Below are 54801 nucleotides of genomic sequence, written 5' to 3'. Positions count from 1 at the left end.
GGGCCGTCAGAGGGACAACTGGACCCTGACGGCCCTTTCCACTCCGGCCATATCCTGGACCGACAGTCGTCCCAAGCGACGCCCCAGGCGTCTCTTCGAGATGGTGGCGATCTGGTCCGCCATAGCCTTGCTGGACTGGGCGCCGACCGAGACGAGGGCTTCGGCCACGTAGACCCTCGACACATTGGTGGTGAGCGGGACCACCTGGACGCGGTTCAGCAGACGGTTGGCGACGTCGTTGCTGATCACCACCGCCGGGCGAATCTTCCTCACCTCGCCCCCGACCGAAGGGTCGAAGTCGACCCACCAGACCTCGCCCCGACGGGGGAAGTCCTCAGGCATCGACGTCCGCGATCAGGCCTTCCGTCCACGCCTCGGCTTCCGCCTCGCGAACCCCGTCGGCAGCCATGGCCGCATAATCCTCTTCCAGAGCCGGATCACTCACCAGAGGGCGCACCAGATCATTGACGAAGCGGCTGATCCGCCCGGCCCCCACGCGGGCGTGCAGGCCCTCGTAGACGTCCTCATCGACGGTGATGGTGAGCTTCTTCATAGGCTGGATGATACGTGCAAACACACGTATTGTCACCGTCATGACCCAGCGCCCGGCCGTGCTCATCGTGCAGCGCCATCTGGCGCCGCTGACCGCCTTCCTCGAAGGAACCTACGACGTCTATCGCCTGTGGGAGGGTCCGCCGGTCGAGGCGGCGCAAGACATCGGGGCGCTGGTGGTCGCGGGCGAGTTCCCGCTGGATCCGCGGCTGGTCGAAAGCCTGCCCAACCTGAAGCTCGTGGCCTGCTTCACCTCGGGCTACGACGGCATCGACGTGGCGTGGTGCCGGGCGCGGGGGCTGCCGGTCACCCATGCGCCGGGGGTCAACCACGAGGACGTCGCCGATCACGCCATCGGGCTGATCCTCGCGGCACGGCGCGGCATCGCGGCCGGCGATCGTTCGCTGCGGGCCGGCGGCTGGACGGCGGAGTCGAAGACGATCACTCATTCGCTGAAGGGGCAGAAGGTCGGCATCGTCGGCCTCGGCGCCATCGGCGAGGCCGTGGCCCGGCGGGCGGAGGCCCTGCGCATGCCGGTCCGCTGGTGGGGGCCGCGGGAGAAGGACGCGCCCTGGCCGCGGGCCGCATCGCTGCTGGAGCTGGCCCGCGAGAGCGACGTGCTGGTCGTGGCCTGCCGCGCCGACGAGAGCAACCGCGGCCTGATCTCCCGGGAGGTGATCGAGGCGCTCGGGCCCCATGGGCTGCTGGTCAATGTGGCGCGCGGCCAGCTGGTCGACGAGGACGCCCTGATCGCCGCGCTGCGCGAGGGGCGGCTGGGCCAGGCGGCGCTGGACGTGTTCGAGGCGGAACCGACCGACGCCGCCCGCTGGGCCGACGTACCGAACACGGTGCTGACGCCGCACACCGGCGGGGCGACCGCCGAGGCCGTGCAGGGCATGCTGATGCTGCTGCTGGAGAACCTGCAGGCGGCGTTCGCCGGTGAGCCGCTGAAGACGCCGGTGGCGGAGGACTGACGCCTTTTCGACTGGCGGACCGCCGGCTTCTGCGGTCAGATGGCGCGCAAGAGTTGTCCAGCCACGAGGCCCGCGTGAGCGAAACCGCGATCCAGACCCCGCCCGAAGCCGACGCCGCCGCGCCGCGGCTGGAGTGCTATCCGACCCAGCCCAATCCGCCGCAGCTGGTTCCCGGCCGGCCCGAACGCGACTGGATGGATGCCTTCGCGGCGCGGCACCCCTACCGCTGCCTGCCGCTGAGCATGGCCAACACCACCGGCTGGGACATCCTGTGCCCGGTCGGCTTCGAGGCCGAGTGGGACGGAGGCCTGGGCGCGGAATCGATCCGCTTCTTCCCCGACGGCGATCCGGCGGCGCTGGAGCACCTCGCCGTGTCGCACTTCACGCATGGCGTCCTGACCTTCCACGTCGGCTGGCTGTTCCGCACGCCGCCGGGCTGGGCGCTGCGCTGCGGCGGCAGCCCGAACCGCTTCAAGCACGGGATCGCGCCGCTGGAGGGCCTGGTCGAGACCGACTGGCTGCCCTACCCCTTCACCATGAACTGGCGCTTCACCGCCCCGGGACGGGTGCGCTTCGACAAGGACGAGCCGTTCTGCTTCATCCAGCCGGTGCAGCACCACCTCATCGAGGCCTTCCAGCCCGTCGGCGCCCCGCTGGACGCCGAAAGCGACCTGGGCCGCCAGTACGAGGCGTGGAAGGCGGTGCGATCGGACTTCAACACCCGCCTCGCCGACGGGGATCCGGAGGCCGCGAAGCAGGCCTGGCAGCGCTACTATTTTCGGGGCGAGTTCCCCGACCCGGCGGCGCCCCGACCGGAGAGCCACGTCAACAAGCGGCGGCTCGCGGCGCTGCCCGACCTGCCGGCGGCGGCTCCGGCGCCGCAGCCGCAGCCGCAGCCGCAGCCGCAGTCGCTCTTCGGGACCGTGGACTACACCGCGCTCGACGTTTCGCTGGGCGGCCCGTCGCGAAAGCCCTAATCAGTCGTTGTCTTCCATGCCGGGCATCGGCATGGGATCGGCGGCCGGCATCGGCATGGCGATCGGGGCGCGCGGCGCCGGCGGACGCGGCAGCTCATCGTCGGAGAGCCGGCCGTCGCCGTCCGCGTCCATCCGGTTGAACATCCGCAGCGCGCCGACCTGAAGCTCCTCGCGCGTCACCCGCGCGTCGTTGCTGGCGTCGGACTGGGACACCATGGCCCGGATGCGCGACCCTCCGCGGGCGGCGATCTCGCCCCGGCTGAGCACCATCAGCTCGCGGCCGGTGATGACGGCGTCCGCATCGGCGTCCAGCCGGTCGAACACGCGATCCGCCCAGGCGGGGACCTCGGCGGCGGCGCGGGGAGGTCCCATCATTCCCCCGCCAGCGCCGGGTTCCGGAGCGACCTGGGCCAGGGCGGCCGGGGCGGTGAAGGCGGCGACGGCGACGGTGACGAGGAAGACGGACCTGCTCGGGCTCATCGGTCTCAATCCGGGGTGAAATACAGGTCGACAGACTGTGCCCGTCAGGTCGATCTGGCCAGAGATTTTCCTTGCATAATCATATAAGGATATCTTTATATCATCTCATGTCCCTGACGCCTGAACAGACGGTCGACGCCCTCCGCGCCGCCGGCGAGCCGACCCGCCTGCGGATCCTGTCGCTGCTCGCCGGGGAGGAGCTTTCGGTCATGGAATTGTCCGGCGTGCTCGAGCAGAGCCAGCCGCGGGTCTCGAGGCATCTGAAGCTGATGGCCGACGCCGGCCTGATCGAACGGTTTCCGGACGGGGCTCGGGTCTTCTACCGCGTTTCCTCCACGGCGACGGCCCGGCGGCTGATCGACACCATCCTCGATCTGCTCGAGAGCAGCGCGGGCGCCGCGGACGACCGCCGGCTCGAGGAGGTTCGCCGCGACCGGGAGGCCGCCGCCAGCGCCTACTTCGAGCGGGTCGCCCCGCAGTGGGACCAGATCCGCTCCCTCTACGTCCGCGAGAGCGAGATCGAGGCCGCCATCCTCCGCATCGCCGGTCCGGGACCGTTCGAGCGGGTGGTGGACCTCGGGACCGGCTCGGGTCGAATGCTGACGCTTCTGGCCGGCAAGGCGCGGATGTCGGTCGGCCTCGATCTCAGCCAGAACATGCTCAACATCGCGCGCAGCAACGTCGCCAGGGCGGGGCTGGAGAAGGTCGAACTGCGCCATGGCGACATCTTCGCCACCCGCCTGCCCGACCAGAGCGCCGATCTGGTGCTGGTTCACCAGGTGCTGCACTACCTCGCCGATCCGGCCGCGGCGGTGGCCGAGGCGGCGCGCCTGGTGATGGAGGGGGGGCGGTTGCTGATCGTCGACTTCGCGCCGCATACGCTTGAGCATCTGCGCGAGGAACACCAGCATCGCCGGCTGGGCTTTGCCGACCAGGAGATGCGGGAGTGGCTGTCGGCCGCCGGCCTGAAGCCGGGCGCGCCCGTCATCATGCCGCCGGACACCGAGGGTCTGACGGTATCGATCTGGAGCGCCGAGCGGCCGGCCGCCGCGAGGGCGGACGCGGCATGACCGGTCCAGCCCTCAGCCTGTCGGAAGCCCGCGCCCTGCTGCTGTCGCCGCTGGGGCCGGTCGCGCGCGCCGGCCATGACGCATCCCGGCCCCGGGTTTCGTTCGAGTTCTTCCCGCCGAAGTCGGATGAAGCTGAAGCCAATCTCTGGCAGGCGGTCACCCGCCTGGCGCCGCTGCGGCCCGAGTTCGTCTCGGTAACCTACGGCGCCGGCGGCTCGACGCGGGAGCGCACCCACAGGACCGTCCAGCGGATTCTCTCGGAGACGAATCTGGCCCCCGCCGCCCATCTGACCTGCGTCGAGGCCAGCCGGGGCGAGGTCGATGCGGTGATCGACGCCTACCGGGAGGCCGGGGTCCGGCACATCGTCGCCCTGCGCGGCGACCCTCCGGGAGCCGCCGGCATCGGGGGCGCCTACGTCCCGCGCGCCGACGGCTACGCCAACGCCACCGAACTGACGGCGGCGATCGCCCGACGCGGCGATTTCGAGATCAGCGTCGGCTGCTATCCGGAGGGGCACCCGGAGAGCCCGTCGCCCGATCACGACATCGACGTGCTGAAGGCCAAGGTGGACGCCGGCGCGACCCGCGCGATCAGCCAGTTCTTCTTCGACATCGACGCCTTCCTGCGCTTCCGTGACAGGGTGCGGGCGGCGGGCATCGCCGTGCCGCTGATCCCGGGGATCATGCCGGTCACCAACTTCGTCGGTCTGCGTCGCATGTCGGCGGCCTGCGGCGCGGCGGTGCCGGCATGGCTGGCGACCCATTTCGACGGCCTGGACAACGACCCCGAGACCCGCCGGCTGATCGCCGCCTCCGTGGCCGCCGAGACCTGCGCGCGCCTGCAGGAGGAGGGCTTCGCCGACTTCCACTTCTACACCCTGAACCGCGCCGACCTGGTCTACGCCATCTGCCGGGTGCTGGGCGTGCGCGAAGAGAGGACCGACGCATGACCCGGGCCCAACGCATCTCCGCCCTGAAAGCCGCCGCGCGGGAGCGTGTCCTGGTGCTCGACGGCAGCTGGGGCGTCATGATCCAGCGTCGCGGCCTGGCCGAGGCCGACTTCCGCGGCGAGCGCTTCGCCGCCCACAACGGCCAGATGAAGGGCAACAACGACATCCTGTGCCTGACCCGGCCGGACGTCATCGCGGAACTGCATGACCAGTATTTCGCGGCTGGGGCCGATATCTCCGAGACCAACACCTTCTCGGCCACCACCATCGCCCAGGAGGACTACGGCCTCGACGAACAGGCGGTGTGGGACATCAACCTGGAAGGCGCGAAGCTGGCCCGGGCGGCGGCGGACCGGTGGACGGCGCAGGAGCCGCACAAGCCGCGCTTCGTCGCCGGGTCGATCGGGCCGCTGAACAAGATGCTGTCGATGTCGTCCGACGTGAACGATCCCGGCGCGCGCGGGGTGACCTTCGACCAGGTCTACGAGGCCTACCGACAGCAGGCTCGGGCGCTGCACCAGGGCGGCGTCGATCTGTTCCTGATCGAGACCATCACCGACACCCTGAACTGCAAGGCGGCGATCAAGGCGATTCTCGATCTCGAGGATGAGGGACTGGAGCCGCTGCCGATGTGGATCTCGGGCACCATCGTCGACCGCTCGGGCCGCACCCTGTCGGGCCAGACGGCCGAAGCCTTCTGGAACAGCGTGCGCCATGCGAAGCCGTTCGCCGTCGGCTTCAACTGCGCCCTGGGCGGCGAGCTGATGCGGCCGTTCATCGCCGAACTGAGCCGCGTGGCCGACACCCTGGTCGCCGCCTATCCCAACGCCGGCCTGCCCAACGCCATGGGCCAGTATGACGAGCAGCCGCACGAGACCGCCCACTTCATCGAGGAATGGGCGCGCAGCGGGCTGGTCAACATCGTCGGCGGCTGCTGCGGCACGACGCCGGAGCATATCCGCCATGTGGCCGAGGGCGTGGCCGGCGTGACGCCGCGGGCGATCCCGGAGCGGCCACGGGCGATGCGCCTGGCGGGCCTCGAACCCTTTGAACTGGTAGCCTGAGTTGCGCCCCACCTTCATCAACGTCGGCGAGCGGACCAACGTCACCGGCTCGGCCAAATTCCGCAAGCTGATCGTCGAGGGCGACTACCCGGCGGCGCTGTCGGTGGCGCGGCAGCAGGTCGAGGCGGGGGCGACCATTCTCGACGTCAACATGGACGAGGGCCTCCTGGACGGGCCGAAGGCCATGACCACCTTCCTCAACCTGATGGCGGCAGAGCCCGACATCGCCCGCGTCCCGGTCATGATCGACAGCTCCAAATGGGAGGTGATCGAGGCCGGTCTGAAGTGCGTGCAGGGCAAGCCGATCGTCAATTCGATCAGCCTCAAGGCCGGTGAGACGGAGTTCCGCGAGCAGGCGGTGAAATGCCTGCGCTACGGGGCCGCCGTGGTGGTCATGGCCTTCGACGAGGCCGGGCAGGCCGACACCGCCGCGCGCAAGATCGAGATCTGCACCCGGGCCTATCGCATCCTCGTCGACGAGGTCGGCTTCCCGCCCGAGGACATCATCTTCGACCCCAACATCTTCGCCGTGGCGACGGGGATCGAGGAACACGACAACTACGCCGTCGACTTCATCGAGGCGACGCGGGCGATCAAGGCGACCCTGCCCTTCGCGCGGGTGTCCGGCGGGGTGTCGAACGTCTCGTTCAGCTTCCGCGGCAACGAGCCGGTGCGGCGCGCCATCCATTCGGTCTTCCTGTACCACGCCATCCAGGCGGGCATGGACATGGGCATCGTCAACGCCGGCGACCTGCCGGTCTATGACGACATCGACCCGGTCCTGCGCGAGGCGGTAGAGGACGTGATCCTGAACCGGCCGCCGCGCACCAACGTCTCCAACACCGAGCGGCTTGTCGAACTGGCGCCGACCTACAAGGGCGACAAGGGCGCGGCGCGGGTCGTCGATCTGAGCTGGCGCGAGCAGCCGGTCGGCAAGCGTATCGAGCACGCCCTGGTGCACGGCATCACGGACTGGATCGAAGCCGACACCGAGGAGGCGCGGCTGCAATCGGAGCGACCGCTGCACGTTATCGAAGGCCCGCTGATGGACGGGATGAACGTCGTCGGCGACCTGTTCGGTTCGGGCAAGATGTTCCTGCCGCAGGTGGTCAAGTCGGCGCGGGTGATGAAGCAGGCAGTGGCGTACCTCGAGCCCTTCATGGAGGCCGAGAAGGCCGGTCAGCCGCGCCGGCAGGCCGGCCGCATCCTGATGGCCACGGTCAAGGGCGACGTCCACGACATCGGCAAGAACATCGTCGGCGTCGTCCTGCAGTGCAACAACTACGAGGTCATCGACCTGGGCGTGATGGTCCCGGCCGACCGCATCCTCGACGCGGCGGTCGAGCACAGGGTCGACATGGTCGGCCTGTCGGGCCTGATCACGCCCTCGCTGGACGAGATGGTGTTCGTCGCCTCGGAGATGGAGCGGCGCGGCTTCGACATCCCGCTGCTGATCGGCGGAGCCACCACCAGCCGGACCCATACGGCGGTCAAGGTCGAGCCCCGCTACAGCCGCGGCTCAACCACCTATGTCATCGACGCCAGCCGCGCCGTAGGCGTGGTCTCAGGCCTGCTGTCGCCGACCGACAAGACGAGGAACGAGCAGGCTACGCGCGAGGAGTACGTCCGCATCCGCGAACAGTTCGCGCGCGGCCGCGAGACCAAGGCGCGGGCCACGCTGGCGGCGGCGCGGGCCAACCGCTTCCGGCCAACGGACGCCGCGCCCCCTCCCCGCCCCTCTTTCCTCGGCGTGCGCGCCTTCGACGGCTGGGACCTGAAGGACTTGGCCAACCACATCGACTGGACGCCCTTCTTCGCCAGCTGGGAGCTGATCGGCCGCTTTCCGCACATCCTCGAGGACGAGATCGTCGGCGAGGCGGCGCGCGACCTGTACCGCGACGCGCGGGCCATGCTGGAGCGCATCGTCGGCGAGAAGTGGTTCACCGCCCGCGGCGTGGTCGGCTTCTGGCCGGCCAACGCGCGCGACGACGACATCGTGGTCTGGGCCGACGAGGCGCGGACGACGGAGCTGGCCCGCCTGCACGGTCTGCGCCAGCAGATGGACAAGGCCAACGGCAAGCCGAACCTGTGCCTGTCCGACTTCGTGGCCGAGAACGGCGACGACTGGATCGGCGGTTTCGCCGTCACGGCCGGCCACGGCGAGCGCAAGCGGGCCGAGGCCTTCAAGGCGGCGGGCGACGACTATTCCGCCATCCTGACAACGGCCCTGGCCGACCGTCTGGCCGAAGCCTTCGCCGAGCGGCTGCACAAGGAGGTGCGGAGGACGCTGTGGGGCTATGCGCCCGACGAGGCGACTACGGTCGAGGATCTGATCGGCGAAAACTACCGGGGCATTCGCCCGGCCCCGGGCTATCCGGCGCAGCCGGATCATACCGAAAAGACCACGTTGTTCCGCCTGTTGCAGGCGGAAGCGAACGCAGGGATTCAGCTCACTGAAGGCTTCGCCATGACGCCCACGGCGGCGGTGTCAGGCCTCTATTTCGGTCATCCGGAGAGCCACTATTTCGGCGTCGGCAAGATCGACCGCGACCAGGTCGAGGACTATGCGCGCCGCAAGGGCTGGGACGTGGCGACCGCCGAACGCTGGCTGTCGCCGATCCTCAACTACGATCCGATGAAACGGGCGGCGGCCTGACGGCGGGTGGCCAGTGGCTGGTGACGGGTCGCGTCATCTGCACGTCGCGCGCATTGATCACCCGTCACCCGTCACGGGTCGCCAATCACTCTTCAAGCCCCACCTCCGCCGGCGTGGCGGGCGGCGTGGTGATGTTCTCGCGCAGCCGCCGGGCGGCGTGCTCGCAGCGGCCGGGAAGACCGAAGAACAGGCCGAAGGCCTGGCTGCGCACTGCCTCCTCCTGACCCTCCAGCGGGGCCCATTTGGCGGTCGCCTCGGCGGCGGCCGACCGCGCCGCGGCGCGGCTCGCGGCGCTCTGGCGGGCTTCGGCGGCCTGCAGCGCGGCCCGGAAATCGGCCGCTTCCAGCTTGCCGAGACGGATGATTTCGCGGTCGAGCGGGTCCGCGCCGGTCAGCGTCTCGCCCAGCGCTACGTGGCCGTTCACCAGCGCCTCGCACCACGCCACCAGCGGATAGTCGGCCTCGGGCGCGCCGCGCGGCAGGGGGTTGGCGTAGGCCACCGCTTCGCGCAGCCGCAGGGCCTCGGCGCTTTCGCCGCCGGCCGCGGTGGAGATCGGCCCCTCCTGGACGGCGGGGCCGGGGGCCGGGGTCTGGGCGAGCAGGAGGGCGGCGGCGAGGCTGGCGAACATGAGAACTCCGGAACGGACAGGCGCGGCGGCGCCCCGACAGGACGCAGCAACGCTTGAATCGGCAGATGGTTTTTGTGCGGCGCGAACATTTCGCCTGACAGCAAAAAGGGCGGCGGACCCGAAGATCCGCCGCCCCGTTTGTCTCAGGCTTCAGGCTTAGAAGTTCGCCGTCACGCCGAAGAAGAAGTAGCGGCCCAGCGCATCATACAGCTGCGGGTAGGTGTTGCCGTTGCCGGTCGTACCCACGCTGTAGGACAGCGGCGGATCGCTATCCAGGACGTTGTTCACGCCGGCGCGGAGCGTGACGGTGTCACGCACCTGCCAGGTCGCGGCCAGGTCCAGGTAGTTCATCGCATCGAAGTAGCGGTCGATACGCGGGGCGCTGTTGTTCAGCGAGCCGTCGGCGCCGAGCACGGCGATTTCGACTTCGCCGAAGTGACGCCAGGTCGCCGACAGGTCGACGTCCCACGGCGAGACCCAGGTCACCCGGGCGCGGTGACGCCACTCGGGGTTCGGCACGCCGCACTGGTTGGCGTAGAAGCCGGTGCAGTCGTAGACCGAGTTGGTCTGGCCGGCGCCGGTGTCGGTGACCAGTTCGTTCAGCCAGGTGCCGACGAACGAGAAGGCCAGCGAGCCGTAGGCCGGCGCGCCCCAGTCTTCGAGATCGACGCCGTAGTTGGCGTTGATGTCGACGCCCGAGGTCTGGAAGCCGCCGATGTTGATGTTGAGGTCCTCGACGTTGCCGTCGCCGATCCAGAGTTGGCCGCTGCCCGGATTGCGGTTGATCCGGTTACAGGCATCCGCGTCGCCTTGGTCGTAGCAGAGGCTCAGGGTGTTGAGCGCGCCCAGCGTCTGGATCGCGCCGTCCACCTGGATGTCGAACCAGTCGACCGACAGGTTGAAGCGCGGCAGGAACGAGGGCGTCCACACGGCGCCGACCGTGAAGGTGTCGGCTTCTTCCGGCTCCAGATTCGGATTGCCGCCCTGCAGGAAGTTGTACTGGCCGGCGGGGCTGTTCAGACCTCCCCCTGCCGATTGGCCAGCGGTGACCTGCCACGGGCTGCCGCCGATGCACGACGCCGGGACGCTGCCGTTCACGGTGCCGTCGTCGTTCAGATCGTCGCAGGGATCGAAGTCCATGTCGAACAGGTTGAAGCCCTGGGCGGTGAACAGCTCGATCACGTTCGGAGCCCGCACCGCGCGCGAGTAGGAGGCGCGGAAGCGGATGTCCTCGACCGGGGCGTAGTCGGCGCCGATCTTGTAGGTGTCGGTGCCGAAGTTCTCGTACTCCGACCGGCGGTAGGCGCCGTCGATCGAGGCCGAGTAGGCCCACGGCTGGTCGTCGGCCAGCGGCAGCTGGAACTCGCCGAAGATTTCCGCGACGTCGGTGTCGCCGCTGAAGCCGATGGTTGGGCCGCCCTGGCCTGCGCCGTCGCCCGTGGCGAAGGCGTTGTCGGTGACCGAGCCAAGGGCGTCGCGACGGTACTCGGCGCCGAAGGCGACCTGCAGGGTGCGCGAGGCGGTCGGCATCGACCAGCCCGTGTCGCCCGTGATCGCCGCGGTGAGGACCTGCTGGGTCGTTTCACCGGTCTGCATCAGCGGGATCTGCAGGTAGTCGAGGGCCGCCTGGGTGACGCCGCCCGGGGAGAAGATGTCGTAGGGCACGCAGGCGGCGTCGGTGCCGTCGACGACGGAACGACAGGTGGGCGTGCCGCCGACGTCGACGACGTCGAGAGCGCGGGTCAGGCGGGTGACCGAGAAGTCGTTCAGATAGGTCCGGGCGAGGCGGACGCGCGAGAACTGCGCCGCCACGTCATAGTTCCAGCCCGGCATGAACTCGCCGCGGACGCCGATCACGCCGCGGTAGGACGTGTAGTTGATCGAGTCCTGACGGCCGCCGCCCTCGACGTTCCGACGACCGATGTACAGCGGCACGACGTTCGGATCCGCCAAGAACGGCTGACCGGTCGAGGGATTGATGGTGAGCGAGGCCGCGAGCGCGGGAGCGCCACAGCCAATGGCGGCGGCCTGCTGGGCTGACAGCAGCGGGCTGTCGCAATTGATCTCAGCGGTAGAGAAGAAGTTGCCCGACGGCGCAATCTGCGCCACCGACTCGTAGTCCGAGAACATCAGCTGGGCGAACACCTCGGCCTTGTCATTGACTTGGTACTGGCCGAAGGCCCCGAGCGTGTAGCGCTCGTCGGGTCGCTGGTAGTAGTTCAGCGGCCCGAAGTTATAGGCGTTCACATTACCATCATAGCCGATGAAGTTGCCGCTGCCCTGATCAACCGTGAGAGCATAGGAAGGCAGCGGGTTGATGTCGATCGACGGTGTGGCCGGGTTCGCATCATGGTCGAACAGGAAGCGGTTCCCGCCGAAGTCGGTGAACTGGCCCGGGAACGAGGTGCCCGAGCCGCCGCACGAGAAGGTTTCCGGGCCCGAGCCGGCGTTCGGGGCGCCGAGGGCGCACGACGAGTAGTCGCGTTGGCCCTGCAGGACCGGGCTGTTGTTGCGGTAGCCGGCGTAGGCCATCAGGTTGCCGCGGCCGTCAGGGGCGGCGACGCCCATGATCATGTTGATCGACTTCGACTCGCCATCGACCACGTTGTCGTCCGGCAGCACGAACTGGGCCGGGTTGGTCTGGGCGCGACGGGCGATCTCGTTGCGCACGTTGCCGACGCCGTCATAGTCGTTGTTGTGCTGGTAGAAGGCGTACTGGGCGTCCAGCTGGATGCCCTCGAAGTCCTTCTTCATGATGAAGTTCACGACGCCGGCGATGGCGTCCGAACCGTAGACGGCCGAGGCGCCGCCGGTCAGGACCTCGACGCGCTCGACCAGCTGTTCCGGGATCTGGTTCAGGTCGGCGGCGTCGTCGTTGGGCGAGCCGTACCCCATGCGGCGGCCGTCGATCAGGACGAGGGTGCGCGAGGAGCCGAGGTTCCGCAGCGACACCGTCGCGGTGCCCGAGGCGCCGTTCGACACCGTCGAGTTCTGCGCGGCGAAGGCCTGCGGCAGCTGGGCGACCAGATCCTCGACGCGGGTGACGCCCGCGACGTCGATGTCCTCACCCGTGACCTGGGTCACCGGGCTGGTGGTCACCAGGTTGGTCTGCGGAATGCGCGAGCCCGTGACGACGATCTCGCCGAGCTGCGTCTCTTCCTGCGGGGCCGGCGCGCCTTGCGCCATGGCCGGGGCGGCGAAGGCGAGAGCGGCGAAGCCCCCGATCATCGTCGTCGTCAGCAGGCGGGTTTTCTGGTTTCTCAAAGGTCGTCTCCTGATGTTCGACGACGCGCTTGAGCGCGCCGTCGCGGCCTTGGAATGAAATATTCCCTTCCCCCGCGGTCAGAATCCCGGCCGCAGTTGACTCAGGTTAGGCCCCGTCGCGCTGGTTTCGCCACCGTAATTACGGTCCTGTAATCCTTCCAAAGCGCCACTGTCGCATTTGCGCCACGATACCGACACGGTTGCAGTTGCACTGGCCGCGGTTGACCCGCGGCATGGGCTGGAGGACTGATCGGGGCGTCGCCCCGCCATGCGGCGCCGCCGGAGCCTGTCCCATGTCCCTGATCATCGGCCTCGCCGCCGCAACCCTGACCATCGCCGGGGGCCAGACGCCTCCGCCGCAGCAACGGCCCGAGATGCTGGAGCGCCTGACCGCCTGCCGCGCCGTGGCCGAGGACGCCGCACGCCTGGCCTGCTACGACGCCGCCGCCGCCGCGTTCGAGTCGGCCGAGCGCCAGGGCGAACTGGTCGTCATCGACCGCGCCGCCGTCAACGAAACCCGCCGGCAGCTGTTCGGCTTCGAGATGCCCACCCTGCCGCGGCTGTTCGGGAACGACGCGGGGGAAGACCTCGATTCGATCGAGACCACCCTGGAGCGCGCCTCGCTCTCGGGCGAGAATCGCTGGGTGTTCCGCCTCGCCGACGGCAGCGTCTGGCGGCAGATCGACAGCGAGCGGGTCCGCTTCCGGAACCGGGCCGGCGAGCCGGTCCGGGTGCGCAAGGCCAGTCTCGGCAGCTTCCTCATGACCGTGGGCGACAGCCGGGCGGTCCGGGTGCGGAGGCAGTAGGATGCGGCTGCTCGCGCCCGGCGTATGGGCGTCGCCCCAGCCCTCTCCCGACGACATGGCGGCTGTCGCCGCCGCCGGCGTGCGGCGGGTGATCAACAACCGGCCGGATCACGAGGAGCCGGGGCAGCCGACCTCGGTCGAGATGGAGGCGGCGGCGCGCGCCGCCGGCATGGACTATCTGTGGATTCCGGTGCGGGGGATGCCCGGTCCGGACCAGGCGGCGGCGGTCGGCGAAGCGCTGGCGGACGGGACGCCCACCCTGCTGTTCTGTCGCTCGGGGACGCGCTCGACCGTGGCCTGGGCGCTGGCCCGGCGGGCCCGCGGCGACGATCCCGACGCCCTGCGCGCCGCGGCGGCCGGAGCCGGCTACGACCTGTCGCGCCTGCCGCTGTGAGTCGTCAGCGGACGATGGCGGCGCGGGCGGCGTAGGGCGCCGGCTCGGGCGTGCAGGAGGCGACGACGAGTTGCGCCGCCATGAGACACAGGGAGGCCGCCGCGATGGGCTGGAGCCGATTTGAGACAGCGAGAGCCATGGAAACGGCCACGATCGGCACTCCTCGGAAGGTTACCGAAAGCCTAACGCAAGGCGCGGGCCGCGCCGGGGCCGGGCCGGCATGATCCCGTTCGTGCGCGAGTACGACTTCGCCTACGGCCGCTGCGACGCCGTCTCTCCGCTGATCCGGCGGGTGGTGGCGGAGAACCCCGGCCCCTTCACCTTCACCGGCACCGGCACCTACATCGTCGGCCGCGCGGGCCGCGGCGCGCCGGTGGCGGTGATCGACCCGGGCCCGCCCGACCGGCGCCACCTGGCCGCCCTGCTGGCGGCGGTGGAGGGCCAGCGGGTGACGCATGTGCTGGTCACCCACACCCACCGGGACCACGCCCCCCTCGCCCGCCCCTTCGCGGAGGCGGTGGGCGCGCCCGTGCTGGCGGCGCGGCCGCCGGCGCGGACGCTCCATGTCTCGACCGCGCTGGACGAGGATCACGACGAGGCCTTCGCGCCGGACGTCGTCCTGGCGGGCGGCGAGACGATCGCGGAAGAGGACTGGACGCTGGAGACGCTGGCCACGCCTGGCCACGCCTCGAACCACATGGCCTTCGTGCTGCGCGAGGAGAACGCCCTGTTCAGCGGCGATCACGTGATGGGCTGGTCGACCACGGTGGTGGCCCCGCCGGACGGCGACATGGCCGCCTATATGGCCAGTCTCGACGCGGTGATCGCCCGCGAGTTCGCCACCCTGTGGCCGACGCACGGCGCCCCGGTCCGCGATCCGGGGCCCTTCCTGGCGGCCTATCGTGACCACCGGCGGGAGCGGGAGGCGCAGGTGCTGGCGCGGCTGGCGGCGGGGGACCGGCGCATCGCCGAGATGGTCCCGCGACTCTATGCGGCGGTGGACGAACGGCTGTGGCCGGCCGCGGCGATGTCGGTGTGGGCGCACCTGATCGCGCTGGAGCGGGCCGGACGCGTCGCCGCCGACCCCGCGCCCGGGCTGGACGCGGTCTGGATTCCGGCCTGAGCCTTACTCGCCGGTGCGCAGCGCCGCGCTGATCCGGGTCGCCAGCCGGCAGGCCTCGCCGCCGTGGGGCAGGCCGTCCCGGGCCGCGACGCGGATGTCGGTGCGTCCCGGACGGATGCGGATCACCGCGTCGTGGGTGACGCCGAACCAGTAGCCGGTGCGGGTCCCGTCGGCGCGCTGGACGCCGAAGCCGCGCACCCGGAAGCCGGCCTGCTCGAGGGCCCAGCCCGCGGTCTGGGGCGCGACCTGTCGCATCACCGGCTGCGCGCCGGGACAGACCTCGGCTCCGATGGCGGGACCGGGGCCCGGACCGCGGCGCTGGTCGCGCAGGTCGCCGAATCCGGGGATCTCCTCGAGATCGGTGCTGACGTGCTCGACCGGTCCGGCCGCCAGCCGGCCCTTCTGCCAGACGAAGCCCGCCAGGGCGGCGCCGGCGATCAGCACGGCGACAAGGGCGAAGAGGCCGAGTCGCCGCAGATCCTTCAGCGCCAGAACGACAGCGACCAGCGCCGCGGCGGAGCCCGCCCAGGCCAGCCACCAGGCGACCTGCAGCGTCAGCAGCGACCAGCCCGTCTCCAGCGACAGCAGGCCGGCGCGCACCCCGAGGGCGGAGAGCAGGACCAGCACGGGCGATGCGACGGCGACGATCAGCAGCGCCTGCGCCACCCCTCTGCCCTTCGCCGACGTCCGCGCCATCGCCTCAGCCCCCGGCCGTCGGCAGGCGGTAGTCCTTCAGTCGCTCGCGCAGCACCTTCTTGTCGATCTTGCCGGTGGCCCCGAGCGGGATGTCGTCGACGAAGACCACGTCGTCCGGCATCCACCATTTGGCGATCTTGCCTTGCAGGAAATCGAGGTGCTCCTGCCGGTCCTCGCTCTCGCCCGGCTTGAGCTTGATCACCAGCACCGGGCGTTCGTCCCACTTCGGATGGGCCGCGCCGATGACGGCGGCCAGCTCGACCTTCGGATGGCCGACGGCGATGTTCTCGATCTCGATCGAGCTGATCCACTCGCCGCCCGACTTGATCACGTCCTTGGCGCGGTCGGTGATCTGCATGAAGCCGTGCTCATCGATCGTCGCCACGTCGCCGGTGTCGAAGAAACCCTCATGGTCGAGGATGTCGCCGCCCTCGCCCTTGAAATAGGCCCCGGCGATGGTCGGGCCGCGCACCATCAGCCGGCCGTAGGTGTGCCCGTCGTGCGGCATCTCCTGGCCGGCGTAGTTCTTCAGCTTGAGCTCGACGCCCAGCGGCGGCACGCCCTGCTTGATGCGCCACTTCATCTGCTCGTCGTAGGGCAGCGCCTCCAGCTCCGGCGTCAGGTTCGACAGCGTGCCAATGGGCGAGGTCTCGGTCATGCCCCAGCCCTGGATGACCTCGATGCCGTAGCCGTCATGGAAGGCCCGGATCAGGCTCTCGGGCACCGCCGAACCGCCGATCAGCACCCGCCTCAAGGTGGAGAACTTCAGCCCCTTCTCGCGCACGTGCGCCAGCAGGCCCTGCCAGACCGTCGGCACGGCGGCCGAGAAGGTGACGCCCTCGCTCTCAAGCAGTTCGTAGATGGACTCGCCGTCCATCTTCGCGCCGGGCATGACCAGCTTGGAGCCCGCCGCCGGGCCGCCGAAGGCGATGCCCCAGGCGTTGGCGTGGAACATCGGCACCACCGGCAGGATCACCTCCTTCGGCGTCGCGCCGAGGACGGTGGTCTGCAGGCCCAGCAGGGTATGGATGAAGTTGGAGCGGTGCGAGTACAGCACCCCCTTGGGGTTGCCAGTCGTGCCGGAGGTGTAGCAGAGGCCGCAGGCGGTCTGCTCGTCGAAGCCGCCCCATTCGACCGCTTCGGAGGCCGTCGACAGCAGCGCCTCGTAGCATTCCGCGCCCGGCAGCTTGGTCGCCGGCATGTGCAGTTCGTCGGTCAGGACCACCACCCGCTCCACCGTCGGGCAGTGCGGCAGCACCGCCTCCAGCAGCGGGATGAAGGTCAGGTCGACGAAGATGATGCGGTCTTCGGCGTGGTTGATGATGTAGGCGAGCTGCTCGGGAAAGAGGCGCGGGTTCAGGGTGTGGCACACCGCCCCGATGCCCATGATGCCGTACCAGGCCTCGATATGGCGGCCCGTGTTCCAGGCGAGGGTGGCGACGCGGTCGCCGACCTTGACGTCCCAGCCCTTCAGCACGTCGGACACCCGCTTCGCGCGGGCGTGGATCTCGGCGTAGGTGGTGCGCACCACCGGTCCCTCGACCGACCGGGTGACCACCTCGCGGTCGGGGTGCCAGTTCTTCGCGTGGTCGAGGATCCGGTCGACCGTCAGCGGCCAGTCCTGCATCAATCCGAGCATCGTCTTCCCTTGTCTGCGCCTGCTTGCGGAGCGCTTGACGGTCACGCTATCGGCTCGATCCGCAACAGGCAACGTGACGCAAGGGCAGGCTCGGGCCTCCGGCTGGCGGAAAATTCGCCTTCGCCCTAGAAGGCGGCATGCCCATTCTCATCGCCATCACCGGCGGCTCCGGCTCCGGAAAGAGCACCCTCGCGGAGGCGCTGGTCGCCACCCTGCCGGACGGCGCCGCCGTGCTCCTGCGCGAGGATTCCTACTACCGCGACGCCGCCAGCCTCCCGGACTTCGACCCGGCGACCTTCGACTTCGACGACGTGGCGGCCCGCGACCACGACCTGATGATCCGCGACCTCGCCGCGCTGAAGACGGGCCGCGACATCGTGGCGCCCGTGTATTCCTTCATCCATCACGGCCGCGAGCCCGACGGCGAGCCGGTCCCCGCCGCCGAGGTGGTGGTCGTGGAAGGCACCCACGTGCTGTGCACGCCGGCGCTGGTCCAGCTGTTCGACATCCGGGTGTTCGTCGACACGCCGGCCGACATCCGCTTCATCCGCCGGCTGCTGCGCGACCAGGTCGAGCGGGGCCGCACCGCCGAGTCGGTGATCGCCCAGTATCTCGCCACCGTCCGCCCCGGCCACGAGCGGTTGACCGAGCCTTCGCGGGTCAACGCCGACTTCGTCGTCGCCGACGCCACCGCCGCGGTGCGGCTGGAGGACCCGCAGGCGGTGGTGCGGCTGGCGGCGCCGGTGCTGGCCCACCCGCTGCTGGCGCCGCTGGTGGAACGCTAGCGCCTCAGGGTTGGAGCCGGGTCCGGGTCCAGCTTTCGCCCGCGCGGTCGAAACGAAGCCGGTCGTGCAGGCGGAACGGCCGATCGCGCCAGAACTCGATGCTCTCGGGGATCACCCGCCAGCCGGTCCAGCGCTCGGGCCGCGGCACCTCGCGGCCCTCGAAGCGCGCCGTCTCGCGCGCCACCGCCAGCTCCAGTTCCTCACGACTCTCCAGCGGCCGCGACTGCTCCGAGGCCCAGGCCCCGATCCGGCTTTCGCGCGCCCGGCTGGCGAAATAGGCGTCCGCCTCGTCCGCGCTCACCGGCTCCACCGGCCCCCGCACCCGCACCTGCCGGCGCAGGGTCTTCCAGTGGAACAGCAGGCCGGCCCGGGGATGCGCGGCCAGCGCCAGGCCCTTGGCGCTCTCGCGATTGGAATAGAAGGTGAAGCCCCCCGCATCGACGTCCTTGAGCAGCACCATGCGCGCGTCCGGCTGGCCGTCGGCGTCGACCGTGGCCAGGGCCATGGCGTTGGCGTCGTTCGGCTCGGTCCCGCGTGCGTCCGCCAGCCACTCCACGAACAGCCCGATCGGCTCGGCGCGGTCGAAGATGCTCTCGTCGCCGTTGGCGGCCAGGGCGGCGGCGTAGTGCTCGGCGTACTCCTCACGGGTGGGGCTGGGCGGGATCACGGGCGTGGTCATGGCCTGCAGATAGACCCTGCCGCGGCCGATGGGGAGAGGCTTCACGGTTAACCGGGCCTTGACCATATCCGGCGCTGTAGTGGCGGCATGCGCGCCCGCTCGCACCCCGAAGTCGCCTCGACCCGCCAGGCCCTCGCCCTGCTCGGCCTGACCGGCCCGGCGGAGGGGGCGGCGCTGACGGCGGCCTTCCGCGCGGCGGTCAAGGCGGCGCGGCCCGACCAGCCCGGCGGCGACGAGGCCCGCTTCCGCAAGATCATCGCCGCCTGGCGGCTGTTGCAGGCCGAGGCGCGGGGCCCGGGACTCGAGCCGCCGGCGGCGCCCCCCGCCCCACTTCCGGTGGTCTCGATCACGCCGCTCGAAGCCCTGCGCGGCGGCGGGGCCCGGCTCCGGATAGGCGGCCGCAGCCTGCGCGTGCGCGTGCCGGCGGGGATGCGCTCCGGCGAGCACCTGCGCCTGCGCCGGGCCGGCGCCGACGGCGCCGACCTGCATCTGCCGGTGCTGATCCGCGCCGCCGACGGGCTGAGCGCGCTGGGCGACGACCTTTACATGACCTGGCCCACGCCGCCGCGGCTGATCGAGGACGGCGGCCGCGTCGAGATCGAGACCTGGGCCGGCCCGCGCTCCGCCTGGATCGCGGCGGAGCAGGAGACGCTGCGCGTGCGGCTGAAGGGTCTCGGCCTCCCCGCCCGCGGATCGCGGCCGCAGGGCCACCTGTTCGTGACGCTGGAGCCTTCCGCCGACGCGCCCTCCTCCGCCGAGGATCTGCTGGTCCGTTTCACCCGCGTCTGGACGCCGGACCGCATGGCGGCCTAAGCCGTCAGCGACATGTCGCACAACACCTTCGGCCACCTCTTCCGCGTGACCACCTGGGGCGAAAGCCACGGGCCGGCGATCGGCTGCGTCGTCGACGGCTGCCCCCCGGGGATTCCGCTGACCGAGGCCGACCTGCAGCCGTGGCTTGACCGGAGGAAGCCCGGCGGCAGCCGCTTCGTCACCCAGCGCAAGGAAAGCGACACAGCCCGGATCCTGTCGGGCACGTACGACGACGGCGCCGGCCCGGTGACGACGGGGACGCCGATCTCGATCCTGATCGAGAACGAGGACGCCCGCTCGAAGGACTATGGCGAGATCGCCCGCGCCTTCCGCCCCGGCCATGCCGACGTCACCTACCAGGCCAAGTACGGCGTCCGCGATCCGCGCGGCGGCGGGCGCAGTTCGGCGCGCGAGACGGCGGTGCGGGTGGCGGCGGGCGCCATCGCCCGCAAGGTGCTGGGCGAGACGGTCCGCATCCGCGCCGGCGTGGTCCAGCTGGGACCGCATCGCATGGCGCCGGAGACGGTCGACCTGGACGCCGTGTACGACAACCCGCTGTTCGCGGCCTCGGCCGATGTGGTCCCGCAGTGGGAGGCGTATCTGGACGAGGTGCGCAAGGCGGGCTCGTCGATCGGCGCGGTGGTGGCGCTGGAGGCGACCGGCGTGCCCGCCGGCTGGGGCGCGCCTCTGTACGGCAAGCTGGACGCCGAGCTGGCCGCGGCCCTGATGTCGATCAACGCGGTCAAGGGCGTCGAGATCGGGGCCGGCTTCGCCGCCGCCGAGCTGTCGGGCGAGGACAACGCCGACGAGATGCGGCTGGGCGAGGACGGGCAGCCGGTCTTCCTGTCCAACCACGCCGGCGGCGTGCTGGGCGGCATCTCCACCGGCCAGCCGGTCACCGCCCGCGTCGCCTTCAAGCCGACCTCCTCCATCCTGACGCCGCGCCGCACCATCACCCGCGACGGCGAGGAGACCGACCTGCGCACCAGGGGGCGGCACGATCCCTGCGTCGCCCTGCGCGGCGTGCCGGTCGTGGAGGCCATGGCCGCCTGCGTGCTGGCCGATGCGATGCTGCGGCACCGGGCGCAGGTGGGATGAAGCCGGTCGTCGCCTATCGCCACAAGCTCTCGTGGCGCATCGGGCGACGGCTGCCCTCCGCCCGCCGCGCCATGACCGTGGCCGTGTCGACGATTCTTGTCGTCGCCGGCTTCGCGCTGTTGATGATCGCGATCGTCGTCCTGTCCCGGCGCGATACGGTCAGCGTAGGCCATGTCGTCGCCACCAGTACGGGAGAAGGCGCGGCTCACGGCGTCCCCGCAGCTCTGGTCAGACTCGCGGACGCACGGGTCGTGCGCATCCAGACGCCCGACGTCGCTGGTTGCCGCAACGGAGATCGACTTCAAGTCCGCGAAACCCGCGTATTCCTCTCGCGATCACAGTGGCTGGTGCGCACGCGCGCCGCGGGCCGATGCCACCCCTTTTCGCAACAGTAGTAGTTACCTATATCCGACCCGACCGGCGCGCCGCCCGTTGCGCGCCCTGCAAGGGAGTATCGCGTCATGATCGACGTTCGCCGCTTCGACAGCCTCGGAGGCGCCGACCACGGCTGGCTGAAGGCCCGCCACCACTTCTCGTTCGCCAACTACTACGACCCCCGCCGCATGGGCTGGGGCCGGCTGCGCGTGTGGAACGACGACGAGATCGCCGCGAAGTCGGGCTTTCCGCCCCACCCGCACGCCGACATGGAGATCATCACCTACGTCCGCACCGGAGCGATCACCCACGAGGACTCCATGGGCAACCGCGGCCGCACGGCGGCCGGCGACGTCCAGGTGATGAGCGCCGGCACGGGGGTGCGCCACTCGGAGTTCAACCTCGAGGACGAGACCACCACCCTGTTCCAGATCTGGATCGAGACCGACCGGCCGGGGGCCCCGCCGTCGTGGGGCCAGCGCGAGTTCCCGAAGAGCGACCGGTCGGGGCGGTTCACGGTGATGGCTTCCGGCGATCCGGCCGACGAGGCGCTGTCGATCAACGCCGACGCCAAGGTGCTGGGCGCCACGCTGAAGGCCGGCGAAAGCCTGAGCTACGATCTCGGGCCCGGCCGCCGCGCCTATCTGGTGCCCGCCGTCGGCGAGGTGGAGGTCAACGGCGAGACGCTGAACGCGCGTGACGCCGCCGCCATCGTCGACGAGAAGACGGTGACGATCACGGCGAAGGCCGACGCCGAACTGGTGATGGTCGACAGCCGCTGAGCCGGGCTGCGCGCGCCTGTCGCGGATGTCGCGGCGGTCGCCGGTGTCTCCGCCGCGATGCCGCGGATGTCCCGCGGCGAATGTATCCGTCTGACGGACCTCACCCAGGATAGAAAAACCCCGCCCGGATCGCTCCGGGCGGGGTCTTTTTCGTCAGTGCGTGGCGGGCACCGTACCGGGATCCTGGATCGGCGGGGCGGCGGGGAGCGGCTCCGCCTCCTCGTCCCACTCCACCGGCGTGAGCGTGCCGGTCAGGGCCCACTTCAGCGCCTCGTCGGCGGTCGAGATCGGGACGATCTCCAGCGCGCCCTTCACATTGTCGGGCACGTCGGCGAGGTCCTTCTCGTTCTCCTCCGGGATCAGCACGGTCTTCACGCCCGAGCGGAGCGCCGCCAGCAGCTTCTCCTTCAGGCCGCCGATGGCGGTGACCCGGCCGCGCAGGGTGATCTCGCCGGTCATGGCGATGTCCTTGCGGATCGGGATGCCGGTCAGCACCGAGACCATCGCCACGGTCATGGCCACGCCGGCCGAGGGACCGTCCTTCGGCGTCGCGCCGTCGGGCACGTGCACGTGGATGTCGGTCTTCTCGAACACCGGCGGCTTGACCCCGAAGGCGAGCGAGCGGGCCCGGACGTAGGAGGCGGCGGCGGAGATCGACTCCTTCATCACCTCCTTCAGGTTGCCGGTCACGGTCATGCGGCCGCGGCCCGGCATCTTGATCGCCTCGATGGTCAGGATGTCGCCGCCGAACTCGGTCCAGGCCAGGCCGGTGACGATGCCGACCTGGTCCTCCGCGTCCGTCTCGCCGTAGCGGTATTTCCGCACTCCGGCGTATTCGGCCAGCTTCTCGCTGTCGACGGTGATCGACACGACCTTGGTCCGCGCCATCTCGCGCACCGCCTTGCGGGCGATGCCGCCGAGCGCGCGCTCAAGCGAACGCACCCCGGCCTCGCGGGTGTAGTAGCGGATCAGCTCCCGGATCGACTCCTCGGGGATGATCAGCTCGCCTTCCTTGAGGCCGTGGTCGGCGAGTTGCTTCGGCAGCACGTGGCGCTTGGCGATCTCGACCTTCTCGTCCTCGGTGTAGCCCGACACCCGGATGATCTCCATCCGGTCCATCAGCGGCTGGGGCATGTTCAGGCTGTTGGCCGTGGTCACGAACATCACCTGCGACAGGTCGTAGTCGACCTCCAGATAGTGGTCGCCGAAGGTCGAATTCTGGGCCGGGTCCAGCACCTCGAGCAGGGCCGAGGACGGGTCGCCCCGCCAGTCGGCGCCCAGCTTGTCGATCTCGTCCAGCAGGACGAAGGCGTTGGTGGTCTTGGCCTTCTTCATCGACTGGATGATCTTTCCCGGCATGGAGCCGATGTAGGTCCGGCGGTGACCGCGGATCTCGGCCTCGTCACGCACCCCGCCCAGCGACATGCGCACGTACTCGCGGCCGGTCGCCTTGGCGATCGACTTGGCCAGCGAGGTCTTGCCCACGCCCGGCGGGCCGACGAGGCAGAGGATCGGGCCCTTCAGGCTGCCGGTCCGGGCCTGCACCGCCAGGTACTCGATGATCCGCTCCTTGACCTTCTCGAGCCCGTAGTGATCCTCCTCGAGGATCGCCTCGGCCTTGTCGAGGTCGATCGGCTTGGTGCGGGCCTTGCCCCACGGGATCGACAGCAGCCAGTCGAGGTAGTTCCGCACCACCGTCGACTCGGCCGACATCGGGCTCATGTTGCGCAGCTTCTTGACCTCGGCCTCGGCCTTGGCGCGGGCCTCCTTGGACAGCTTGGTCTTGCGGATGCGCTTCTCCAGCTCGAGGATCTCGTCGCGCTGGTCGTCGGTCTCGCCCAGCTCGCGCTGGATCGCCTTCATCTGCTCGTTGAGATAGTACTCGCGCTGGGTCTTCTCCATCTGGCGCTTCACGCGCGAGCGGATCTTCTTCTCGACCTGCAGGACCGAGATCTCGCCTTCCATCAGGCCGTAGACCTTCTCCAGCCGCGCCGGCACGGCGACGGTCTCGAGCAGCGCCTGCTTGTCGCCGATCTTCACCGACAGGTGGGCGGCGACCGAGTCGGCGAGGCGCGACGGGTCGGTGATCTGGGGGATGGAGCTGAGCGCCTCGGGCGGCACCTTCTTGTTCAGCTTCACATAGTTCTCGAACTGCTCGATCACCGCGCGCAGCAGGGCCTCGGACTGCGAGGGTTCGCCCTGGTCGTCGGCGATCTCCTCGGCCTCGGCCTCGAAGTAGTCGGTGCGGTCGGTGAACCGCAGCAGGCGCGCGCGGCCCTTGCCCTCGACCAGCACCTTGACGGTGCCGTCGGGCAGCTTGAGCAGCTGCAGGACGTTGGCCAGCACGCCGATCGGATAGATGGCGTCGGCCGCCGGGTCGTCGTCGACGCTGTTCTTCTGGGTGGCGAGCAGGATCTGCTTCTCGCCCTTCATGATCTCGTCGAGCGCGCGCACGGACTTCTCGCGTCCCACGAACAGCGGGACGACCATGTGCGGAAAGACGACGATGTCTCTCAGCGGCAGGACGGGGAGGGTCTTGGTCTCGGACATGATGCGTACTCCGGGGCCCTTGTGGATCGTGGACCCGCCGCGCCGGCGGCCGGAGCGAAATGCCCGACCTGTTCGACTCGGCCCGTCGTTCGACGGCCTTTGAACGAGTATGTGGTTGCGCGGTTGCGACGTTCAAGCGTGGCGGACCCGCGCGACTGGGGACCAATCACCGACGGCGAAGCTGCACGGATCGTGCCGCGCGGCGGCCGGCAGGGCCCGCGGAAAGCCCCCATTGGACCGCCGGCGAGGGATTTTGTCCCTCACCGCCCTGTGTCCAGCGCGCCACGGCGCCTCCGCACGAAGAAGGGCGGCCCATTGACGGACCGCCCTCCCGCATTCACGAATCCGGCATCATCAGGCGGCGCTGTCGGGCGCGGCCTTCTTGCCCTTGGTCTCGGCGTAGATCAGCAGCGGCTGGGCCTTGCCCTCGATGACCTCGGCGTTGACCACCACCTCCTCGACGCCCTCGAAGGTCGGCAGCTCGAACATGGTCTCGAGCAGGATGCCTTCCAGGATCGAGCGCAGGCCGCGGGCGCCGGTCTTGCGGGTGATAGCCTTGCGGGCGACCGCCGACAGGGCGTCGTCGGTGAACGTCAGCTCGACGTTCTCCATCTCGAACAAGCGCTTGTACTGCTTGACCAGGGCGTTCTTGGGCTCGGTCAGGATCTTGACCAGCGCCTCCTCGTCGAGGTCCTCCAGCGTCGCCAGCACGGGCAGGCGGCCGATGAACTCGGGGATCAGGCCGAAGCGCATCAGGTCATCCGGCTCGACCTCCTTGAGGATGTCGCCGGTGCGACGCTCGTCGACTTCCTTGACCTTGGCCCCGAAGCCGATCGAGACGCTGTCGCCGCGGGCGGCGATGACCTTCTCCAGCCCGGCGAAGGCGCCGCCGACGATGAACAGGATGTTGGCCGTGTCGACCTGCAGGAACTCCTGCTGCGGATGCTTGCGGCCGCCCTGCGGCGGCACCGAGGCGACGGTGCCTTCCATGATCTTCAGCAGGGCCTGCTGCACGCCTTCGCCCGACACGTCGCGGGTGATCGAGGGGTTGTCCGACTTGCGCGAGATCTTGTCGATCTCGTCGATGTAGACGATGCCGCGCTGGGCCCGCTCGACGTTGTAGTCGGAGGCCTGGAGCAGCTTCAGGATGATGTTCTCGACGTCCTCACCGACGTAACCTGCTTCGGTCAGCGTGGTGGCGTCGGCCATGGTGAAGGGCACGTCGATGATGCGCGCCAGCGTCTGGGCCAGCAGCGTCTTGCCCGAGCCGGTCGGCCCGATCAGCATGATGTTCGACTTGGCCAGCTCGACGTCGTTGTTCTTCGTCGCGTGGTTCAGGCGCTTGTAGTGGTTGTGGACGGCGACGCTCAGCACCTTCTTGGCGTGCGACTGGCCGATCACATAGTCGTCGAGGACCTCGCGGATCTCCTTCGGCGACGGCACCCCGTCCTTCGCCTTCGAGAAGCTGATCTTGTGCTCCTCGCGGATGATGTCCATGCACAGCTCGACGCATTCATCGCAGATGAACACGGTCGGTCCGGCGATGAGCTTGCGCACCTCGTGCTGGCTCTTCCCGCAGAACGAGCAGTAGAGCGTGCTTTTCGCGTCGGTGCCGGCTGCCTTGGTCATAGACCCTTCTCACTCCCGACGTTCGATCCGATATGAGACCGAACGCGCATCCCCCGCGTTTGATTCCCGTACACTGGGCGCGAAGGTCTTCAAAAATTGACAATCACCCATCCCCGCCGCCGCCACAACCCCGCGAAAGCGTGGCCGGAGACGGAATCGGACGGTTCACTGTTGATGGGGATCGCGGCGAATGTCTGACATGGGAAGCCCTCCCCCCTTCGGCCAGTCCCCCCGCAAGGATCGGGCCATCGTGGCGTTCGATTTCGACGGCACCCTGACCATTCGCGACAGCTTCACCGAATTCCTGCGCTGGCGGGCGGGCCGGGGCGGCTGGGCCCTGGGGCTGGTCCGGCTGGCCCCGGCCGTCGCCACCTACGCCCGCGATCGTGACCGCGGACGGATCAAGGCCGCCTCGGTGCGCGAGTTCCTGCGCGGCGTCCCCCGGGCCGAGCTGGAGGCCGAAGCCGAGCGCTTCGCCGAGGGAATCTGGACCCGCTTCATGCGTCCGGACGCCTTGAAGGTCTGGCACGACTGGGGCGAGCGGGGCGCGCATCGGGTGATCGTGACCGCCAGTCCGGAGACCACCGTCGCCCCCTTCGCCCGCCGCCTCGGGGCCGAGGCCCTGCTCGGCACGCCGCTGGTGTTCGACGCCGAAGGCCGCGTCACCGGCGCCTTCGCCAGTCCGAACTGTCGCGGCGAGGAGAAGGTCCGCCGGCTTCGGGCGGTCTACGGCGACGACGTGCGCCTCGCCGCCGCCTACGGCGACACCTCCGGCGATACCGAGATGCTGGCCATCGCCGACCAGCCCGGCTTCCGGGTGTTCACCGGGCGTCCCTGAGGCTCAGCGCCCCTCGGCGTCGACGTCGAAGGCGACGGGCTTGCCGCGGGAGGTCGGGTTCCAGCCGGCCTCGATCACCGCCGTCACGGCGTTGCGCACGTGCTCCACATTGACGAACTGCTTCTCGACGTCCGGACGCCCGTTGGGACGGAGCGGCGGCGGAAACTGGACCACGGCCTCGCGCTTGAAGTCCTGCAGCCGCAGCGTCACGGCGATGCCCTCCCACCGGCCGCCCGAGGTCGGCCGCGGCTGGCGTCGAAGCTCCCAGTGATAGACGTCGCCGTCGACCTCGACGGTTCCGCGGGTGTCACGCGTCTGCATGGCGGCCTGATAGCACAGGAAGAAAAGGCGCGCCCCGGGGCGCGCCTTTTACAGCTCAATGTCGGGCGGCTCAGGAGCCGGGAGTCTTCACCCCGTCCTGGTCCGCCTGCTCGCGGCGGTCGTAGACATGGTCGACGATGCCCCAGGCCTTGGCTTCCTCGGCGTTCATGAAGTGGTCGCGGTCGAGGGTCTTCTCGACCTCCTCGTAGGTCCGGCCCGTATGGTGGACGTAGATCTCGTTCAGCCGCCGCTTGGTGTAGCGGATATCCTCGGCGTGCCGCTCGATATCCGAAGCCTGGCCGCGGAAACCGCCCGAGGGCTGGTGCACCATCACCCGCGCGTTCGGCAGGGCGACGCGCTGACCGGCGGCGCCGGCGGTGAGGATCAGCGAGCCGGCCGAGGCGGCCATGCCCATGCACACCGTCGACACCGGCGAGCGGATGTATTGCATGGTGTCGTAGATCGCGAGCGCCGAGTGGACCTGTCCGCCCGGGCTGTTGATGTACATGCTGATTTCCTTCTTCGGGTTCTCCGACTCGAGGAACAGCAGCTGGGCGCAGATCAGCGAGGCCATGCCGTCCTCGAAGGGCCCGGTCAGGAAGATGATCCGCTCGCGCAGCAGGCGCGAGAAGATGTCGAAGGCCCGCTCGCCCCGGCTGGACTGCTCCACCACCATGGGGACGAGGTTCATGTTCAGATAGTCGATCGGATCGCGCATTCAGGCCTTCTCGGGATGCAATGGGCGCGACTCGCCGGCCGGGCCCCTGTGGGACAGGATATCGTCTCGCCGGCCGACTGACGCAAGCGACAGTCGCCAGATCACGCCGGCGCGGACCTACTCCGCGTCGCCGGGGGCGGCCTGCCGGCTCATCAGTTGCGCCAGCGCTTCGGCGTGCGCCTCGGGATCGAGGCGATAGCGCCCCGCCCCGTACAACGCCTCCAGGTACCCCCGGTCCCAGTCGGTCAGGCCGCCCTCGCCGCCGGCAGGGGTGAAGCTGTTGAGAACGGTGTCGAAACGGCTCAGGTCGGCCTCGGCGTCCACCTGGGCCAGCACCACCATGGCGAGATAGTCAGACAGCTGGTCCAGATCCGCGCCTTCCAGACGCGGCACGTCGACGATGACGAGCACGCGACTGAGATAATCGACAATGCCCGTGCTGCGCTTGAACGAGCTGGCGCAGGCCGGCGGGCCCTGGAATATCCTGATCGCCAGCGCACCGCTGCTGGCGCAGTAGGGAAAGCTGATGTGCCACCAGCGCACCGCCGCGTCCGAGGCGCCAAACTCCTCCAGCGCACGGGCGCCGCGATTGGACCGGGTGAAGCCTATGCGGAACGCCCGTCGCCGCTCCGCCACCAGGGCCTCCGCCAGTTGCTGGCCGTCCGAAGCGGCCACGATCACCGCGTTCGGCGCACAGCCGGGCTGCCCCAGTCGCACACCGAGAGGGCGGGCCACGTCCGAGACGCGATCGATGATGGCGTGGGCCGCTTCCGCGCGCAGCCCGACGACGCCCAGGCAAAGCTCGGCGTTCCACCTGGCCAGGCCGCGGTAGGCAGGCGCGGCGGCGGCGCTGTCGACGAACTCGCGCGCCAGAGCCTCCAGCGCGTCGGGGCGGGAGACCACGACATCCTCCAGCCGTGTGGTCGGCTCCTGCGGGGCCGCCGGCGGGGCGCCCGCGGCATCCTGGCCTGCCAGGGCGGCCGCAAGGCTCAGGGCGAGCAGCGGTCCCGTCATTCCGGCGCCGGCTCGGGCGCTGTCTGTCCGGCGCGCCACCTCCGCGCCATGTCGTTGGCCATGACGTCGGCCTGGGCGTTCGGATTGATCCGCCGGACAGGACCGCCCTGCACCCGGTAGAGGGAGGTGAGATAGGTCCGGTCCCACTCCGTCAGCCCCTCCACCGCGGCGGGGCGGTCGAAGAGGTTCAGCACGGTGTCGTATGCCGCGGTGTCCGCGTCAGGATCGACCTGGGCCAGGGCGACGAAGGCGACATAGTCAGCCAGCTGCGCCAGGTTGGCGCCGCCCAGCCGGTCCACGTCGACGACGATCATCGCCTTGTTCAGATCGTCGCGGATCTGGCTGTTCAGACGCGAGGCGGCGAACACCGCAATGACCGGCGCCGAGGGGTTTCCATAGGGATCCACGTCGCCCGGCATCCGCACGGCGATCTTGCCGTTGTTGGAGTTCACCGGGAGACTGACGTGCCACCAGCGCACGGGTCGGTCTGCGGTGCGAAAATCGCGCAGGGCCGGATTGCCGCGATCGAGGCCGCCGAGGCCGATCCGGAACGCCCTCCGGTTCTCGGCGACCATGGCGTCCGCAAGGGCGGCGCCGTCGGTGGTGAAAACGATCACGACATTCGCCGTGCATCCCGGCTCGCCGATGTCGAGGCCCAGCTCCAGCGCCACCTCGGACACCCGGTCGACCACCGCCTGCCCGACGTCGTGCCGCACGTTCGCGACGCCCACGCACAGCCTGTCGTGCCAGCGGGCGAGGCCCCTCCGGTAGGGCGGCGCCCCGACCTCGCCGACGAACTCGCGCACGACCTCCTCAAGCCGCCGCCGGTCGACGACGATGTCCTCAAGCCGGGTTGTGGCGAGGTCGGCGGGATCCTGCGGCGGAGGCGCTGCAGCCGTCGCCTGGGGCTGCAGGATGGCGGCGGCCATGGCGCCGGCGAGAGCCCAGGTGGTCATGTTCCACGCTCCGGAGGCTGAACCTCGACGCGAACGCTACCATGGAACCCGGCAGGCGGGAAACATGGGGAAGAAGACGGGACTCCACATGGAAAGGGCCGCCGCTGTGCCCAGCGGCGGCCCCTTCGGTCGCGGGACGGCAGGCCGATCAGCCCTCGTCTTCGTCCTTGAGCAGTTCTTCCTTGGTGATCGGCGCATCCGTCACCTCGGCGGTGTTGAAGATCAGGTCGCAGACCTTCTCCTCGTAGATCGGCGCGCGCATCTGGGCGGCGGCGTTGGGGTTCTGGCGGTAGAAGTCCAGCACCTGCCGCTCCTGGCCCGGATAGTTCCGGGCCTCGTTCATGATCGCCTGGTTCAGCTCCTGGTCCGAGACCGTGACGTTGTTGGCCCGGCCGATCTCGGCCAGCACCAGACCCAGGCGCACGCGGCGCTCGGCGATCTTGCGGTACTCTTCCTTGAGCTTCTTCTCGGACTTCTTGGCGTCCTCCGGGGGGAGGCGGCCGGCGTCCTTGTCGGCCTGCACCTGCTGCCAGATGCCGTCGAACTCGGCCTCGACCATCTTCGGCGGCAGCGGGAAGTCGTGGGCCTTGTCCAGCTCGTCCAGCAGGGCCCGCTTCAGCTTGAAGCGCGCGGCGCCGGTGTACTGCTGGTTCAGGTTGGAGCGCAGCAGCTCCTTCAGCTTGTCCAGCGACTCGATGCCGATGCGCTTGGCGAAGTCGTCGTCGACCTTGGTTTCGGCCTCGGCCTTGATGGCCTTGACGGTGACGTCGAAGGTCGCGGCCTTACCGGCGAGATGCTTGGCCTGGTAGTCCTCGGGGAAGGTGACCTCGACGGTCTTCTCCTCGCCGACCTTGACGCCCTTCAGCTGCTCCTCGAAGCCCGGGATGAAACGGTTGGAGCCGATCACCAGGTCGGCGTCGGTGGCCGAGCCGCCTTCGAAGGCCTCGCCGTCGATCTTGCCGACGAAGTCGATGGTCAGCTGGTCGCCGTCGGCGGCCTTGACCGTCTTGCCCTTCTTGTCCTCGTAGCTCTTGGCCTGCCCGGCCAGCTCCTTGAGCGCCTCGTCGAGGTCCTCGTCGGAGGCCTCGTAGGTCGGACGGTTCAGCTTCAGCGTCTTGGGGTCCACCGGGGTGAAGTCCGGCATCACCTCGAGCTCCATCTCGTAGGCGAGGTCCTCGCCGCCGGTCAGGACCTTGTCCATGTCCGAGGTCAGCTTCATCTCGGCCGGGGCGGCCGGGCGCACCTTGGCCTCGTCCAGCGCCTTCTGGCTGGTCTCGTTCAGGGCGGCGTTGACGATCTCCCCCATCAGGTCGCGCCCGAAGGTCTTCTTCACGTGCGCCACCGGCACCTTGCCCGGACGGAAGCCCTTCAGCTTCATCTGCGGCGCCACTTCCTTGAGGCGGGCGTCCAGCTTCTCGTTCAGCTCGGCGGCGGGAATGGTCACCGCGATCACGCGGCTCAGGCCTTCGGAGGACTTTTCGACGACTTGCATGGTCGGGATTCTGACGCTCTGGGGCGGCGCCTTGGGGGCGGGCGCTGCGCGGTGTGGGAAAGCAACAAGGGCCGCCCTTGCGAGGCGGCGCCTTTGAAGCCCGCCCTTATGTCGATCAGCGCCTGAAAGGTCAACGTGAGCCGCGGCGGTTTCGGCGCGGCCGCGCCTCGGCTATCCAGCGGCGATGAGCCAGTCCCCTCCCCCCATCGGCGTCGCCGTCTTTCCGGTCACCCCCCTGCAGCAGAACTGCACCCTGGTCTGGTGCCGCCAGACGCTGAAGGCGGCGATCATTGATCCCGGTGCCTCGGTCGACGCCCTGCTGGGGGCGGTGGCGAAGCAGGGGCTGACGCTTGACGCCATCTGGATCACCCATGGCCACCTCGACCACGCCGGCGGCGCCGCGGAGATGCAGGAGAAGACCGGCCTCGACATCGTCGGCCCGCATCCCGACGACCAGTTCTGGATCGACGGCATCCCGGCCCAGGGCCAGATGTACGGCCTGCCGGAGGCGCGGTCGTTCACGCCGACCCACTGGCTGGCCGACGGCGACCGGCTGACCCTGGGCGAGACGGAATGGGAGGTCTACCGCTGCCCCGGTCACACGCCGGGGCACGTGATCTTCTTCAACCGCGAGGCCCGCTTCGCCCAGGTGGGCGACGTGCTGTTCCAGGGTTCCATCGGCCGCACCGACTTCCCGCGGAGCGATCACGCCAGCCTGCTGAACGCCATCGTGACGAAGCTCTGGCCGCTGGGCGACGACGTGACCTTCGTGCCGGGGCACGGGCCGAGCTCGACCTTTGGCGCGGAGCGGCGCAGCAATCCGTTCGTCTCCGACGCGGCCCTGGCGCGTGCGCCGATCGCCCGTCCGGCGACCGGGCCCTCCTAGCGGGCCATCAGCAGGCCGATGATGACGCCGAGGCCCAGCGCGTAGACCGAGGCCCGCACCGGCTCCTCCTCGACCGCGCCGCGCAGTCGCCGCGCCCGCTCGCGACCCCAGTCGCCGACCAGCCCCGCATCCTCGCGCAGCGCCCGGCGCAGCGGCCGCACGCCGAGGGATCGCATCTCGTCGCGCATCAGGATGGCGTCGGCCTCGCGATCCAGCCGCGTCGACGCGGTGTCGAAGGCGTCCTCGATGTCTTCTTCGGAATTGGGAACTGGCGGCGTCGTGTCGCTCATGGAGGAGTTTCCTTCGTCGGAGATCGGACGCCGATTGAACCGCCGCCCGGCCGGCCGGTTCCGCCGCACCCACCACATGCAACGGACGGGCGTGGAGGGGGTTGGTCCGGCATGAGGAGGTTCCCATGACCCTGATCACTCCCTTGCACCTCGGCCAGCCGGAGATCGTCCCGCCCGACACCCCGGGGCCCGACATCGACCCCGTGTCGCCGCCCGACGTCCAGCCGGGCTACCCGCCGGACGTCCAGCCGCCGGACACCCCGGGCCCCGATATACCGGCGCCCGGCACGCCCGGGCCTGACATCGATCCGGGCGGAACCCCGCCCGAGTTCACTGCGGTCGCCGACCGCTGTCCGCGCAAACCCTGTGATTCGTTCGCATTTGTGTGACCGGCGCGCCGGAACCGTAATCAGGCGTGAGGGTTCAATCCGCGACCGCCACAAGCGCCACGAAAGGAACCCACGATGGCTCAGAGTCAGCCCACGCGAGCCTCCGGCGTCTCCAAGCGGGGCTTCGCCTCGATGGACCCGGAACGCCAACGCGAGATCGCCCGCAAGGGCGGCGCCAGCGTCCCGAGCGAGAAGCGGAGTTTCTCCCAGGACCGCAGCCTTGCCGCCCAGGCCGGCCGAAAGGGTGGCGAAGCGTCCCACGGATCCCGCAATCGCGAGCGGGCCGCGGCCGGCGAGTAAGCCATCGTTCTGAAAAGGGGGCGGCCCATATCGGGCCGCCCTTTTCGATTCCGCCCCGCCTCAGGCCTCGAGCAACACCAGGGCCACCGCGGGGGCCGGCCCCTGCCGGAAGTCCGCGACGCGCCAGCCCGCCGCTTCAGCCAGTTCGGCAATCGACGCCGCGGTGAACTTCCGCGAGTTCTCGGTGTGGATCGTCTCGCCCGCCGCGAAGGCGATGCGACGGCCGCCGATCTGGACGACCATGTCGCGGCGCGCCTCGAGGTGCATCTCCATCCTCGACTCCGGGCCGTTCCAGAGAGCCCGATGGCGGAAGTCGTCGAGATCGAAGTCGGCCCCCAGCTCGCGATTGGCCCGGACCAGAAGGTTCCGGTTGAAGGCCGCGGTGACCCCGGCCGCGTCGTCGTACGCCGCGATGAGGGCGGCCGGGTCCTTCACCAGATCCACGCCCAGAATGAACAGGGCGCCGTCTCCCAGCAGGCCGCGCGCCGCGCGCAGAAAAGCGATCGCCTCGGCCGGATCGAGGTTGCCGATGGTCGAACCGGGGAAGAAGCCGACATGGCGGCCCTCCCCGATCCCCCCGGGCAGCCCATCCAGCGCAAGGAAGTCGCCGACCATCGGCCGGACCCGCAGATCGGGATAGGCGGCGGCGATGCGATCGGCCGCCGCCGCGAGCGCCTCGGCGCTGATGTCGATCGGCACGTAGGCCGCCAGGGCGGGGGCGGCGTCCAGCACGATGCGGGTCTTCTCGCTGGCCCCGGAGCCGAACTCGACCAGCACCGCTTCGGGGCCGAAGCGCGGCGACCATTCCGGCGCCACCACACGAAGCAGCGCCGCCTCCTGACGGGTCGGATAGTACTCCGGCAGCTCAGTGATCGCCTCGAACAGTTGCGATCCCTGGGCGTCGTAGAACCACTTCGGCGAAACCCGCTTGGGCGAGCTCTCCAGCCCGGCCAGCAGGGCCTCGCGGAAGCCGTTCCCCTCGCCGCCGCCAGCCGTCTCCCGCGCTACATCGCGCGCCAGCCGAAGACCGGCGAAGGCCCAGCGCTGGTGCGGATAGAAGAAGTTGCGATAGCTGACGCGGGCGTGGCCTTCCGGAGTGGCGAAGCTCGAGCCTCTCAGCACTATCTGGTTGGCCATGAACTTGCCGTTGTACTCGGCGGCGGTCCCTTCGGTCGGCCGGAAGCCCGGATAGGGGGTGTAGGGCGAGGCGGTCCATTGCCACACCTCGCCGAAGGCGTTGGCCATCGCGTCAGGTCGGGCGCGGGCGGCGTGCTCCCACTCCGCTTCCGTCGGCAGGCGGGCTCCCGCCCAGCGGGCGAAGGCGTCGGCTTCGTACCAGCTGACATGCCGCACGGGCGCCGCGGGATCCACCGGACGTCGACCGGCCAGGGTCATCACGCTCCAGCCCTCCGCCTCGCGCCGCCAGTACAGGGGCGCGGCCCAAGCTTCGGCCTTGACCGCCGCCCAGCCGTCGGATGCCCACAGCTCGGGCCGGGCGTAGCCGCCGTCCTCGATGAAGGCGATCCACTCGGCGTTGGTCGTCAGGTCGGCGGCGATCTCGAACGGCTCCAGCCAGACCCGGTGCGCCGGGCCCTCGTTATCGAAGGCGAAGCCGCCGGCGACGTGGCCGATCCCGACCAGACCGCCCTCGAAGCGCTCCCGGCCGCCGCGCGCCGGTTCCGTCGACCCCGCCCGCGGCTCGGCGGGAAAGGCGGCAGGGTCCAGCGGCGACCGCGACATCAGGTGAAGCATGTCCATCAGGAACAGCTCCTGATGCTGCTGCTCGTGGTGCAGGCCGAGCTGGACGAGATAACGTGTTCGCGCATCGCCGCATCCGTCTCCCAGCCACGCCGCCATGCGTCGGTCGACCTCGCGGCGGTGGCCCAGCACGGCGTCCACGCCGGGCCGGGTGATCAGCCCGCGACAGGGTCGGTCCACGCGCTCGCCCAAGGCCTCGTAGTAGCTGTTGAACAGCCGCCCCCAGTCCGGATCGACGGGTTGGTAGCCGGGTTCGGCCGAGAGGATCATCGTCTCCCAGAACCAGCTGGTGTGCGCGAGGTGCCACTTGCCGGGGCTGCAGTCCGGCATCGACTGGGCGGTCAGGTCCTCGGCCGAGAAGCCGCTCGCCAGGGCGGGCAGGACGGCGCGGACCTGTTGGAAGGCGGCGACCGCTTCGGAGGTGTCGGCGGACATCCGCGCGTGGGTGTTCATGCCGTTTCTTCCCCCTTCTTGGGCCTGGCCTCACATGGGGCGTCGATCTCACTGACGCCACCGCCCGCCGACAAAGTCGACCGCCCGACACAGGAACGGCGCACCAGCGGCGGCGTTCCGGAAGGGTCGCCGGCTCGCGTGGGAGCCGGCGCTCCGACCGACAGGATCGTCGAATGCCGCACGCCCTCGCGCCGCTCGACGGCGCCTCGCTTCCGACCGGCCGAGCCCGGGCCCGCGACGATATCGCCGACCCCTCCGTCTGGCGCCAGGCGGTCACCGCCCAGCTCCCGTCGCTGCGGGCCTTCGCCTGGTCGCTGTGCCGCAACGCCGCCGACGCCGATGATCTGGTGCAGGAGACCCTCACCAAGGCGTGGACCTATCGCGGCCGCTACGAAGCCGGCACCAACCTGCGCGCCTGGCTGTTCACCATCCTCAGGAACTCCTGGTACTCGACGGTGGCGCGACGCCAGCGCGAGGTGGCCGACGAGGAAGGCCGCCACGCCGCGACGCTCGTTTCCGAAGGCGCCCAGGAGTGGACCGTCGAACTGGACCGGTTGCGCATGGCCATGGACGATCTGCCGCCGACCCACCGCGAGGCCATCGTGCTGGTCGGCGCCGCGGGGCTGTCCTACGAGGAGGCCGCCGAGATCGCCGGCTGCGCCCTCGGCACCATCAAGAGCCGCGTCAACCGCGCCCGCAACCGGCTGGCGGAAGTGATGGACATGCCGCGCGGCGAAACCGGCTGACCCAGGCGCGGGTCCTTCCGCGCCGTCGTCGTCAGGGCCTCGATGTGAGCTTTGAGCCGGTCCGGCGCAGGCTGATCCTCGACGGCGCGAAACGTCGCCCTCAGCTGTTGTTCGCCCATGCTCCGATGAAGCCGCGCGCCCGGCTCGGCGTCACGCGGAAAGCTGCGCCATATCGGCCAGCAGGGCGTCGACCGCCGCGGCGTCGGTGGCCCAGGAGCAGACGAAGCGGACCGAGCCGTCGTCGAAGCGGTAGCAGGCCCAGCCCATCTCGTTCAGCCGCCCATGCGCCTCGGCCGGCATGCGGACGAACACGGCGTTGGCCTCCACCGGGTGGGCGAGGATGAAGGGCGTTCCGACCGCCACCCCCTCGGCCAGACGCTGGGCCATCAGGTTGGCGTGCGCCGCGCCGGTCTCCCAGGCCCCGCTCTCCAGCAGGCCGACGAAGGGCGCGGCGAGGAAGCGGGCCTTCGAGGCGGTCTGCCCGGCCTGCTTCAGCCGGTTGTCGATCCGGCGCGCCAGCGACCGGTCGAACATGACGATGGCCTCGGCGCACAGCGCGCCCGCCTTGGCTCCGCCGAACACCAGCACATCCACCCCGAGACGGGCGATGTCCTTCAGGTCGAAGCCGGCCGCCGCGGCGTTGGCCAGCCTCGCCCCGTCCATGTGCACCCCGTAGCCGCGCAGCTTCACCGGCTCGATCAGGTGGCGCAGCTCCTCCTCGGTGTAGACCGCGCCGTACTCGGTCGACTGGGTCAGGCTCAGCGCCGCCGGCGGCTGACGATGACCCACCTCCGGCTCGCCCAGCGCCGCCTCCAGCGCGGTCCTGTCGATCTTGCCCGAGAACCCCGGCAGGCCGATCAGGCCCACCCCGTGGCCGAAGAAGCCCGGGGCGCCGGTCTCGTCGGTGCAGACGTGGGCGGCGTGATGGGCCAGCACCGCCTCGTGCGGCCAGGCCAGCATCGACAGGCCGACCGCGTTGGCCGCCGTGCCCGAGAAAACGAACCGCACCTCGGCGTCGGCGTCCAGCCGCTGGCGGATCAGCTCGGCCGCCCGCGCCGTGGCGTCGTCAGCGCCGTAGGCCCGCGCGTAGCCGGCGTTGGCCTCGACCAGCGCCTGCAGCGCCGCGGGCGCCATGCCGGCCGTATTGTCGGAGCCGAAATCGTAGCGCATGCCTCAGCCTTCCTCCGCCCGCGCGTCCACCGCGGGCTCCTTGCGCACCCGCACGACCGGCAGGACGTCCTTCTCGTCGCCATAGGGTACGGCGACCTGGTGCGGGAACGGGATCTCGATGTCCGCGGCGTCCAGCGCCTCCTTGCCGCCCTGCATCAGGTCGGCCTGGGTCTGCCACCAGTCGTCCGATTTGACCCAGGCGTGCAGGGTGATCTGCACCGCGCTGTCCAGCAGGCCCGTGACCCCGGTCCACGGAGCCGGGTCCTCCAGCACCTTGTCGTGCGCCGACGCCGTCGCGGCCAGAACCGCCCGCGCCGCCCCCAGGTCCTCGCCGTAGCCGACGGTGAAGTTGATCTCGATGCGCCGCGTCTTCTGGCCGGTGAGATTGACGACCACGTCACTCAGCACCTTGGAGTTCGGCACCACGATCTTGTGATTGTTGGCGTTCGACAGCTGGGTGGTGAACAGGTCAAGGCGCTGCACCGTGCCGGCCACGCCGTTCAGGTCGATCACCTCGCCGACCCGGTAGGGGCGGAGCACCAGCAGCATCACCCCCGCCGCGACGTTGGAAAGCGTCCCCTGCAGGGCCAGACCGACCGCCAGGGAGGCGGCCCCCAGCACGGCGATGATCGAGGTCGTCTGCACCCCGAGCCGCTGCAGCACGGCGATCAGGCCGACGATCAGCACCAGCACCCGCACCACCTGGACGGCGAAGCTGAGCACCGTCGGATCCTGGCGGAAGCCGCGCACGCGCCCCAGCACCCGGCGGGCCACCCGCGCCGCCCACCGCGACGCGAAGATGGTCGCCGCCAGGATGATCAGGGCGACGAGCAGGTTGATGGCGAAGTCGCCGGCCATGTCGGTCAGCTTGGCGACCATGGCGATGTCCACGGCCGCCGCCTCGCGGCCGGCGGCGACGGCCTGGTTCAGGGGCGTGATCAGGTCGGGCATGCGCCGGGTCTAGCGTCTGACGCGGGATTTGGAAGCCCGCGCGGCGGGATTCGCGTCGCCTATCCGATCGGCCGCGCCACCCGCCCGCCGCCGCCCTCGATCGCGTCCAGTAGATCCATCACGTCGTCGAGGGTGTTGGCCTCCCGCGCCGGCTTGTCCCAGCGGATGCGGCTGATCCGCGGGAAGCGCATGGCCACGCCCGACTTGTGCCGCCCGGAGCGCTGCAGTCCCTCGAAAGCGACCTCCAGCACCAGGCCGAAGTCGCGGCCGGCCCGCACCGAGCGCACCGGACCGAAGCGCTCGACCGTGTGATCGCGCACGAACTTGTCGAGCTGCTTCAGCTCCTCGTCGGTGAAGCCGAAATAGGCCTTGCCCACCGGGGTCAGGGCCCCCTCCCCGGTCCAGACGCCGAAGGTGTAGTCGGAATAGAAGCTGGAGCGCTTGCCGCTGCCCCGCTGGGCGTACATCAGCACCGCGTCGATGACGTGCGGATCGCGTTTCCACTTGAACCACGGGCCTTTCGGGCGTCCGGCCACATAGGGGCTGTCGCGCCGCTTGAGCATCAGGCCCTCGGCGGCTGCCCCGACCGGCGGATCGGCCCGCAGCCGGGCCAGTTCGTCCCAGTTTCCGTAGGGCACGATCGGCGACAGGTGCAGCCGCGGCCCGCCGCAGGGGACCAGCGCCTCCAGCCGCGCGCGCCGCGCCGCCAGCGGCAGGGCCCGCAGATCCTCGCCCCCCTCGGCCAGCAGGTCATAGGCGACGATCGCCGCCGGCTGGTCGGCCATCAGCTTCGCATCGACCGTCTTGCGGTTCAGCCGCAGCTGCAGATCGGCGAAGGGGGCCACGACGCCGTCGCGCCAGACCACCAGCTCCCCGTCCACCGCCCCGTCGAAGCCCAGTCCGGCCATCACATCGGGAAAGGCGCGCGAGATCTCGTCGCCGGTGCGGGAATAGAGTTTCTCCACCCCGCCCTCGCGCACCGCCTGCACACGGATGCCGTCCCACTTCCATTCGGCGACGTAGTCGGCCGGTTGCAGCTTTTCGAAGTCCACCGCCTCGTCCAGCGCCGTCGCCAGCATCACCGGCCGGAAACGTCCCGGCGCGTCGGCGTCCGGCGGCCCCGTGCGCCCCTCCAGCCAGGCGAACAGGTCGGCATAGGGCGGCTCCAGCGCATGCCACACCTCCTCGATGTCCGATGCCTCGACGGGCTCCAGCGGGGTCGCCGCTTCGTGGCCGTCCGGGTCCGGCGGCTCGCTGAGCGCCGCCGGCCGCATCATCGCCGCGGCGGTCTTGGCCAGCCGCGCCGACATGCCCACCCGCAGCGCGCCGGTCATCAGCTTCAGCAGCGCCCAGCGCCCCTTCGGCTCCAGCGCGTCCAGCCAGCCCTCGAGCAGTCGCGGCACGTCGCGCCGCCCGGCCGTCCGCAGCGCCTCGACCACCTCCCCCAGCTCCGGTTCCCGGTTGGGCCGAAGCTCGGGATTGGAGGGCCAGATCAGACTGACCGTCTCGGCCATGTCGCCGACGTAGTCCCGGGACCAGCCGAACAGCACCGGATCTACCCGCGCCTCGACCGCCTTGCGGATCATCGCCGGCTTGGCCGCGTCGAACGTCAGGTCGCCGGTCAGCGCCGCCAGCGCCCAGCCGCGGTCGGGGTCGGGCGTGGCGCGAAGATAGTCCCGGAGCAGCACCAGCTTGGCGTTGCGCGACGCCGTCAGCGACAGGCGGTCCAGCAGTTCGGCGAAGGCGCGCATCCGACCTCATCACGGCACAGCCCGGAGCAAACGCGAAAACGCCCCGGAAGTCTCCTTCCGGGGCGTCTCGGCTGCGCGACCGCCCTGTTAGTTGAACAGACCGGCGATGACCGCGCTGATCAGCCCGCCGGCGACGGCGGCGAGGACCACGTCGTTGCCGCTGCGGACGTACTGGTAGCCGTGCGGCGGACGCTCGAGGCCGTAGCGGCCGTAGTCGTTGATCACGTAGCGCTGGGTCCGGTAGGCGTAGGGCATCTGCTGGCCGTACGACCAGCTGCGGACCTGGTAGCCGCTGGGCGCATAGTAGCGCGGGGCGTGATAGCGACGCTGGGCCTGCTGCCAGCGGGCGTAGGCGCGCTGCTGCTGACGGGCTTCGCGCCGGTCCTCGCGGCGGTCCTGACGCCATTCGCGACGGTCTTCCCGACGCTCCTGACGCCACTCGCGGCGGTCCTGGCGCTGCTCGTAACGGTCGCCGCGCGATTGCGCCTCGGCGGCCGAGGCCATGCCGACCGAACCCAGGGCGAGGGTCGCGGCCACGGCCGCGGTGACGAACTTCTTCATGGTGTAACTCCCGATGCGGCCGAAGGATTTCGACTTGTCCGCATCATGGAGTGGCGCGTTTGAGCCTCGTCTGAACGGCCCGGGTCAGGTCCGGTTCAGACCGTCGCCGCTTTCCGACCTTATTGCTCAGGCGGCGGCCGCCGCCGTCTCGCCGCTGTCGACCAGCGCCCGCACGGCCGCACGGCCGGCGCCGACCCGGTTCATCACCAGGGCGAGGGCGGCGAAATCGATCGGCTTGTTCAGATAGGCGTCGGCGCCCGCCTCGAGGCCGGCCTCGTGGTCCTCGGTGCGCGCCGAGGCCGACAGGACCACGATCGGCGTGTCCGCATTCGGTCCGTCGCCCGCCCGGATCGCCCGGGTCGCGGTCAGGCCGTCCATCACGGGCATGTTCACGTCCATGACGATCAGGTCGAAGCGCTGCTCTCCGGCCGCCTCGAGGGCGATCTGGCCGTTCTCCGCCGTGGCGGAGACGTGGCCGGCGGACCCCATCCAGGCTTCCAGAATCATGCGGTTGACGGGGTGGTCCTCGACCACCAGCACGCTCAGCGACTGACCGCCGGCGACCTCGGCCACGATCGGCTGGGCCTCTTCCTGGCGCGCCCACTCGACCACCGGGGCCTCGACCGAGAACAGGAAGGTGGAGCCCTCCCCGAGGGTGGATTCCACCGTGATGTCGCCATCCATGATGTTGGCCATGCGGCGGGAGATGGTCAGGCCGAGGCCCGTGCCCCCGAACCGGCGGGTCGACGAGGCGTCGACCTGGGTGAACGGCTGGAACAGGCGCTCGAGGTCCTCGGGGGCGATGCCGGCTCCGGAATCCTTGACCGCGAAATGGAAGCGAACCCGCCCTTCGTCCAGCCGCTCGCCCCGCACCGTGTACAGAATCTCTCCGGCGTCGGTGAACTTGACGGCGTTCGACAGCAGATTGTGGATCACCTGGCAGACCCGTAGCGGGTCGCCGCGCACCACTGCGGGAATCTCGCCTTCGAGCCGCGTGGTGAAGGTCAGCCCCTTGGCTTCGGCCTGGGCCTGGAAGGGGCCGATGACCCGCTTGTGCAGGTCGTCCACGTTCACGTCGACAACCTCGAAGGTCATCTTGCCAGCCTCGATCTTGGTCATGTCGAGGATGTCGTTGAGCAGCGACAGCAGGTTGTCGCCCGAGTTGCGGATGATCGACAGATACTCGCGCTGGGTCGGTTCAAGCCGGGTCGCGTTGAGCAGCTGGGCCGCGCCCAGCACGCCGTTCATCGGCGTGCGCAGTTCGTGCGAGATCACGCCGAGGAAGTTCGATTTCGCGTCGGACGCCGCGTTGGCGCGGTCGCGCGCCGCCTCCAGCTCCTCGATCAGATGGGCCTGATGTTCCTGGAAGGCGCGGATGCGCTCCTCACGCAGCATGGTCATCATCACCAGCACGAACAGGCCGGCGGCGGTGAAGGGCACGATGGCCAGGAACTGCCAGAACAGGGGCGTGCCCCACAGGCTGGCGGCGATGATCACCGCGGCCACGCCGTAGGGGGACGAGATCACCACCGCCTGACGCGGCGAGCTGCGCAGCTGGGCGAACACCAGCACATAGCCGGACACCAGCAGGGCCAGGGCGAGCGCCGGGCCGAACTCGGCGCCCGAGAACCAGGCGATCAGCGGAGCCGCCGCCCACGCCGCGGTGGTGGCGGTGGCGACCGCGGGGAAGATCAGCCCCCAGCCGGTCCCGACGCGCTGGCTGATGCGCTTCTCGAACGCGCCCCGGACCGCGCCGGCGGCGAGGGTGCCGATGAACCATAGCGTCGCCGGCGCCCACCCGACGGTCGCGAGCAGGCCCAGGGCCCAGCTGGCGATGATCACATAGCGGAGATACTGGGTCTGGAGGATCGCGCGCAGCGCCTGGGCGGCTTCTCCCGCGTCGGGGTCGCCCGCAGCCTTGCCGATGCCGTCCGATTCCACCATCGCGCGCGTCCCCCCGGTTCAGCCCGCCGGAACGCTAGGGCGAAGGTTCTAAGACGAGGTGAACGGTGGTTTGTCTCCCCGGACGTCGTCAGGCCTGATCGGCCTCCGCGGGCGTCAGCGCGCGAATCGACAGGGCGTGCACCGGGCCCGCCAGTTCCTCGCGCAACAGGTCGGTCACCGCACGCTGCCGTTGCACCCGCCCCTGCCCCTCGAAAGCCGCGGCGACGACGGTCAGGTTGAGGTGGCTCTCGCCGCCGGCGCGGCCGTCGATGCCCCCTTCGTGATGATGACCGGCGTGGCGGGCGCTGTCGTCCTCGACCTCCAGCCGCTCCGGATTCAGGCCGGCGATGAGTTTTTCACGGATTTTCCGTGCGATCGGACCCTCGGTCACGGGCGGCTCCTTGTTGCAGACCAATTCAGCCCTACACTTCGGGGGATGTCGTCCGCCTTTCAATACAAGCCGCGATTCAGGGATATGCGCGTCAAGCCGCCGCGCCCGGAAGAGGAGGCCGCGGCCGCCGACGTGCTCGGTCTCAAGCCGGGGGAGAAGGCCTGCCAGTGGCCCGACTGCAGCCGTCCCGCCACGGCGAAGGCGCCGAAGTCGCGCGAGCGGCTGCACGACTTCTACGACTTCTGCCAGGGCCACGCCGCCGAGTACAACAAGGGCTGGAACTTCTACGCCGGGATGAGCGAGGGAGAGATCCGCGCCGCCCAGGAGAACGAGGCCATGACCGGCGGCCGCCCGACGTGGGAGATGAAGGCCGGCAAGTTCAGCCGCGAGGCCGCCGCCTTCGCCGCCAAGATGGGCACGGCCAACACCCAGGGCGCCGGCAACTGGCGCGACAGCTTCGGCCTGTTCGGCCGCCGCACGCGCGAACAGGCGGCGCCGGAGGGCCAGGACGACCTGCGCATCGGCCGTCTCGAGCGCGCCGCCCTCGCCGACCTCGACCTCGACGTCCGCACCGACAGGAAGGCGATCAAGGCCCGCTACCACGAGCTGCTCAAGCGCTTCCACCCCGATCTGAACAAGGGCGACCGCGGCGCCGAAGCCAAGCTGCAGCGGGTCATCAAGGCCTACAAGACGCTGAAGAAGTCGGGTCTGGCCTAGCGTCCCTCCCGGGGACGCCTACCTCAGGGGGCCCCGATCAAAGGAGACCCGCCATGGAAGTCCTGTACCGAGCCCACGCCACGGCCAGCGGCGGCGGCCGCGAAGACGGCCGCGCCGCCACCGACGACGGCAAGGTCGACGTCCGCCTGTCCACGCCGACCGAAATGGGCGGCAAGGGCGGCGACGGGACCAATCCCGAGCAGCTGTTCGCCGCCGGCTACGCCGCCTGCTACCTCGGCGCGCTGCGCCTCGTCGCCGGCAAGGCGGGCACGCCCGTCGGCCCGGACACCAGGGTCCGGTCGACCGTCGGCTTCGGCAAGAACACCCGCGGCGAGGGCTTCAACCTCGACATTGAGCTGGAGGTCGTCGACCACGGCCTCGACCAGGCGGTCATCGACGACCTGATTCAGAAGGCCCACGCCGTCTGCCCCTACTCCAACGCCACGCGCAACAACGTGGACGTCCGGTTGAGCGCCGCCTGACGCAGTTCCTCTCCCGCCGGGAGAGGGTGCGCGTTCAGTCCAGGGTCGTCCGGTACCTCAGCATCGCCAGTGTCCCCACGACCAGCACGAACAGCAGCAGCGCCAGCAGGCTGGGTCCCGCGTTCTCCAGGCCCACGCCCTTGAGCACCGATCCGCGCACCACCCTGAGGACGTGGGTCACGGGGATCGCCAGCCCCAGCCACTGCGCCCAGTCGGGCATGCCGCGGAACGGGAACATGAAGCCGGACAGCAGGATCGACGGCAACATGTAGAAGACGCTCATCTGCATGGCCTGCAGCTGCGTCTTCGCCAACGTCGAGATCAGGAACCCCAGCGCCAGCGAACCGACGATGAACAGCATCAGCCCCGCCCCCAGCGCCAGCCAGCCGCCGCTCATCGGCGCCGCGAACAGGACCCGCGCCAGCACCAGGATCAGCACGGCCTGCACCAGCCCGACCAGCACATAGGGCGTCAGCTTGCCGACCATGACCTCGATCGGCAGCACCGGCGTGGCCAGCAGGCTCTCCATCGTGCCCCGCTCGCGCTCCCGCGCCATGCCCAGCGAGGTCATCATCACCAGCGTCATCGACAGGATCACGCCCAGCAGGCCGGGCACGATGTTGTAGGCGGTGATCGCCTCCGGATTGTAGCGCCGGTGAACCACGACCTCGAACGGCGGCGGACCCGACGCCCGGGTCGCCAAGGGCCCCGCCAGCTCGCGGGCCAGCGCCTGCTGCGGCAGCTGCAGCAGGGCCGCCACCGCGCCCGAGGTCGCCGACGGATCCGAGGCGTCGGCCTCGACCAGGATCTGCGCCCCCTCGCCGCGCACCACCCGCCGGGTGAAGTCGGCCGGGATGATCACCGCGAACTGCGCCTCGCCCCGCTCCAGCGCCCGGTCCAGTTCGGCGGTGCTGCGCGCCACCCGCGTGACCTCGAAATAGCCGCTGTTGTCCAGCGCGGTCAGGACCGAGCGCGAGAAGCCGCCCTGGTCCTGCACCAGCACCGCGGTCGGCAGGTTCCGCGGGTCATCGTTGATGGCGTAGCCGAACAGCAGCAGCTGCACGATCGGCATGGCCAGGATCATGGCGTAGGTCAGCCGGTCGCGCGTCAGCTGCACGAACTCCTTGGCCATCACCGCCCAGGTCCGGGTCAGCGAGATCATCAGGCCGCCTCCGCCTTGGCTTTCGCCGCCTCACGGTCGTGGATCAGCTGGATGAACACGTCCTCCAGCGTCGGCCGGGTCTCGCTCCAGACCAGCGGCGACTTGCGGTAAGGCGCGATGGCGGCCTCCAGCGCCGCCCGATCCCGGCCGGACACGTGCAGCACCGTGCCGAACGGCGCCGCCATCTCCACGCCCGGCGTCCCGCGCAGTTCGCGCGCCAGCCGGTCCGCGCCCGGCCCCTCGGCGTGGAAGGTGACCAGGCCGGAGGCGTCGATCACCTCGTCCGCCGTGCCGCGCGCCAGGGTCCGTCCGCCGGCGATGTAGGCGATCTCGTGACAGCGCTCGGCCTCGTCCATGTAGTGGGTCGAGACCAGCACGGTCATGCCCCTGGCCGCCAGGCCGTGGATCTCGTCCCAGAAGGTGCGCCGCGCCTCCGGGTCGACCCCCGCCGTCGGCTCGTCCAGCAGCAGCAGCTCGGGCCCGTGCAGGGTCGCCGCCGCCAGCGCCAGCCGCTGCTTCCAGCCGCCCGACAGCGTGCCGGCCAGTTGCGCCCGCCGCGCCGTCAGCCCCAGCCCGTCCAGCGCCGCCTGCACCCGCTCGCGCCGCCGGTCCAGCTCGTGCACCCGGGCGGTGAAGGTCAGGTTCTGCTCGATCGACAGGTCCTCGTAGAGCGAGAACCGCTGCGTCATGTAGCCGACCCGCCGCTTGATCTCGCGCGAGTCCTTCAGCACGTCGAAGCCCAGCACCGTGCCCTCGCCGCTGTCGGGCCGCAGAAGCCCGAACAGCATGCGCAGCGTCGTCGTCTTCCCCGCGCCGTTGGGCCCCAGGAAGCCGCAGATGCGCCCGCGCTCCACCACGATGCCGAAGTCCTTCACCGCGTGCAGGGCGCCGAACGACTTGTTCAGCCCGCGGACGTCGATGACCTTTTCGTGGGCGCCGCGGTCAGAGGGCTCCGCCTTCTCGACCCGACGCGGCGCTGGCCCGGGGGCCGCCATCTACTCCCCCGCCTCCAGCGGGATCACGTCGACCGGAAGGCCCGGGTTCAGCGTCGCCGCGCCCTCGGGCCGCGCCTCGATACGGTAGACCAGACGGTCGCGGCTGCCCCGGCTGTACAGCACCGGCGGGGTGAACTCCGGCCGCGGGCTGACCCAGGCGATCCGCGCCCGTCCCTCGCCGGCGCAGCCGTCGCACCCGAAGCGCACCGTCTGGCCGGGCCGGTACAACGCCATCTCCGCCTGGGGGACGAAGAACACCAGCTTGACCTCGCTGTCCGGCAGCAGGGCCAGCACCGGCTGGTTGGCCGCCGCCCATTCGCCCGGCCGGAAGAAAATCTCCTCGACCCGCGCCGCCGCCGGCGCCGCCGGCGCCAGCTGGCCCAGCCGGACCCGCGCCTCTTCCAGCCCGCCGGCCGCCTGCTCGGCCTGCCGCTGGGCCGCCGCCACCGCGTCGCGCCGCGCGCCCAGCGTCGCCACCTCGCGCCGCCTGCGCACCGCCGCCGTCTGCGCGCGCGCCGCGTCGCGGGCCGACCGCACCTGGTCCAGCCGCGCCGGGGCGTAGATGCCCTGCCGCACCAGCGGCTCGATGCGGCCATACTCCGCCTCGGCCTGACGCTCGGCCGCCTCGGCCGCCGCCAGCTCGGCGTCGAACACCGACAGCTCCTCGGCCCGCTGGCCCTTCCTCAAGTCCTCGACCCGCGCCTCGGCCGCGCCCACCGCCGCCGCCGCGCTGCCCGCCTGGGCCCGCTGCACCGCCGGATCGATCAGGAAGGTGCGACCGCCCGCCGCCACCCGCTCGCCCTCGCGCACGTAGAGCTCAGCCACCGCCCCCGAGACCGGGGCGGCCAGATAAACCCGCTCGCCCTCGATGTAGCCGGTCAGCACCCGCGGCCCGCCGTCGCGGGCGATCAGCGCCCACATGATCGAGCCGAAAACCGCCACCCCCACGATCACCAGCACCGGCCGCAGACGCTTCATGGCCGCATCCCCCTCAGCACCGTTTCGACATGCTGCTCCGCCAGCGCGACCACGTCGATCGGCTCCGCCCCGACCGGCTCGAAGGTCTCGCGCCACACCATCGACAGCACCATCGGCCCCATCAGGCCGAAGGCGAACAGCCGCGGGTCGCCCGGCCGCACCTCGCCGCGCGCCTGGGCCGCCGCGATCAGCCCGCTGATCAACTGCACCCCCGGCTCGACCACCGCCTCGCGCCAGATGCTCGCCAGTTCCGGATGGTTGCGGCTCTCGGCGATGACCAGCTTGACCACGCCGGTGATGCGCCGGTCGCCGACCACCTGCCGCGCCAGCATCGGCAGCGCCATGCGCACCACCTGCTCCAGCGGCAGGTCGGCCGTCGCCACCGCCTTCACCCGCTCGATGTTCGGCGACACCGCGTCGGTGACCACCGCCCGGAACAGGTCGGCCTTGGTCTCGAAATAGAGGTAGAGCGCGCCCTTCGAGACGCCGGCGCGCTTTGCCACCTCCTCCAGCCGGGCCGCCTGGAAGCCGCGCGCGGCGAACACCTCCAGCGCCGCGGCGAGGATCTCGGCCGGGCGGTCGGCGGGTCGACGACGGAACTTCGGCTCACCGGGCGGCAGCATCGCGCGTCCTTGCTAACTGACTGGTCAGTTATTACGCTCGCGGGCGAGAACTGTAAAGCGGCGTTCTTTCACACCGCCCGCCCTGCCGCTGGACCCCGCGCCGCCGCGCTCTTAAGTGTGCGGCCATGACCTCCCCCCTCGACTCGACCCCCGACCCGCTGCTGACCCTCGAACCCCACCGCAAGGTGAGCGTGCGCGAGATGTTCGGGGTCGATTCCGACATGGTCGTGCCGGCCTTCGACACGCGCGACAGCCACGTGCCGGACATCGACGACGCCTACCGGTTCGATCCGCAGACGACGCTGGCCATCTGCGCCGGCTTCGCCTTCGACCGCCGCGTGATGGTCCAGGGCTATCACGGCACCGGCAAGTCGACGCACATCGAGCAGGTCGCCGCCCGCCTCAACTGGCCGCTGGTGCGCGTCAACCTCGACAGCCACGTCAGCCGCATCGACCTGGTCGGCAAGGACGCCATCGTCTTCAAGGAAGGCAAGCAGGTCACCGAGTTCCGCGAGGGCATGCTGCCCTGGGCCCTGCAGCGCCCGATCGCCCTCGTCTTCGACGAATACGACGCCGGCCGGCCCGATGTGATGTTCGTGATCCAGCGCGTGCTCGAGGCCCAGGGCCGCCTGACCCTGCTCGACCAGAACCGCGTCATCCGCCCGAACCGCTGGTTCCGCCTGTTCTCGACGACCAACACCATCGGCCTCGGCGACACCTCGGGCCTCTATCACGGCACCCAGCAGATCAACCAGGGTCAGATGGACCGCTGGAACATCGTCACCACGCTCAACTACCTCGACCACGACGTCGAGGCCGAGATCGTGGCCGCCAAGGTGCCCGAGTGGAACGACGCCGAGGGCAAGCGCCGCATCGCCGCCATGGTCCGCGTCGCCGACATGACCCGCAACGCCTTCATGAACGGCGACATCTCCACCGTGATGTCGCCGCGGACGGTGATCACCTGGGCCCAGAACGCCATCATCTTCGGCGGCGACGTGGCCCTCGGCTTCCGGCTCACCTTCCTCAACAAGTGCGACGAGCTGGAGCGCCCGACCATCGCGGAGTTCTACCAGCGGGCGTTCGGGGAGGATCTCCCGGAGGCGGCGACGCGGGTGAAGGTGGGATGAAATCCTTCTCCCCTTGGGGGAGAAGGTGGCCCCGCGAAGCGGGGTCGGATGAGGGGTCGCACCAGTAACGACCGCAGAAGACCTCTGGCCTCCCTCCCGTAAACCGGCTCTCCAAAGACGGATCAGTTGCGGTCGACGTTCGCCTCGGCAGCCGCAAGGATCGCCGCGACGACCTCATGTCCCCGCGTCTCGATCACCTGATTGGCGAACCGCAGCACGCGAAACCCCTGACCTCGCAGCCACGCATCCCGCTCCGCGTCCCGCTCGGGATCGTGCCGCGGCCCGTCCGCCTCCACGATCAGCCTGTGGCGGAAGCAGATGAAGTCCGCGATGTACGGTCCATCCTCGAACACGAGCTGACGCCGGAACTTGAGACCGACCAGGCGCCGGTCGCGCAGCAGCTTCCACAGCCGGCGCTCGTAGACGGCCGGTTCGCGGCGCATCTCTCTCGCCCGCTGACGAAGCCAATCGCCCATAGGTTGCACGCTGCGCTCAAAACTGCTTTCTGTCGAGGGAGCGGCGCGACCCCTCATCCGGCCGCTGCGCGGCCACCTTCTCCCGCAAGGGGAGAAGGTTCGTCTGAGCGGCCTCACCCCGCCCCGTTCCGCCACGCCCCCGCCGCCATCGCCCGCGCCGTCTCGCGCACGTCCTCGGGCCAGCCCTCCACCGCCGCGTCGAAGGCCGTCCAGTCGCCGGCGAACAGCCAGCGCGTCGCCTCCTCATAGCCCGGCCGGTCCCCGGCCATGGCGGTGATGAAGCGATACGTCGCCTCCTTCGCCCGCCGCGCCCGCTCCGGCCCCTCCCCGTCCTTCATCTGCGTCTCGACCAGCTTGCGCAGAGCCACCGAGGCGCCGCCCGGCTGGGCCGACAGCCAGTCCCAGTGGCGCGGCAGCAGCGTGACCTCGCGCGCCGTCACTCCCAGCTTCGGCCGCCCCGGCCCGCGCTTCTCCGGCGCCGGCGGCGCGGCCAGCCGGCCCCGCGCCTCCTCCAGGGTTCCGCGCAGGTCGAGGTCGACCGCCTTGCCCGTGGTCCGGTCGAAGGTCAGGGGCTCCCGGCCGGCCTTGCGCAAGGCCTCGCGGATGAGCGGCAGGACCTCGCCGAGCGCCCCCGCGGCGACGCGGCGGTCGCCGAGGAAGGACACGACCGGGAGATCGGCGCGGACGGTCATGGAACTCTCTCCTCGCTCGGGCCCCTGGCGCCGACGGGGCGGGCCCCCATATCGACCGATATGCCCTGTCGATCGGGTGGATCTGGCAGGTTTGGCAGGTTTGGCGCCCCGAAATCGCGCCAACCGCGGCGGTAATACCCGGACGAAACCTGGTCGGTCAATATCACCCGGACAAAAACCAGGGCCCGCGACCGCGCGACGCGCCCCGCGTCCGGAACCGCCCGGCCTCCTCCGCGCTAGTGGAGCAATCCAACCCCTCACCTCCATAGCGGGAGCTCCCCCCATGACCGATCAGCGCATCGAAGGCGTCGCCAACGAGATGGAAGGCAAGGTGCAGGCCGCCTCCGGCCGCTTCGCCGGCGATACGAAGATGCAGATCGAGGGCCGCCTCAGGCAGGCCAAGGGTCAGGCCCAGCAGGCCTACGGCCGGGTCATCGACGGCCTCGACGGCCTGGTCGAGAAGGCGCCGGAGCAGTATCGCGCCCATGCCCGCACCGGCCTCGACTTCGCCCGTCGCAAGCCGCTGCTGACCACCGGCATCGTCGCCGGCCTGGCCATCCTGCTGGCCGGGGCCGGCCGCCGCCGCTGACCGCCCGCGCCCTCCGGCGAGAAAAAAGGGCCCCGGAGGCGACTCCGGGGGCCTGTTCGTTTGCGCTGCGGGAGCCTCAGCCCGCGGCTTCGTCCGCCGGCTCCTTCACCGGCGCTCCGGAAGGCCCGGTGACGTCGAAGGCGATCTTGCCGTCCTTCAGCTCGACCTTCACATGCCCGCCGCGGGTCAGACGCCCGAACAGGATGTCGTCGGCCAGCGGCTTCTTGATGTGCTCCTGGATGACCCGCGCCAGCGGACGCGCGCCGTACAGCTCGTCGAAGCCGTTCTTGGCCAGCCAGTCGTTGGCCTCGTCGGTCAGTTCGATGGTGATGTTGCGGTCCGCCAGCTGGGCCTCCAGCTGCAGCACGAACTTGGTCACCACCGAGCGGATGGTCTCGGCGTCCAGCGCCTTGAATGCCACGATCGCGTCCAGACGGTTGCGGAACTCGGGCGCGAACAGCCGCTGGATGGCCTTCTCGTCCTCGCCCTCGACCTTGCCCCGGCCGAAGCCGATCGCCGCCCGCGCATTGTCGGCCGCGCCGGCGTTGGTGGTCATGATCAGGATGACGTTCCGGAAGTCGACCTTCTTGCCGACCGCGTCGGTCAGCTGGCCGTTGTCCATCACCTGCAGCAGGATGTTGTAGACGTCCGGGTGGGCCTTCTCGATCTCGTCCAGCAGCACCACGGCGTGAGGGTGCTGGTCGACGGCGTCGGTCAGCAGGCCGCCCTGGTCGTGGCCGACATAGCCCGGAGGCGCGCCGATCAGCCGGCTGACGGTGTGCCGCTCCATGTACTCGGACATGTCGAAGCGCAGCATCTCGATGCCCAGCGTCGCCGCCAGCTGCTTGGCCACCTCGGTCTTGCCGACGCCGGTCGGGCCGGAGAACAGGAAGGCGCCGATCGGCTTCTGCGGGTCGCGCAGCCCGGCGCGGGCCAGCTTCATCGCCGCCGAAACCTGCTCGATCGCCGATTCCTGGCCGAACACCACCCGGTTCAGGTCGGCCTGCAGCTCGCGCAGCGCCTCGGTGTCGGACTTGGACACCGACTTCGGCGGGATGCGCGCCATCTTGGCGATGACGGCCTCGACCTCCTTCTGGCCGATGACCTTCTTCCGCTTCGACTCCGGCAGCAGCATCTGCGACGCCCCCGCCTCGTCGATCACGTCGATCGCCTTGTCCGGCAGCTTGCGGTCGGTCATGTACCGCGCCGACAGCTCCACCGCCGTACGGATCGCCGCGTCGGTGTAGCGCAGCTTGTGGTGGCCCTCGTAGGAGGTCTTCAGCCCCTTGAGGATGCGGATGGTGTCGTCGACGGTCGGCTCGTTGACGTCGATCTTCTGGAAGCGGCGGGCCAGGGCCCGGTCCTTCTCGAAGTGCTGGCGGTATTCCTTGTAGGTGGTCGAGCCCATGCAGCGCAGGCTGCCCGAGGCCAGCGCCGGCTTCAGCAGGTTGGAGGCGTCCATCGCCCCGCCCGAGGTCGCCCCGGCGCCGATCACCGTATGGATCTCATCGATGAACAGCACCGCGTCGTCGTGCTGCTCCAGCTCCTTGACGACCTGTTTCAGCCGCTCCTCGAAGTCGCCGCGATAGCGGGTCCCGGCCAGCAGGGCCCCCATGTCGAGGCTGTAGATGGTGGCGTTCTTCAGGACGTCCGGCACCTCGCCCTTGACGATCTTGCGGGCCAGCCCTTCGGCGATGGCCGTCTTGCCGACCCCCGGATCGCCGACCAGCAGCGGATTGTTCTTGGTCCGCCGGCACAGGATCTGGATCGAGCGCTCGACCTCGGCGTGACGCCCGATCAGCGGATCGATCCGGCCCTCGCGGGCCTTGGCGTTCAGGTCGACGCAATACGCCTCCAGGGCCTCGCCGCCGGTCTTGGTCGCGGCCGCGTCCTCGGCGTCTTCGGGGCTGCCGCCGGCCTTGGCGGGCCGCGTCTCGCCGGCCCCCGGCTTCTTGGCGATGCCGTGGGCGATGAAGTTGACCGCATCGTACCGCGTCATGTCCTGCTCCTGCAGGAAGTAGGCGGCATGGCTCTCGCGCTCGCTGAAGATGGCCACCAGCACATTGGCGCCGGTGACCTCCTCCCGGCCCGAGGACTGGACATGGATCACGGCGCGCTGGATCACGCGCTGGAAGCCCGCCGTCGGCTTGGCGTCGTCGCCGTCCGAGGTGGCCAGCGCCGCCAGGTCGGTGTCGACATAAAGCGTCAGCGCCGTCTTCAGCGCGACCAGGTCGACATTGCAGGCGGTCATCACATTGGCCGCGTCCGGATCGTCGACGAGGGCCAGCAGCAGGTGCTCGAGCGTGGCGTACTCGTGCCGGCGCTCGTTGGCGTAGTGCACCGCCCGGTGCAGGGTCTCTTCGAGAGGACGGGAAAACGAGGGCATGATCCTCTCAGTCCTTTTCCATCGTGCATTGCAGGGGGTGCTGGTGGCGACGCGCCGTCTCGACCACCTGGGCGACCTTGGTCTCGGCCACCTCGTAGGTGAACACGCCGCACACGCCGACACCGTGCTGGTGCACGTGCAGCATGATGCGGGTGGCGTCCTCGCGGCTCTTCTGGAAGAACCGCTCCAGCACGTAGACGACGAATTCCATCGGCGTGTAGTCGTCGTTCAGGATCAGCACCCGATAGAGCGAGGGCCTCTGAAGCTTCGGCTTTGTCTCGGTGATCGTGGCGGCCCCGGGGGCCCCGACGGGATCACCGACCTTACGTGACGGCGGCATTCGTTGTCCGGTTGGAAGTCGGATGGACAGATAGGAAACTGTCGAACGCTTTGCGAGGTCCGTCCAGTCACAGCTTGCGTTACGGCGACGACGGCGCACAGACTTTCGCCATGGACCGGCGCCTCTTCCTCCAGGCCTATGTCGCCGCCGACGGATACCCGCAGACGCTGCAATCCGCGGAGTCGCTGATCCGGCGGATCGGCTCCGTGGCCGCCGTGCGGGAATGCCGGGTGAGGCCCTACAACAAGTTCGAGGACCAGTACGGGGTCTGGCTGGACCTCGACGCCGCGCGGCCGGCCGCCGCCTTCGAGGCCCTGCTGGCGGATCTCGCCCAGGGATGGCGCGCCGAAGGCGAAGGTGGCGAGCGGTTCGCCGTCTGGGACGGGCGCCTCCACGGGGCCGCCTTCCTGCCGGCCCTTCGCTGGCTGCACCTGAACCTGCACCCGGCCGCCGACGACTGACGCGAAAAAGGCCCCCGGGATCGCTCCCGGAGGCCCTTCGTTCGCTGTGAAGAAGCGGGACGCCTTAGCGGGCGGCCTGGAACTTCTCGACCGAGGCGGTGACCCGCTCGTTGATCGGCTTGAAGCTGTCCTTCACCGAGGCGGTGAAGACGTCGGTCATGCGGGTGACTTCCGCGAGGTAGCTCTCGGCGGCGGTCTTGGCCCACGAGGTCTGCAGCTCGACCAGTTCCTGCACCGAGCGGGCGGCGGCCAGCGACTGGGCGGCGGCGACGCCGTCTTCCCAGCTCTTCTTGCCGTAAGCGAGGGTCTGGGCCGAGATCGCCTCGGCGCCCTTCTGGGCGGCGGTGGCCGAGGCGACCAGCGCCTCGAGGTTCTTCTTGCCCTCGGCGTTCAGTTCGGCGAGGCCGGCGACGGACTTGTCGACGCCTTCGCGGAACGCCTGGGCGCCGGCGGCCTGGATCTTCTCGGCCTGGGCCTGGACCTTGTCGGCGGCGACCTTGGCGGTGTCGGCGGTCTTCTTCACGGTTTCGGCGCTGTCGGCCATGGGAGTCTCTCCTGAACCTGTCGCGGCTTGGCCGCTTGTGATCGTTCCGCAGCAGGTTTCCGCTGCGACAGCCGACATATGGTGCATGTGCGAACAAAGGTCAAGAAATATTGTGCAGCGCAACATGCTCGCTGCGCCTGTAGGGCGAACCGGCTTCACAAATCCGTTGACGCCCTGTTTACCCTCATGAAACCCCGGGGACGCATGTTACGTTTTTGATCAGCGTCGCGCCGGGGGGCCGCCGTCGCGCCACAGTTACGAGGCCTGCGCTTTGCCGATGACTGCACTGATCCGTCGCGGATTCGTCACCCTG

Annotated in this window: 58 protein-coding genes (1 of these 58 only partly in view); 25 read left to right on the top strand and 33 right to left on the bottom strand. The window is 70.0% G+C overall.

What is annotated here, in order from left to right:
* Positions 1-6 precede the first annotated feature (6 nt).
* Positions 7-342 carry a type II toxin-antitoxin system PemK/MazF family toxin gene (locus BM333_RS12405; protein WP_092312077.1) on the bottom strand — a complete coding sequence of 112 codons (336 nt, stop codon included), beginning with the start codon at positions 340-342 and terminating at the stop codon, positions 7-9.
* Entirely contained in the window at positions 335-553 is a 219-nt protein-coding gene (locus BM333_RS12400) for an addiction module antitoxin (protein WP_092312074.1), read from the bottom strand. Before BM333_RS12400 ends, BM333_RS12405 begins: the two co-directional genes overlap by 8 nt.
* A 40-nt stretch (positions 554-593) precedes the next feature.
* On the opposite strand from BM333_RS12400, the gene BM333_RS12395 reads away from it, so the two are divergent.
* Both BM333_RS12395 and BM333_RS12390 read left to right on the top strand, forming a co-directional pair.
* A complete protein-coding gene (locus BM333_RS12395) occupies positions 594-1526 on the top strand; it encodes a 2-hydroxyacid dehydrogenase (RefSeq protein WP_092312071.1) in 933 nt (310 codons plus the stop codon).
* A gap of 74 nt (positions 1527-1600) precedes the next feature.
* Positions 1601-2503 carry a DUF6065 family protein gene (locus BM333_RS12390; protein WP_245777260.1) on the top strand — a complete coding sequence of 301 codons (903 nt, stop codon included), beginning with the start codon at positions 1601-1603 and terminating at the stop codon, positions 2501-2503.
* On the opposite strand, the gene BM333_RS12385 is transcribed toward BM333_RS12390, so the two are convergent.
* Positions 2504-2983: an EF-hand domain-containing protein gene (locus BM333_RS12385; RefSeq protein WP_092312068.1), complete on the bottom strand. Its 480-nt coding sequence runs from the start codon at positions 2981-2983 to the stop codon at positions 2504-2506.
* 107 nt (positions 2984-3090) lie between these two features.
* On the opposite strand from BM333_RS12385, the gene BM333_RS12380 reads away from it, so the two are divergent.
* The 4 genes from BM333_RS12380 to metH are packed head-to-tail and all read left to right on the top strand — an operon-like array spanning position 3091 to position 8723.
* The gene (locus tag BM333_RS12380; protein WP_092312065.1) at positions 3091-4053 is read left to right on the top strand and encodes an ArsR/SmtB family transcription factor; all 963 of its coding nucleotides are present in this window, start codon (positions 3091-3093) and stop codon (positions 4051-4053) included.
* The gene (gene metF, locus BM333_RS12375) at positions 4050-5003 is read left to right on the top strand and encodes a methylenetetrahydrofolate reductase [NAD(P)H] (RefSeq protein ID WP_092312062.1); all 954 of its coding nucleotides are present in this window, start codon (positions 4050-4052) and stop codon (positions 5001-5003) included. The genes BM333_RS12380 and metF overlap by 4 nt, the downstream gene beginning before the upstream one ends.
* A complete protein-coding gene (locus tag BM333_RS12370) occupies positions 5000-6067 on the top strand; it encodes a homocysteine S-methyltransferase family protein (protein ID WP_092312059.1) in 1068 nt (355 codons plus the stop codon). Before metF ends, BM333_RS12370 begins: the two co-directional genes overlap by 4 nt.
* Position 6068: 1 nt before the next feature.
* The gene (metH, locus tag BM333_RS12365; protein WP_092312056.1) at positions 6069-8723 is read left to right on the top strand and encodes a methionine synthase; all 2655 of its coding nucleotides are present in this window, start codon (positions 6069-6071) and stop codon (positions 8721-8723) included.
* Between the two features lie 85 nt (positions 8724-8808).
* Here the strand turns inward: metH and BM333_RS12360 are convergent, their stop codons facing one another.
* Together BM333_RS12360 and BM333_RS12355 are read right to left on the bottom strand one after the other, a co-directional pair.
* Positions 8809-9351: a hypothetical protein gene (locus tag BM333_RS12360; protein ID WP_092312054.1), complete on the bottom strand. Its 543-nt coding sequence runs from the start codon at positions 9349-9351 to the stop codon at positions 8809-8811.
* Between the two features lie 156 nt (positions 9352-9507).
* The gene (locus BM333_RS12355) at positions 9508-12615 is read right to left on the bottom strand and encodes a TonB-dependent receptor plug domain-containing protein (RefSeq protein ID WP_218151461.1); all 3108 of its coding nucleotides are present in this window, start codon (positions 12613-12615) and stop codon (positions 9508-9510) included.
* Positions 12616-12908: 293 nt separating this feature from the next.
* On the opposite strand from BM333_RS12355, the gene BM333_RS12350 reads away from it, so the two are divergent.
* Positions 12909-13421 carry a hypothetical protein gene (locus BM333_RS12350; RefSeq protein ID WP_092312051.1) on the top strand — a complete coding sequence of 171 codons (513 nt, stop codon included), beginning with the start codon at positions 12909-12911 and terminating at the stop codon, positions 13419-13421.
* Between the two features lies 1 nt (position 13422).
* Positions 13423-13815 (top strand): protein tyrosine phosphatase family protein, encoded by a 393-nt coding sequence (locus BM333_RS12345; RefSeq protein WP_092312048.1) that lies wholly within the window; start codon positions 13423-13425, stop codon positions 13813-13815.
* Positions 13816-13819: 4 nt separating this feature from the next.
* Here the strand turns inward: BM333_RS12345 and BM333_RS16180 are convergent, their stop codons facing one another.
* Positions 13820-13954, bottom strand: coding sequence for a hypothetical protein (locus BM333_RS16180; protein ID WP_425425130.1), 135 nt, complete (start codon positions 13952-13954; stop codon positions 13820-13822).
* A gap of 81 nt (positions 13955-14035) precedes the next feature.
* On the opposite strand from BM333_RS16180, the gene BM333_RS12340 reads away from it, so the two are divergent.
* Complete coding sequence (locus tag BM333_RS12340; protein WP_092312045.1) at positions 14036-14938, top strand: MBL fold metallo-hydrolase; 903 nt, start codon at positions 14036-14038, stop codon at positions 14936-14938.
* Positions 14939-14941: 3 nt separating this feature from the next.
* On the opposite strand, the gene BM333_RS12335 is transcribed toward BM333_RS12340, so the two are convergent.
* Both BM333_RS12335 and BM333_RS12330 read right to left on the bottom strand, forming a co-directional pair.
* Positions 14942-15604: a DUF1499 domain-containing protein gene (locus tag BM333_RS12335; protein ID WP_143105823.1), complete on the bottom strand. Its 663-nt coding sequence runs from the start codon at positions 15602-15604 to the stop codon at positions 14942-14944.
* A gap of 34 nt (positions 15605-15638) precedes the next feature.
* Positions 15639-17273 (bottom strand): long-chain-fatty-acid--CoA ligase, encoded by a 1635-nt coding sequence (locus tag BM333_RS12330; protein WP_092312039.1) that lies wholly within the window; start codon positions 17271-17273, stop codon positions 15639-15641.
* A 137-nt stretch (positions 17274-17410) separates the two neighbouring features.
* Here BM333_RS12330 and udk point away from each other — a divergent pair, with 137 nt between their 5' ends.
* On the top strand, positions 17411-18058 hold the full coding sequence (gene udk / locus BM333_RS12325; RefSeq protein ID WP_092312036.1) for a uridine kinase: 648 nt from the start codon (positions 17411-17413) through the stop codon (positions 18056-18058).
* A 4-nt stretch (positions 18059-18062) separates the two neighbouring features.
* On the opposite strand, the gene pdxH is transcribed toward udk, so the two are convergent.
* Positions 18063-18737 (bottom strand): pyridoxamine 5'-phosphate oxidase, encoded by a 675-nt coding sequence (pdxH, locus tag BM333_RS12320; RefSeq protein ID WP_092312145.1) that lies wholly within the window; start codon positions 18735-18737, stop codon positions 18063-18065.
* Between the two features lie 87 nt (positions 18738-18824).
* On the opposite strand from pdxH, the gene BM333_RS12315 reads away from it, so the two are divergent.
* From BM333_RS12315 to BM333_RS12300, 4 genes are all read left to right on the top strand, one after another.
* Positions 18825-19550, top strand: coding sequence for a DnaJ C-terminal domain-containing protein (locus BM333_RS12315; protein WP_092312033.1), 726 nt, complete (start codon positions 18825-18827; stop codon positions 19548-19550).
* Positions 19551-19562: 12 nt separating this feature from the next.
* Positions 19563-20648 (top strand): chorismate synthase, encoded by a 1086-nt coding sequence (aroC, locus tag BM333_RS12310; protein WP_092312030.1) that lies wholly within the window; start codon positions 19563-19565, stop codon positions 20646-20648.
* The gene (locus tag BM333_RS12305; protein WP_092312027.1) at positions 20645-21043 is read left to right on the top strand and encodes a hypothetical protein; all 399 of its coding nucleotides are present in this window, start codon (positions 20645-20647) and stop codon (positions 21041-21043) included. The genes aroC and BM333_RS12305 overlap by 4 nt, the downstream gene beginning before the upstream one ends.
* A gap of 66 nt (positions 21044-21109) precedes the next feature.
* Positions 21110-21805, top strand: a complete 696-nt coding sequence (locus BM333_RS12300) for a pirin family protein (RefSeq protein WP_092312024.1) — start codon at positions 21110-21112, stop codon at positions 21803-21805.
* A gap of 153 nt (positions 21806-21958) precedes the next feature.
* On the opposite strand, the gene lon is transcribed toward BM333_RS12300, so the two are convergent.
* Together lon and clpX are read right to left on the bottom strand one after the other, a co-directional pair.
* Positions 21959-24355: an endopeptidase La gene (gene lon / locus BM333_RS12295; RefSeq protein WP_092312021.1), complete on the bottom strand. Its 2397-nt coding sequence runs from the start codon at positions 24353-24355 to the stop codon at positions 21959-21961.
* 354 nt (positions 24356-24709) lie between these two features.
* On the bottom strand, positions 24710-25984 hold the full coding sequence (clpX, locus tag BM333_RS12290) for an ATP-dependent Clp protease ATP-binding subunit ClpX (RefSeq protein WP_092312018.1): 1275 nt from the start codon (positions 25982-25984) through the stop codon (positions 24710-24712).
* Positions 25985-26174: 190 nt separating this feature from the next.
* Between clpX and BM333_RS12285 the strand changes: the two genes are divergently transcribed.
* The gene (locus BM333_RS12285) at positions 26175-26822 is read left to right on the top strand and encodes an HAD-IB family hydrolase (RefSeq protein ID WP_092312015.1); all 648 of its coding nucleotides are present in this window, start codon (positions 26175-26177) and stop codon (positions 26820-26822) included.
* Between the two features lie 3 nt (positions 26823-26825).
* On the opposite strand, the gene BM333_RS12280 is transcribed toward BM333_RS12285, so the two are convergent.
* The 5 genes from BM333_RS12280 to tig all read right to left on the bottom strand — a co-directional run bounded on the left by BM333_RS12280 (position 26826) and on the right by tig (position 31323).
* Positions 26826-27143, bottom strand: coding sequence for a hypothetical protein (locus BM333_RS12280; RefSeq protein ID WP_092312012.1), 318 nt, complete (start codon positions 27141-27143; stop codon positions 26826-26828).
* A 70-nt stretch (positions 27144-27213) separates the two neighbouring features.
* On the bottom strand, positions 27214-27861 hold the full coding sequence (locus BM333_RS12275; protein ID WP_092312009.1) for an ATP-dependent Clp protease proteolytic subunit: 648 nt from the start codon (positions 27859-27861) through the stop codon (positions 27214-27216).
* A 117-nt stretch (positions 27862-27978) separates the two neighbouring features.
* Entirely contained in the window at positions 27979-28875 is an 897-nt protein-coding gene (locus BM333_RS12270) for a hypothetical protein (RefSeq protein WP_092312006.1), read from the bottom strand.
* Complete coding sequence (locus BM333_RS12265) at positions 28872-29831, bottom strand: hypothetical protein (protein WP_092312003.1); 960 nt, start codon at positions 29829-29831, stop codon at positions 28872-28874. The genes BM333_RS12270 and BM333_RS12265 overlap by 4 nt, the downstream gene beginning before the upstream one ends.
* Positions 29832-29979: 148 nt before the next feature.
* Positions 29980-31323, bottom strand: a complete 1344-nt coding sequence (gene tig, locus BM333_RS12260) for a trigger factor (RefSeq protein WP_092312000.1) — start codon at positions 31321-31323, stop codon at positions 29980-29982.
* A gap of 184 nt (positions 31324-31507) precedes the next feature.
* Here tig and BM333_RS12255 point away from each other — a divergent pair, with 184 nt between their 5' ends.
* Entirely contained in the window at positions 31508-32209 is a 702-nt protein-coding gene (locus BM333_RS12255) for an MBL fold metallo-hydrolase (protein WP_092311997.1), read from the top strand.
* Here the strand turns inward: BM333_RS12255 and BM333_RS12250 are convergent.
* Complete coding sequence (locus BM333_RS12250) at positions 32206-32499, bottom strand: hypothetical protein (protein WP_092311994.1); 294 nt, start codon at positions 32497-32499, stop codon at positions 32206-32208. The genes BM333_RS12255 and BM333_RS12250 overlap by 4 nt on opposite strands.
* Before the next feature lie 125 nt (positions 32500-32624).
* Here BM333_RS12250 and BM333_RS12245 point away from each other — a divergent pair, with 125 nt between their 5' ends.
* A complete protein-coding gene (locus tag BM333_RS12245) occupies positions 32625-32888 on the top strand; it encodes a hypothetical protein (RefSeq protein WP_218151460.1) in 264 nt (87 codons plus the stop codon).
* Between the two features lie 75 nt (positions 32889-32963).
* The gene (locus BM333_RS12240) at positions 32964-33188 is read left to right on the top strand and encodes a con-10 family general stress protein (protein WP_092311991.1); all 225 of its coding nucleotides are present in this window, start codon (positions 32964-32966) and stop codon (positions 33186-33188) included.
* Positions 33189-33248: 60 nt separating this feature from the next.
* On the opposite strand, the gene egtB is transcribed toward BM333_RS12240, so the two are convergent.
* Positions 33249-35399 (bottom strand): ergothioneine biosynthesis protein EgtB, encoded by a 2151-nt coding sequence (gene egtB / locus BM333_RS12235; protein WP_092311988.1) that lies wholly within the window; start codon positions 35397-35399, stop codon positions 33249-33251.
* A gap of 173 nt (positions 35400-35572) precedes the next feature.
* Between egtB and BM333_RS12230 the strand changes: the two genes are divergently transcribed.
* Complete coding sequence (locus tag BM333_RS12230) at positions 35573-36145, top strand: sigma-70 family RNA polymerase sigma factor (protein ID WP_092311985.1); 573 nt, start codon at positions 35573-35575, stop codon at positions 36143-36145.
* 150 nt (positions 36146-36295) lie between these two features.
* Here the strand turns inward: BM333_RS12230 and BM333_RS12225 are convergent, their stop codons facing one another.
* The 6 genes from BM333_RS12225 to BM333_RS12200 all read right to left on the bottom strand — a co-directional run bounded on the left by BM333_RS12225 (position 36296) and on the right by BM333_RS12200 (position 42913).
* Positions 36296-37315 (bottom strand): threonine aldolase family protein, encoded by a 1020-nt coding sequence (locus tag BM333_RS12225; protein ID WP_092311982.1) that lies wholly within the window; start codon positions 37313-37315, stop codon positions 36296-36298.
* A 3-nt stretch (positions 37316-37318) separates the two neighbouring features.
* A complete protein-coding gene (locus BM333_RS12220) occupies positions 37319-38266 on the bottom strand; it encodes a mechanosensitive ion channel family protein (protein WP_092311980.1) in 948 nt (315 codons plus the stop codon).
* A gap of 59 nt (positions 38267-38325) precedes the next feature.
* A complete protein-coding gene (locus BM333_RS12215; protein WP_092311977.1) occupies positions 38326-40017 on the bottom strand; it encodes a cisplatin damage response ATP-dependent DNA ligase in 1692 nt (563 codons plus the stop codon).
* 87 nt (positions 40018-40104) lie between these two features.
* Positions 40105-40578: an RcnB family protein gene (locus tag BM333_RS12210; protein WP_092311974.1), complete on the bottom strand. Its 474-nt coding sequence runs from the start codon at positions 40576-40578 to the stop codon at positions 40105-40107.
* Positions 40579-40704: 126 nt separating this feature from the next.
* Positions 40705-42522 (bottom strand): ATP-binding protein, encoded by a 1818-nt coding sequence (locus BM333_RS12205; protein ID WP_092311971.1) that lies wholly within the window; start codon positions 42520-42522, stop codon positions 40705-40707.
* 88 nt (positions 42523-42610) lie between these two features.
* Positions 42611-42913: a BolA family protein gene (locus BM333_RS12200; protein ID WP_092312139.1), complete on the bottom strand. Its 303-nt coding sequence runs from the start codon at positions 42911-42913 to the stop codon at positions 42611-42613.
* A 45-nt stretch (positions 42914-42958) separates the two neighbouring features.
* Between BM333_RS12200 and BM333_RS12195 the strand changes: the two genes are divergently transcribed.
* Both BM333_RS12195 and BM333_RS12190 read left to right on the top strand, forming a co-directional pair.
* The gene (locus BM333_RS12195; protein WP_092311967.1) at positions 42959-43630 is read left to right on the top strand and encodes a J domain-containing protein; all 672 of its coding nucleotides are present in this window, start codon (positions 42959-42961) and stop codon (positions 43628-43630) included.
* 53 nt (positions 43631-43683) lie between these two features.
* Positions 43684-44112, top strand: coding sequence for an organic hydroperoxide resistance protein (locus tag BM333_RS12190; RefSeq protein WP_092311965.1), 429 nt, complete (start codon positions 43684-43686; stop codon positions 44110-44112).
* A 34-nt stretch (positions 44113-44146) separates the two neighbouring features.
* Here the strand turns inward: BM333_RS12190 and BM333_RS12185 are convergent, their stop codons facing one another.
* The 4 genes from BM333_RS12185 to BM333_RS12170 are packed head-to-tail and all read right to left on the bottom strand — an operon-like array spanning position 44147 to position 47870.
* The gene (locus BM333_RS12185) at positions 44147-45274 is read right to left on the bottom strand and encodes an ABC transporter permease (RefSeq protein WP_092311961.1); all 1128 of its coding nucleotides are present in this window, start codon (positions 45272-45274) and stop codon (positions 44147-44149) included.
* On the bottom strand, positions 45274-46269 hold the full coding sequence (locus tag BM333_RS12180) for an ABC transporter ATP-binding protein (protein WP_092311959.1): 996 nt from the start codon (positions 46267-46269) through the stop codon (positions 45274-45276). The genes BM333_RS12185 and BM333_RS12180 overlap by 1 nt, the downstream gene beginning before the upstream one ends.
* A complete protein-coding gene (locus tag BM333_RS12175; protein WP_092311956.1) occupies positions 46270-47247 on the bottom strand; it encodes an HlyD family secretion protein in 978 nt (325 codons plus the stop codon).
* Positions 47244-47870, bottom strand: coding sequence for a TetR/AcrR family transcriptional regulator (locus BM333_RS12170; RefSeq protein ID WP_245777258.1), 627 nt, complete (start codon positions 47868-47870; stop codon positions 47244-47246). The genes BM333_RS12175 and BM333_RS12170 overlap by 4 nt, the downstream gene beginning before the upstream one ends.
* A 125-nt stretch (positions 47871-47995) precedes the next feature.
* Here BM333_RS12170 and cobS point away from each other — a divergent pair, with 125 nt between their 5' ends.
* A complete protein-coding gene (gene cobS / locus BM333_RS12165) occupies positions 47996-49000 on the top strand; it encodes a cobaltochelatase subunit CobS (RefSeq protein ID WP_092311952.1) in 1005 nt (334 codons plus the stop codon).
* A 122-nt stretch (positions 49001-49122) separates the two neighbouring features.
* Here cobS and BM333_RS12160 read toward each other — a convergent pair whose 3' ends face one another.
* Both BM333_RS12160 and BM333_RS12155 read right to left on the bottom strand, forming a co-directional pair.
* The gene (locus tag BM333_RS12160; RefSeq protein ID WP_092311947.1) at positions 49123-49476 is read right to left on the bottom strand and encodes an endonuclease domain-containing protein; all 354 of its coding nucleotides are present in this window, start codon (positions 49474-49476) and stop codon (positions 49123-49125) included.
* A 113-nt stretch (positions 49477-49589) separates the two neighbouring features.
* Positions 49590-50168 carry a DUF2239 family protein gene (locus tag BM333_RS12155; RefSeq protein ID WP_092311944.1) on the bottom strand — a complete coding sequence of 193 codons (579 nt, stop codon included), beginning with the start codon at positions 50166-50168 and terminating at the stop codon, positions 49590-49592.
* Between the two features lie 283 nt (positions 50169-50451).
* Here BM333_RS12155 and BM333_RS12150 point away from each other — a divergent pair, with 283 nt between their 5' ends.
* Positions 50452-50757 carry a CsbD family protein gene (locus BM333_RS12150; protein ID WP_092311941.1) on the top strand — a complete coding sequence of 102 codons (306 nt, stop codon included), beginning with the start codon at positions 50452-50454 and terminating at the stop codon, positions 50755-50757.
* A gap of 76 nt (positions 50758-50833) precedes the next feature.
* Here the strand turns inward: BM333_RS12150 and clpA are convergent, their stop codons facing one another.
* Together clpA and clpS are read right to left on the bottom strand one after the other, a co-directional pair.
* Positions 50834-53143: an ATP-dependent Clp protease ATP-binding subunit ClpA gene (gene clpA / locus BM333_RS12145; RefSeq protein WP_092311938.1), complete on the bottom strand. Its 2310-nt coding sequence runs from the start codon at positions 53141-53143 to the stop codon at positions 50834-50836.
* Between the two features lie 7 nt (positions 53144-53150).
* Positions 53151-53483: an ATP-dependent Clp protease adapter ClpS gene (clpS, locus tag BM333_RS12140; RefSeq protein WP_092311933.1), complete on the bottom strand. Its 333-nt coding sequence runs from the start codon at positions 53481-53483 to the stop codon at positions 53151-53153.
* Between the two features lie 110 nt (positions 53484-53593).
* Between clpS and BM333_RS12135 the strand changes: the two genes are divergently transcribed.
* Positions 53594-53944: a hypothetical protein gene (locus tag BM333_RS12135; protein ID WP_092311930.1), complete on the top strand. Its 351-nt coding sequence runs from the start codon at positions 53594-53596 to the stop codon at positions 53942-53944.
* Between the two features lie 64 nt (positions 53945-54008).
* On the opposite strand, the gene BM333_RS12130 is transcribed toward BM333_RS12135, so the two are convergent.
* Positions 54009-54488 carry a phasin family protein gene (locus BM333_RS12130; RefSeq protein ID WP_092311927.1) on the bottom strand — a complete coding sequence of 160 codons (480 nt, stop codon included), beginning with the start codon at positions 54486-54488 and terminating at the stop codon, positions 54009-54011.
* Positions 54489-54765: 277 nt separating this feature from the next.
* Here BM333_RS12130 and BM333_RS12125 point away from each other — a divergent pair, with 277 nt between their 5' ends.
* Positions 54766-54801, top strand: partial view of a D-alanyl-D-alanine carboxypeptidase family protein gene (locus BM333_RS12125; protein ID WP_092311924.1) — the beginning only. The gene runs 1335 nt beyond the window's last position; 36 of the gene's 1371 nt are visible here — the first part of the coding sequence; its start codon is at positions 54766-54768; its stop codon lies off the right edge, out of view.

This window comes from Brevundimonas viscosa, from assembly GCF_900116065.1.
GTDB lineage: Bacteria > Pseudomonadota > Alphaproteobacteria > Caulobacterales > Caulobacteraceae > Brevundimonas > Brevundimonas viscosa.
Note: the sequence above shows the minus strand (reverse complement) of the source record. Positions and strands in the feature narration are given on the sequence as shown.

Coding starts and splice junctions, on each gene's coding strand:
- BM333_RS12405 (WP_092312077.1), bottom strand. CDS start 342: ATGCCTGAGGACTTCCCCCGTCGGGGCGAGGTCTGGTGGGTCGACTTC.
- BM333_RS12400 (WP_092312074.1), bottom strand. CDS start 553: ATGAAGAAGCTCACCATCACCGTCGATGAGGACGTCTACGAGGGCCTG.
- BM333_RS12395 (WP_092312071.1), top strand. CDS start 594: ATGACCCAGCGCCCGGCCGTGCTCATCGTGCAGCGCCATCTGGCGCCG.
- BM333_RS12385 (WP_092312068.1), bottom strand. CDS start 2,983: ATGAGCCCGAGCAGGTCCGTCTTCCTCGTCACCGTCGCCGTCGCCGCC.
- BM333_RS12380 (WP_092312065.1), top strand. CDS start 3,091: ATGTCCCTGACGCCTGAACAGACGGTCGACGCCCTCCGCGCCGCCGGC.
- metF (WP_092312062.1), top strand. CDS start 4,050: ATGACCGGTCCAGCCCTCAGCCTGTCGGAAGCCCGCGCCCTGCTGCTG.
- BM333_RS12370 (WP_092312059.1), top strand. CDS start 5,000: ATGACCCGGGCCCAACGCATCTCCGCCCTGAAAGCCGCCGCGCGGGAG.
- BM333_RS12360 (WP_092312054.1), bottom strand. CDS start 9,351: ATGTTCGCCAGCCTCGCCGCCGCCCTCCTGCTCGCCCAGACCCCGGCC.
- BM333_RS12350 (WP_092312051.1), top strand. CDS start 12,909: ATGTCCCTGATCATCGGCCTCGCCGCCGCAACCCTGACCATCGCCGGG.
- BM333_RS12345 (WP_092312048.1), top strand. CDS start 13,423: ATGCGGCTGCTCGCGCCCGGCGTATGGGCGTCGCCCCAGCCCTCTCCC.
- BM333_RS16180 (WP_425425130.1), bottom strand. CDS start 13,954: ATGGCTCTCGCTGTCTCAAATCGGCTCCAGCCCATCGCGGCGGCCTCC.
- BM333_RS12340 (WP_092312045.1), top strand. CDS start 14,036: ATGATCCCGTTCGTGCGCGAGTACGACTTCGCCTACGGCCGCTGCGAC.
- BM333_RS12330 (WP_092312039.1), bottom strand. CDS start 17,273: ATGCTCGGATTGATGCAGGACTGGCCGCTGACGGTCGACCGGATCCTC.
- udk (WP_092312036.1), top strand. CDS start 17,411: ATGCCCATTCTCATCGCCATCACCGGCGGCTCCGGCTCCGGAAAGAGC.
- pdxH (WP_092312145.1), bottom strand. CDS start 18,737: ATGACCACGCCCGTGATCCCGCCCAGCCCCACCCGTGAGGAGTACGCC.
- BM333_RS12315 (WP_092312033.1), top strand. CDS start 18,825: ATGCGCGCCCGCTCGCACCCCGAAGTCGCCTCGACCCGCCAGGCCCTC.
- aroC (WP_092312030.1), top strand. CDS start 19,563: ATGTCGCACAACACCTTCGGCCACCTCTTCCGCGTGACCACCTGGGGC.
- BM333_RS12305 (WP_092312027.1), top strand. CDS start 20,645: ATGAAGCCGGTCGTCGCCTATCGCCACAAGCTCTCGTGGCGCATCGGG.
- BM333_RS12300 (WP_092312024.1), top strand. CDS start 21,110: ATGATCGACGTTCGCCGCTTCGACAGCCTCGGAGGCGCCGACCACGGC.
- lon (WP_092312021.1), bottom strand. CDS start 24,355: ATGTCCGAGACCAAGACCCTCCCCGTCCTGCCGCTGAGAGACATCGTC.
- clpX (WP_092312018.1), bottom strand. CDS start 25,984: ATGACCAAGGCAGCCGGCACCGACGCGAAAAGCACGCTCTACTGCTCG.
- BM333_RS12285 (WP_092312015.1), top strand. CDS start 26,175: ATGTCTGACATGGGAAGCCCTCCCCCCTTCGGCCAGTCCCCCCGCAAG.
- BM333_RS12280 (WP_092312012.1), bottom strand. CDS start 27,143: ATGCAGACGCGTGACACCCGCGGAACCGTCGAGGTCGACGGCGACGTC.
- BM333_RS12275 (WP_092312009.1), bottom strand. CDS start 27,861: ATGCGCGATCCGATCGACTATCTGAACATGAACCTCGTCCCCATGGTG.
- BM333_RS12270 (WP_092312006.1), bottom strand. CDS start 28,875: ATGACGGGACCGCTGCTCGCCCTGAGCCTTGCGGCCGCCCTGGCAGGC.
- BM333_RS12265 (WP_092312003.1), bottom strand. CDS start 29,831: ATGACCACCTGGGCTCTCGCCGGCGCCATGGCCGCCGCCATCCTGCAG.
- tig (WP_092312000.1), bottom strand. CDS start 31,323: ATGCAAGTCGTCGAAAAGTCCTCCGAAGGCCTGAGCCGCGTGATCGCG.
- BM333_RS12255 (WP_092311997.1), top strand. CDS start 31,508: ATGAGCCAGTCCCCTCCCCCCATCGGCGTCGCCGTCTTTCCGGTCACC.
- BM333_RS12250 (WP_092311994.1), bottom strand. CDS start 32,499: ATGAGCGACACGACGCCGCCAGTTCCCAATTCCGAAGAAGACATCGAG.
- BM333_RS12245 (WP_218151460.1), top strand. CDS start 32,625: ATGACCCTGATCACTCCCTTGCACCTCGGCCAGCCGGAGATCGTCCCG.
- BM333_RS12240 (WP_092311991.1), top strand. CDS start 32,964: ATGGCTCAGAGTCAGCCCACGCGAGCCTCCGGCGTCTCCAAGCGGGGC.
- egtB (WP_092311988.1), bottom strand. CDS start 35,399: ATGAACACCCACGCGCGGATGTCCGCCGACACCTCCGAAGCGGTCGCC.
- BM333_RS12230 (WP_092311985.1), top strand. CDS start 35,573: ATGCCGCACGCCCTCGCGCCGCTCGACGGCGCCTCGCTTCCGACCGGC.
- BM333_RS12225 (WP_092311982.1), bottom strand. CDS start 37,315: ATGCGCTACGATTTCGGCTCCGACAATACGGCCGGCATGGCGCCCGCG.
- BM333_RS12220 (WP_092311980.1), bottom strand. CDS start 38,266: ATGCCCGACCTGATCACGCCCCTGAACCAGGCCGTCGCCGCCGGCCGC.
- BM333_RS12215 (WP_092311977.1), bottom strand. CDS start 40,017: ATGCGCGCCTTCGCCGAACTGCTGGACCGCCTGTCGCTGACGGCGTCG.
- BM333_RS12210 (WP_092311974.1), bottom strand. CDS start 40,578: ATGAAGAAGTTCGTCACCGCGGCCGTGGCCGCGACCCTCGCCCTGGGT.
- BM333_RS12205 (WP_092311971.1), bottom strand. CDS start 42,522: ATGGTGGAATCGGACGGCATCGGCAAGGCTGCGGGCGACCCCGACGCG.
- BM333_RS12195 (WP_092311967.1), top strand. CDS start 42,959: ATGTCGTCCGCCTTTCAATACAAGCCGCGATTCAGGGATATGCGCGTC.
- BM333_RS12190 (WP_092311965.1), top strand. CDS start 43,684: ATGGAAGTCCTGTACCGAGCCCACGCCACGGCCAGCGGCGGCGGCCGC.
- BM333_RS12185 (WP_092311961.1), bottom strand. CDS start 45,274: ATGATCTCGCTGACCCGGACCTGGGCGGTGATGGCCAAGGAGTTCGTG.
- BM333_RS12180 (WP_092311959.1), bottom strand. CDS start 46,269: ATGGCGGCCCCCGGGCCAGCGCCGCGTCGGGTCGAGAAGGCGGAGCCC.
- BM333_RS12175 (WP_092311956.1), bottom strand. CDS start 47,247: ATGAAGCGTCTGCGGCCGGTGCTGGTGATCGTGGGGGTGGCGGTTTTC.
- BM333_RS12170 (WP_245777258.1), bottom strand. CDS start 47,870: ATGCTGCCGCCCGGTGAGCCGAAGTTCCGTCGTCGACCCGCCGACCGC.
- cobS (WP_092311952.1), top strand. CDS start 47,996: ATGACCTCCCCCCTCGACTCGACCCCCGACCCGCTGCTGACCCTCGAA.
- BM333_RS12160 (WP_092311947.1), bottom strand. CDS start 49,476: ATGGGCGATTGGCTTCGTCAGCGGGCGAGAGAGATGCGCCGCGAACCG.
- BM333_RS12155 (WP_092311944.1), bottom strand. CDS start 50,168: ATGACCGTCCGCGCCGATCTCCCGGTCGTGTCCTTCCTCGGCGACCGC.
- BM333_RS12150 (WP_092311941.1), top strand. CDS start 50,452: ATGACCGATCAGCGCATCGAAGGCGTCGCCAACGAGATGGAAGGCAAG.
- clpA (WP_092311938.1), bottom strand. CDS start 53,143: ATGCCCTCGTTTTCCCGTCCTCTCGAAGAGACCCTGCACCGGGCGGTG.
- clpS (WP_092311933.1), bottom strand. CDS start 53,483: ATGCCGCCGTCACGTAAGGTCGGTGATCCCGTCGGGGCCCCCGGGGCC.
- BM333_RS12135 (WP_092311930.1), top strand. CDS start 53,594: ATGGACCGGCGCCTCTTCCTCCAGGCCTATGTCGCCGCCGACGGATAC.
- BM333_RS12130 (WP_092311927.1), bottom strand. CDS start 54,488: ATGGCCGACAGCGCCGAAACCGTGAAGAAGACCGCCGACACCGCCAAG.